Genomic DNA, 56506 nt, shown 5'->3' on the forward strand with positions numbered 1-56506 from the left:
ATTCGCGGTGGCCGGGCTGTTCGTGATCGCGGCCTTCTTTGTCGGCCTGATCGCGCTGTATCGCTGGGTCGCCATCACCTACGGGCAATTCTGGGGTTTTGGCGCCGTGGCAGCGGTGTTGCTGGTGTTGGCGGCAATCTGCGCCGGGGTGGCGATGGCGCAAATGAACCGCCGGACCAGGCCGATCGTGCCACTCGCCAGCCGGATACGCGTGGCGATTGCGACGCCACGGATTCCGCGCGGAACAGTCAAGCAAGCGGTGAAGGAAGTGGCGACGACGATTCCGCTCGTGCCGCTCGCGCCGGGCGAACACGGCCATGGCGGCGATACATCGTCAAATCGCAGCAGCCGGCCCGTGCAGCTTGGCCTGATGCTTGCGGCCCTCACCCTGGTGGGCGTCACCGCGGCGCGTCGGCGGCGCCCCGCCCGCAGACAGGATGCATGATGCCGGCGCGGCAGTCCGAGCAGCTCGACAGCTGGCTGCTGGTCGCCGCCACGGCCGTGTTTGTGCTAACGGCCGAGCGCTATTTTCAGGACACCGGGCTGATCCGACCCGGACCGCCGCAAGACCTTCGCAACAAGGAAGCAAATTCACCGGAAACGCACCCGGCAAGCGCGGCCATGCAGCCCGGCCATGGCCGCGGCTCGACCAGCCCATTCAAAATTCCCTGGGCCGGCTGGAAGGATATTTTCTGGCGCACCTATCAGCGCATCGACGACGATCGCCTGCTCGCGACGGCCGGCGGCGTGGTGTTCTTCGGACTCCTCGCGATCTTTCCCGCCGTCACCGCGCTGGTCTCGTCCTACGGACTGTTCGCCGATCCCTCGACCATCAGCGGCAATCTCCAGACGCTCGCTACGATGCTGCCGGAGGGTTCGTTCCAGATCGTCGCGGATCAGGTCGCGCGCGTGGTTTCCAAGGGAAACACCGCGCTGGGCGCCACCTTCCTGTTCGGCCTCGTGCTGGCGATCTGGAGCGCCAATGCCGGGGTCAAATCCATCTTCGACGCCCTCAACGTCGCCTATGAGGAGCGCGAGAAGCGCGGCTTCGTCAAGCTGAACCTGATCTCTCTGTCGTTCACGGTCGGCGGCATCCTCGCGCTCTTGCTGATGGTGGCCGCCGTCGTCGCCTTCCCGCTCGCCCTCGATCACCTCGGCCTTGCTCCGGAGAGCAAGCTGATCGTGGCGCTGGCGCGCTGGCCGCTGCTGCTCGTCATCCTCCTGGCAGCGCTCGCCGTCCTCTACCGCTTCGCGCCGAGCCGCGATGCGCCGCGCTGGCAATGGCTGAGCATCGGCGCGGTGACCGCGGCCCTGCTCTGGATCGCAGGCTCCGCGCTGCTGTCCTGGTATCTGTCGGCCTTCGCCAATTACAGCGCAACCTACGGCTCGCTCGGGGCTGCGATAGGATTGATGACGTGGATGTGGATGTCGGCGATAGCCATCATGTTCGGTGCCGAGCTGAACTCGGAGATCGAACGGCAAACCCTGCGGGATACGACGACCGGACGGCCCAATCCGCTCGGCAGCCGCGAGGCTGTCTCGGCCGACACGGTCGGCGCCGCCGCACCGTCCTGACTGACGCCAGACGCGCCTGCGCCCCGCTATCCCCTCGAATCAACAATGATGTTAGGGTCGTGCGTGCTTGGGGAGCACGAGGCGCGACGGGTACGAATGGCGACCCGTGTTTTCCCGGGTGAGGCAGTCAGCTCTTGAGGCGTAACGCGCGGCATGATTCGCATTTCGACGATCTTCATCGCCATCTGCATGGTTCTGGTCGCGGCATCGCTCGGGCTCGTGCTCTATTCGGTCGCCGGCATCAACGGAACCGAATCCGCGATCGTGGCGCTGACCGCGCTGACCTTCCTGATCCTCTACAACGCGGTCTCGATGCGGCTGCGCGACCGCAGCGATGTCGGCGGCCAGATCGCCGACCTGTCGCGCGGCACCGCCGACCTCGCCCGCCAGGTGGCAGAGTTCGGCCGCCGGTTAGCTGCGATCGAAGGCCGTATCGCCTCGTCCAACTCGACCAATTCCGATCGGGTCCAGTCGGTGGTCGGCGAGATCAACGAGCTCGGCGGGCTGGTCAGGCAGCTTGCCGCCACAGTGTCGACCCATGAGGACCTGCTGGCCGGTCACGCACCGGCACCGGCCCCCGCTCCGGTCGCAAGCCCGGCGGTGGACGTGCCGATCGACCTGATCGCGCCGTTCGATGAGCGGCCGGCCGCTCCTCCCCCGCTTCCCGCAGCGCCGCCGCGGCCGACGCCGCCGGTGGTCCCGCCCCCGACCGGCAGCGCCGTTCATGCCGTCAACGGCCGCAACCAGACCCAGATGCTGGCGACGTTACGTAGCGCCATCGACGAGAACCGCATCGACATCTTCCTTCAGCCGATGGTGACGCTGCCGCAGCGCAAGGTCCGGTTCTACGAGGCCGTGACTCGGGTGCGCGACGAGCGCGATCAGCTGATCGCCGCCGAGGAGTTCATCAGCCTCGCCGAGGCCTCCGGGTTGATCGGGCGGATCGACAATATGGTGTTGCTGCGCTGCGTCCAGGTGCTGCGCCGGCTGATGGTGCGCAACAAGGACGTCGGCGTGTTCTGCAACGTCGCGGCTTCGACGCTCGGCAATTCCACCACCTTCGCGCAATGCCTCGACTTCCTCGAGGCCAACCGCGCGCTGGCGGCGTCGCTGGTGCTTGAGTTCAAGCAGTCGACCTTCCGCGCGCTCGGTCCGGCCGAGACCGAAAATCTGGCGGCGCTGGCGCAGCGCGGCTTCCGCTTCTCGATCGATCATGTCACGGACCTCAGGATCGAGCCGCGCGAGCTCGCCGACCGCGGTGTACGCTTCATCAAGGTTCCGGCGTCGCTCCTGCTCGACCCGAAGCAGGCCTCGACCTCGGACATTCACCCCTCCGACCTGTCCGACCTGCTCGGCCGCTTCGGCATCGATTTGATCGCGGAGCGGATCGAAGGCGAGCGCGCAGTGGTCGACCTGCTCGACTATGACGTGCGGTTCGGCCAGGGCTTTCTGTTCGCGCCGCCGCGGCCATTGCGGCCCGAAGGGGCATCTGCTACCGGCGGGGCCTCGCCGAACCCGGCGCAAGAGATTCAGGGATCCAATGGCCCCGGTACATCGAGCCCAGGCACAACGTCAGGCACGACAGCGGGCGCAACATCAGCTGCGCCGCCTGCCTCCCCGTCACAGCGCATCACCGGCAACGCGGCGCTCGCGCGCCGCATCTGATCGGCCACTCACGTCATGACCACGCTGCATTTTGCCCAAAGCCTGCGCGAACTCGTGGGTGGAGTCGATGTCGTGCTCAGCGACATCTGGGGCGTGGTCCATAACGGCCTGGAATCCTTCCCCGAGGCCTGCGAGGCGCTGCACACCTATCGCAGCCACGGCGGTACGGTGATCCTGATCACCAACGCACCGCGCCCGGCCGACTCCGTGCAGCGGCAATTGCGCAAGCTCGGCGTCGCCGACGAGACCTACGACGCCATCGTTTCCTCCGGCGATCTGACGCGGCTCTATGTCGCCGAGCATCCCGGCCGCAAGATGTTCTGGCTCGGCCCCGAGCGCGACAATTCGATCTATCGCGGCCTCGATGCGACGACTGCGCCGCTGGAAGAGGCCGACTACATCGTCTGCACCGGACTCTACGACGACGAGACCGAAACCGCGGAAGACTATCGCGGCATGATGTTGAAGGCACGCGAGCGCAAGCTGACGCTGGTCTGCGCCAACCCCGATATCGTGGTCGAGCGCGGCGACCGGCTGATCTATTGCGCCGGCGCGATCGCCGAACTGTATCGTGAGCTCGGCGGCGAGGTGATCTTCTACGGCAAGCCGCACCGGCCGATCTATGAGCGCGCGATGGCGCTTGCCGGCGAACGCCAGGGCCACCCGATCGACCGGAAGAAAGTGCTGGCGATCGGCGATTCCGTCCGCACGGATCTCACCGGCGCGCGCGAATTCGGCATCGATTGCCTGTTCGTCACCCGCGGCATCCACGCCGAGGAGTTCGAGGGCCTCGACCAGCTCGATCCAAAGTCGGTGCTGGAATTGTTCGGGCACCCGCCGAAGGCGCTGATGCGCGAATTGAAGTGGTGAGCTCAGAAATGCAGAAAAGCCCGGGACGTTCGTCCCGGGCTTTCCCAATTCAGCTGATGGCTTTGACGCGCGCTTATGCGCTCGCCATATCCGGGAAGACTGCCTCGATCTTGGTCTTCAGCGTCGCCGCGTTGAACGGCTTGACGATGTAGTTGTTCACGCCGGCCTTCTTGGCCGCGATCACGTTCTCGGTCTTCGATTCCGCCGTGATCATGATGAAGGGCGTGGTGGCGAGGTTCGGATCCGCGCGCACTTCGCGAAGCAGATCGTAACCCGTCATCGGCTCCATGTTCCAGTCGGAGATCACGAGCCCGTACTTCTTGCCGCGCATCTTGTTCAGCGCCGCCGAACCGTCGCTGGCATCATCGATATTATCGAAGCCAAGCTGCTTCAGCAGATTCCGAATGATACGGATCATGGTGCTATAGTCATCCACCACCAGAACCGGCATCGACAAATCAACCGCCATCTCGACTCCCCCAACGCATACCCAGGAATATTCAAAATCGGAGCTGACAGGCGCTGCCCCTCAGTTCCCTCTTCCCAAAGCACTAGCATCAAGGCGTTAAACAGCGCGTTAACTGGGGCGGCCCGTGACGAACCGAAATGAGGGCTGTTGCGGCGGCCCCCTTCCGCTTGACTTCATCGGCCGGGTCACGCCACGGTCCCGGCCGGTCCCGCCGCCTCGAGAATTCCCCTGATGGCCCCGCAATTTACCGTTATCCGCGATACCACGCCGGATTCTGCCATCGTGAAGGGCGCGGTGGTCGCCATGGGCAATTTCGACGGGGTCCATCTCGGCCATCGGGCCGTCATTGCGGCAGCCCTGGAAATGGGCCGGGCGCATGGCCGCCCTGCGCTGGCGCTGACCTTCGAGCCGCATCCGCGCCGGTTTTTCAGCCCCAACACCCCGCAATTCCGCCTGACGGACGAGCGGGCCAAGCTACGGCTGCTGGCCGGGACCGGGCTCGCCGGCGCCGTGGTCATGACCTTCGACAAGGCGAGAGCCGGGACGACCGCGCAAGATTTCATTCACCATGAGCTGATCGGGCGCCTTGGCGTCAGCGGCATCGCGGTCGGTTACGACTTTCATTTCGGCAAGGGCCGGGTCGGCTCGCCAGGCCTGCTGGTGAACGAGGCTCCCCGGCTCGGCATCGAGGTCGACGTGCAGCCGCATGTCGATATCGACGAGCGGCCGGTCTCCTCCAGCGCCATCCGGATCGCACTCGCGGAGGGGCTCATCGACGAGGCCTCGACCATGCTGAGCGCGCCCTGGTTCATCACCGGCGAGGTCATCCATGGCGAGAAGCGCGGGCGCGACCTCGGCTATCCCACCGCCAACATCCGGCTCGATGCAAATTGCGGCCTCAAGCACGGCATCTACGCGGTGCGGGTCGGCCGCGGCCAGGGAAAGGATCAGGTGCGGCTGAACGGGGTGGCGAGCTTCGGCCGCCGGCCGACCTTTGATAATGGCGCGCCGCTGCTGGAAATCTTCCTGTTCGACTTCAAGGGCGACCTTTATGGCCAGGCGCTGGACTGCGCCTTTGTCGGCTTCATTCGTGAGGAGCTGAAATTTGGCGATATCGACGCCCTGATCCGCCAGATGAACGACGATTCCGCCCGTGCCCGCGCCATGCTGGCGGCCGCCCCGGACGCGTTTCCGCGGCTTGGGACCGTCGATTGAGGGCTCAGAGCCGGCCCAGCCGGACCTTTGCGCTTCCTCCGCCCTCCTGCTATGGAGAGCCCATGTTTGCGCGGCGCATCATAGGGATTAGCGGCCCGGCTTCCGCCTGAGCCTCAAGGCTCGGCGCAAGACCGGGATTTCGTCGTTTCACCCCGCGATTCCGCATCGCCATCCGTTCCCGCGCCATTCCGAGCCAGTCAACCTCATGTCCGAAAAGCCGCAGAAGTCCCAAAAGTCTGAAGCCAAAGACTATTCGAAAACTCTGTTCCTGCCGCAGACCGAATTTCCGATGCGCGCCGGCCTGCCGCAGCGCGAGCCGGAGATTCTCAAGCGCTGGTACGAGATCGGCCTCTACGAGAAGCTGCGCGAGGCGGCCCGAGGCCGCGACAAGTTCGTGCTGCATGACGGCCCGCCCTATGCCAACGGCAACATCCATATCGGCACGGCGCTGAACAAGATCCTCAAGGATCTCGTCACCAAGAGCCAGCAGATGCTCGGCTTCGATTCCAACTATGTGCCCGGCTGGGACTGCCACGGCCTGCCGATCGAGTGGAAGGTCGAGGAGGAGAACTATCGCAAGAAGGGCAAGCAGAAGCCCGACTTCCGCGACAGCGCAGCGATGATCGATTTCCGGAAAGAGTGCCGCGCCTACGCCACGCACTGGCTCAACGTGCAGCGCGAGGAATTCAAGCGTCTCGGCGTGATCGGCGACTGGGCGCATCCCTACGCCACGATGAATTATTCGGCCGAAGCCCAGATCGCGCGCGAACTGATGAAGTTCGCGGCCAACGGCACGCTCTATCGCGGCTCCAAGCCGGTGATGTGGAGCGTGGTCGAGAAGACCGCGCTCGCCGAGGCCGAGGTCGAGTACGAGGACTACACGTCGGACATGGTCTGGGTGAAATTCCCGGTGACCTCGCCCGCGCATGGCGCGCTGGCGTCCGCAAGTGTCGTGATCTGGACCACCACGCCCTGGACCTTGCCAGGCAACCGCGCCATCTCGTTCTCGCCGAAGATCGCCTATGGCCTCTACAAGGTGACGGATGCGCCTGCCGACAATTGGGCCAAGACCGGCGATCTCCTGATCCTCGCCGACGCGCTTGCCGAAGAGGTGTTCAAGCAGGCGCGCGTCACCGCTTTCGAGAAGGTCCGCGACATCCCCGGCGATACCATGGACGCGATCGAATGCGCCCATCCGCTCAAGGGGCTTTCCGGCGGCTATGAATTCACCGTGCCCCTGTTGTCCGGCGACCACGTCACCGACGACACCGGCACCGGCTTCGTGCACACTGCGCCCAGCCACGGCCGCGAAGACTTCGACGTCTGGATGGCGAATACGCGCGAGCTCGATGCCCGCGGCATCAACAGCGCGATCCCGTACACCGTCGACGAGAACGGTGCCTATACCGATCAGGCGCCGGGCTTCACGGGCAAGCGCGTCATCAACGACAAGGGCGAGAAGGGCGACGCCAACGAGGCCGTGATCAAGGCGCTGATCGAGGGCGGCAAGCTGCTCGCGCGCGGCCGGCTCAAGCATCAATATCCGCACTCCTGGCGCTCGAAGAAGCCGGTGATCTTCCGCAACACGCCGCAATGGTTCATCGCGATGGACAAGGACATTGCGAGCGACGGCAAGACCAAATCGGGCGACACCTTGCGCGCCCGCGCGCTGCACGCGATCTCGGTGACGCAATGGGTGCCGCCGTCGGGCGAGAACCGCATCAACGGCATGATCGAGGCACGCCCCGACTGGGTGATCTCGCGTCAGCGCGCCTGGGGCGTGCCGATCGCCGTGTTCGTGCGCGAGAAGGGCGACGGCTCCGCCGAGATCCTTCAGGACGAGGCCGTCAACACCCGCATCGGCGATGCCTTCGAAAAGGAAGGCGCGGACGCCTGGTACGCGACGGGCGCGCGCGAGCGCTTCCTCGGGTCGCGCGCAAGCGAAGGCTGGCAGAAGGTCGACGACATTCTCGACGTCTGGTTCGATTCCGGCTCGACGCACGCCTTCGTGCTGGAAGACCCCGTGCAATTCCCGGGGCTATCAGGCATCAAGCGCAAGGTCGACGGCGGCACCGATACCGTGATGTATCTCGAAGGCTCGGACCAGCATCGCGGCTGGTTCCACTCCTCGCTGCTGGAGAGCTGCGGCACGCGCGGCCGCGCGCCCTACGACATCGTGCTGACGCACGGCTTCACCCAGGCCGAGGACGGCCGCAAGATGTCGAAGTCGCTCGGCAACACCATCGAGCCGCAGGCCGTCATCAAGGAATCCGGCGCCGACATCCTGCGGCTCTGGGTCGCGTCCTGCGACTATACCGACGATCAGCGCATCGGGCCCGAGATCCTGAAGAACACGGTCGAGACCTACCGCAAGCTGCGCAACACCGTGCGCTGGATGCTCGGCACCTTGCATCACTACAGGCACGCCGACGCCGTCGCGCCCGCCGAGATGCCCGAGCTCGAGCGGCTGATGCTGCACGAGCTCGCGCTCCGCGCGGAACTGGTCCGCAAGGCCTATGAGACGTTCGACTACAAGAGCGTGGTCGCGACCTTGTCCGCCTTCATGAACAGCGAGCTCTCGGCGTTCTATTTCGATATCCGCAAGGACACGCTCTATTGCGATCCGCCGTCCTCGCTGACGCGCAAGGCTGCGCTGACCACGATCGACCTGTTGTGCAATTCGATCCTGAAATGGCTGGCGCCGATCCTGAGCTTCACCGCGGAGGAGGGCTGGCGCATGTACAGGCCGGATGCCGAACCGTCGGTGCATCTGACGCTGTTCCCGGAAGGCCTCGAAAAGCTGCGCGACGACAAGCTCGCCGCGAGATGGGAGACGATCCGCAACGTCCGCCGTGTCGTCACCGGCGCGCTCGAGCTCGAACGCGCCGCCAAGAACATCGGCTCCTCACTCGAGGCCTCGCCGGTAATCTATGTCGCCGACCGCGACATGTTGGCGACGCTGTTCGACACCGATCTCGCCGAGATCTGCATCACCTCCAATTACGAGGTGCACGAGGGCGAGGCGCCGGCCTCTGCATTCCGTCTCGATGCAGTGCCTGGCGTCGCGGTGGTGGTCGAGAAGGCCGTCGGCACCAAATGCGCCCGCTCCTGGAAGATCTCGCCTACTGTCGGCGAGGATGCCGAATATCCCGACGTCACCCCGCGCGACGCCAAGGCGCTGCGCGAGTGGAAGGCGTTGGGGGTTAGCATCTAAATCTCAATCGTCGTCCCGGCGAAGGCCGGGACCCATAACCACCGCTGCTGATCGTCGCAAAGGCCGATGACTCCGAGTCTTTCAACCAACGACCGCCTCGGAGTATGGGTCCCGGCCTTCGCCGGGACGACAACTGTGCTTTTGGCAGGCACATGACCCCGCTCAGAGCCGGCATCATCGCCGCCATCGTGACACTCGTGGCCGACCAGGCCTCGAAGCTCTGGCTGCTGAACGGCTTCGACCTTGCCCGCCGGGGCGTGGTCAAGGTGACGCCGTTCTTCGATCTGGTGCTGGCCTGGAATATCGGGATCAGCTTTGGCTGGCTGCAGAACGACAGCCAGTCGGCGCAAATCGCGCTGATGGCGGTGAAGGCCGTCGCGGTGATTGCGCTTGCGATCTGGATGGCGCGGTCGCAGACCCGGCTCGCCACGGTCGCACTGGGCCTGATCATCGGCGGCGCCATCGGCAATGGCATCGATCGCTTCGCCTATGGCGCGGTGGTCGATTTCGCCCTGTTCCACGTCGAAATCGGCGGAAATACCTACAATTGGTACGTCTTCAACCTCGCGGACGTGGCCATCGTTGCTGGGGTGGCGGCCCTATTGTATGATTCCTTCCTTGGGGTACCCGCCGTAAAAGCGCCCTGATCCCGGCCGATACGGGCCGGAGGCGGAACCTTGCTTGGCGAGGCGTGGTCGCGCGAGACGCGGCAAGATGCCACTGCCACAAAATGGAACAGGTACAGGTATGCGCAGCTTCGGAACCAGCAGTTCGATGGGTCGAGACTCTCGGCGGGGACTTTGGCTGGCGCTGAAATTGTCGGCCGTCGCACTCGGTATCGGCCTTGTGATGTCGGCAGGCCCGGTCCGCGCCGGCGACGATGATGACGACGACGACATGACCTTCGAAGAGAAGCTCATCGACAATCTGATGTCCGGCCTCGGCGCCAAGGGCATGGAGAAGAAGGGCATCGAGTACCGCGAGCGGTCACCGCTGGTGGTGCCGCCGAGCCTTGACTTGCCGCCGCCCAGCTCTGAGGCGAAGAACGCACCGAACTGGCCGAAGGATCCCGACGAGAAGCGTCGTCAGGAGGCCATCGCCCTGCGGAAGAAGGCGGGCAACCGGTCACCTCAGCAGCAGTACTTGAAGGACATCCAGCCGCTGTCGCCCGCTGAGTTGAACGCCCACAAGACGGGCCCGCAGCAGGCCACCAATCAACCGCCCCCGCCGGGCAGCAACATCAACAACCCGACGATGAGCCCGGCCGAGCTGGGCTATACCGGCGGTCTGTTGGGCATGTTCAAGGGCAGCAAGCCCGAGTCAAAGCCATTCACGAGCGAGCCGCCGCGCGAATCGCTGGTCGAACCGCCGCCGGGATATCAGACGCCTTCGCCGAACTACGTCTATGGCTCCGGAGAGGACACGACGCGGAAGACCTATTTCGACGTCCAGTCGGGCAAGGAAAAGGTGCAATAGGCTCCTTGTCGGGCGCGCACACGCCGCAATTGTCCGGTGTAGGCCGGATGCGGCAGATGACCTATTTTTAAGTACAATTCGACCGCGTTCTCTGCTTCGTGACCCGAAGCTCAAAATCGCGCGGTGTAGCATGCCGTGCTTTCACGCCCGGATATCAGTGTCCGGGCTTTCACAAGGATCGTGATGTCCTCACACCGATCGATTGCCTGCCTCTTCGCCGCGCTGCTCTCGACATCTGCCCTCGACGTCGGCAGCGCATTCGCCCAGACCACGGTCACCTCCGCACCGCCCGCCAGCTTCACGCTTCCCAACGGCCTCCAGGTCGTGGTGATCCCGGATCACCGCACGCCCGTGGTCACGGAAATGATCTGGTACAAGGTCGGCTCGGCCGACGAGACGCCGGGCAAATCCGGTCTCGCCCACTTCCTCGAACATCTGATGTTCAAGGGCACCGAGAAACATCCGGTCGGCGAATTCTCCCAGACCGTGCTCCGCGTCGGCGGCAACGAGAACGCTTCGACCTCGGTCGACTACACCAACTATTACCAGCGCGTGCCGAAAGAGCAGCTGCCGACCATGATGGCGTTCGAGGCCGATCGCATGACCGGCCTGGTCCTCAAGGACGAGAACGTGCTGCCCGAGCGTGACGTCGTGCTCGAGGAGTACAATATGCGCGTTGCCAACAGCCCCGACGCGCGCCTCAACGAACAGATCATGGCCGCGCTCTATCTCAATCATCCCTACGGCCGGCCGGTGATCGGCTGGCACCAGGAGATCGAGAAGCTCAACCGCGAGGATGCGCTTGCCTTCTATCGCCGGTTCTACGCGCCGAACAATGCGATCCTGGTGATCGCCGGCGATGTCGAGGCCGCCGATGTGCGTCCGCTGGTCGAGCGCAATTTCGGCCCGATCCCGGCCCAGCCGGCGATCCCGGCGCGGCGCATCCGCCCGCAGGAGCCGGAGCCGGCGGCGCCGCGCACCGTCACACTGTCCGACCCGCGCGTCGAGCAGCCGAGCCTGCGCCGCTATTATCTGGTGCCCTCGGCGACGACGGCCGCGGCCGGCGAGAGCGCCGCTCTCGACGTGCTCGCGCAGTTGATCGGCAGCGGCAGCAACTCCTATCTCTACCGCGCACTGGTCGTCGACAAGCCGCTCGCAGTCTCCGCCAGCGCCAGCTATTCCAGCATCTCGCTCGATCCGACCCAGTTCGCGATCTCGGCCTCGCCGAAATCAGGCGTCAGCTTCGCCGAGGTCGAGCAGGCCATCGACGGCGTGATCGCCGATGTCGCGCAGAACCCGATCCGTGCCGAGGATCTCGAGCGGGTCAAGACCCAGCTCATTGCGGAAGCGATCTACGCCCAGGACAATCAGGCGGTGCTGGCACGCTGGTATGGCGGCGCACTGACCACGGGCCTGTCGATCGAGGATATCAGGAGCTGGCCCGACCGCATCCGCGCCGTCACCGCCGAGCAGGTCCGTGCAGCCGCGCAAAAATGGTTCGAAAAGAACCGCTCGGTGACCGGCTATCTGATCAAGGATACCAGCACCGCTGCCAAGCGCGAGGAGAAGCGTTCGTGACCTATCCTTTCCTTCGCGCACGCCACGTCGCGTTCGCCTTCGTTACCGGCGCGGCGCTCGCGCTCGCCTCCGCCTCGCCGTCGCAGGCCGCAGCAAAGATCCAGCACCTGGTGTCGCCGGGCGGCATCGAGGCATGGTTCGTCCAGGATGCGACCGTGCCGCTGATCGCCATGGAATATTCCTTTGCCGGCGGCTCGGCGCAGGATCCCAAGGACAAGCCCGGCGTTGCCAATCTCGTCGGCGACCTGCTCGACGAGGGCTCCGGCGATCTCGATTCCAAGACGTTCCACGAGCGGCTCGACCGCCGCGCCATCGAGCTCTCCTTCAGCGCCACCCGCGACACCTTCCGCGGCAGCCTTCGCATGCTGAGGGACAACAAGGACGAGGCCTTCGATCTGCTGCGGTCCGCGCTGACCTCGCCGCATTTCGACACGGTCGATGTCGAGCGCATCCGTTCGCAGGTCATCTCGGGCCTGCGCCGCGACACCACAAACCCGACCTCGCTCGCGAGCCGCAAATTCCTGGAGATGACCTTCGGCGATCATCCCTATGGACGGCAGACCAGCGGCACGCTGGAGAGCGTGCCGACGATCACGGTCGCGGACATGAAGGATTATGTCGGCCGCATCCTCGCCAAGGACACGCTGAAGATCGCTGTGGTGGGCGACGTCGATCCGGCGACCTTGGGCAAGCTGCTCGACCACACGTTTGGCAGCTTGCCCGCCAAAGCCACTCTGACACCGGTCCCCGACGTCGAGGCTGCAAAGCCGCCGCAGCGCGCCTTCGTGCCGCTCGACGTGCCGCAGACCGTGATCACCTTCGGCGGTCCCGGCGTGATGCGTAACGATCCGAATTTCATGGCGGCCTATGTCGTCAACCATATCCTGGGTGGCGGCGGCCTGTCCTCGCGGCTTTATCGCGAAGTCCGCGAGAAGCGCGGGCTGGCCTATTCGGTATTCGAATCGCTGCTCTGGATGGAACATTCGGGAATCTTCATCGGCAACACCGGCACCCGCGCCGACCGTGCCGGCGACACCATAGATGCCATCGAGAAAGAGGTCCGCCGCATGGCCGACGAGGGTCCGACCCAGAAGGAGCTCGACGAGGCCAAGTCCTATCTGAAGGGTTCGCAGATGCTGGTGCTCGACACCTCCTCCAAGCTCGCGCAGGCTTTGCTGCAGTATCAGCAGGACAAGTTGCCGATCGATTATATCGAAAAGCGCAACGCCATCGTCGATGCTGTGACCCTGGACGATGCCAAGGCCGCGGCCAAGCGACTGTGGAGCCAGGGGCTCCTGACGGTGATCGTTGGCCGCGCACCGCAGGCTGCCGCGCAACCGGCGGCCGCACCGGTGACGAAGTCGAACTGACGTCTCCTGACGTTGCCTGAAATGGCCGGGCTCGCCCGGCCATTTGCGTTTCCGCCGTCCCGCCATTGCCGAACATGGACATTCCGAGATATGTCCTGATGTCACGAATGGTGCCATCATGCTGCGGATATCACGCGATCTCGTCATCGACGAGGACGACATCGAGATCGGCTTTGTCCGCGCCTCCGGCCCGGGCGGGCAGAACGTCAACAAATTGTCGACCGCGGCCCAGTTGCGTTTCAACACGCGCAAGCTGACCATCCCGGAGGATGCGGCGATCCGGCTCGCGCGCATCGCGGGGCAGCGCATGACCAAGGACGGCGTGATCGTAATCCATGCCCAGCGCTTCCGCACCCAGGAACGCAACCGGCAGGACGCTATCGATCGACTCGTCGAGATGCTGACCGAAACGATGATCCGGCCGACGCCACGCCGTGCAACCAAGCCGACGTTTGGCTCCAAGCAGCGCCGGCTCGACGGCAAGAAGCGCCGCAGCGACGTGAAGGCCGGCCGCGGCGGCCGCTTCGACGACTAGGGAAGCCTGTTCCTCCGCGGCAACGGGCATGTGGGCATCCGGGACTTGCCCCATGCAATTGCGGGCGAGCGGGACTAAATTGGCCCACAGAACACCCCATTGAGTCTCGCATGCCCGTCCGCCAGCTTCCAGAACAGGTCGTCAACCGCATCGCCGCCGGCGAGGTGGTCGAGCGCCCGGCGAGCGTGGTCAAGGAACTCGTCGAGAATGCCATCGATGCCGGTGCGAGCCGCATCGACGTCTTCACCGATGGCGGCGGGCGGCGGCGGATCGGCATTACCGACGACGGCAGCGGCATGACCGCGAAGGACCTTGCGCTCGCCGTCGAGCGCCACGCGACATCCAAGCTCGACGACGAGGATTTGCTCCAGATCCGCACCCTCGGCTTCCGCGGCGAGGCCCTGCCGTCGATCGGCTCGGTGGCGCGGCTGTCGATCACCACGCGGCATGCGAGTGAGCCACACGCCTGGGCACTCACGGTCGAGGGCGGCGAGAAGTCCGAGATCATGCCGGCCGCGCTCGCGCACGGCACCCGCGTCGAGGTCAGCGACCTCTTCTATGCAACGCCGGCACGGCTGAAATTCCTGAAGACCGACCGCACCGAGGCCGAAGCGATCCGCGAGGTGGTGCGACGGCTGGCGATGGCAAGGCCCGACGTCGCCTTCACGCTCGCGGGCGAAGAGCGCGCGCCGGTGACTTGGGCTGCTGCGCTACCCGGCGCGGCCGGACGGCTGACGCGGCTTGGCGATATCCTGGGCGCGGAGTTCCGTAGCCATGCTTTCGAAGTCCATGCCGAGCGCGAGGGCGTCGTCGTCGCCGGCTACGCCGCCGCCCCCGCGCTGACCAAGGCCAACGCACTCGGGCAATATCTCTTCGTCAATGGCCGGCCGGTGCGCGACAAGCTGATCCTGGGCGCGGTGCGCGGCGCCTATGCCGATTATCTGCCGCGCGACCGGCATCCGGTGCTGGCCCTGTTCGTGACGCTCGACCCGCGCGAGGTCGACGCCAATGTGCATCCGGCCAAGACCGAGGTGCGCTTCCGCAATGCCGGCCTCGTGCGTGCGCTGATCGTGCATGGGCTGAAGGAAGGTCTCGCGCGCGAAGGCCGCCGCACCGCCGCCAATAGCGGCGGGAGTGCGCTATCCTCGTTCCGGCCTGCGTTCACGCCGCCGCGTCCTGCAAGCTGGGACTGGCGGGCCTCGCCTTCCGCACCGGTTGCCCCGATGCCGGCATTCGACGGCGCAGCCGCACCCGCTTTCGCCGAGCGCGCGCAGGCCGCCTTCGATGTCGGCGCGCCCAGTGCGGATGTGCGGTTCGACCCGCAGCCCGTGGCCGATCTCGTCGATCGCCCGCTCGGCGCGGCGCGCACGCAACTGCACGAGACCTACATCGTGTCGCAAACCCGCGATGGTCTCATCATCGTCGACCAGCACGCCGCGCATGAGCGCATCGTCTATGAGCGGCTCAAGGCGTCACTCGCCGAAAACGGCGTGCAGAGGCAAATCCTGCTGATCCCCGAAATCGTCGAGATGGACGAGGCAACGGTGGAGCGGTTGCTCGAGCGCAGCGAAGAGCTCGCGTCCTTCGGTCTCGCGATCGAATCCTTCGGCCCCGGCGCGGTCGCCGTGCGCGAGACGCCCTCGCTGCTGGGCAAGACCAATGCGGGCGGCCTCTTGCGCGATCTTTCCGAGCACATGGCCGAGTGGGACGAGGCTCTGCCGCTGGAACGTCGCCTGATGCATGTCGCCGCCACCATGGCCTGCCACGGCTCGGTGCGCGCCGGACGCAGACTGCGGCCGGAGGAGATGAACGCATTGCTCCGCGAGATGGAGGAGACGCCGAACTCGGGCCAGTGCAATCACGGCCGGCCGACCTATGTGGAGCTGAAGTTGTCGGACGTCGAGAAGCTGTTCGGGCGGCGATGATCTCGTAGTGCCGCAGGGTGGATTAGCCGAAGGCGTAATCCACCTCTTCTGTCTCCGCGGAACGAGACAGTGGCGGATTACGCTTCGCTAATCCGCCCTACGCAGAAACACGAACTCCGTGTCGTCATACGTCCGCCGCTCCAGCTCCTCATAGCCTTCCGGCGCCGTGAACTGCGCGGCCTTCGCCTCTTCCACCACCAGCAGCGCACCCGGCGTGAGCCAGCCGCCATCGCGCAAGGACGCCAGCGCCTTCTCCGCAAAGCCCTTGCCGTAGGGCGGATCGAGGAACACCAGTGAGAACGGCTCGACGGGATGCGCGGGGCCGAGATCGGTCGCATCGCGGCGATAGACTTTTGTCACCCCGCCGAGCCCGAGCGACTCGACGTTTTTGCGCAGCAGCGCGCGTGCTTCCGCTCCGTTGTCCACGAACAGAGTGAACTTCGCGCCGCGCGAGGACGCCTCGATGCCGAGCGCCCCGGTGCCGGCAAAGAGATCGAGCACGCGCGCGTCCGGAATCGGATCGTCATAGGCATGCACGAGGATGTTGAACACGGACTCGCGCAAGCGATCCGCCGTGGGACGGATGTCGCGCGAAGACGGTGAGGCGAGATTGCGCCCCTTCAAACGACCGCCGACGACACGCAAGCTAGTCCTCCCGCGGCGCCAGGTCGCGCTTGCCGTGATAGCCGCGCTTGGGGCGGCGCGGCGGGCCGTAGCCGTTGGCCTCCTCCTCATTGCGCTCGCGGGCTTCGTCACTGCCGGTACGCTGCACCAGCACGCGGCGACCCTTGCGGTCGGCGATCACGGCGCGCTTGGACGTCTTCTCGCCCTCGCTCGAAGATTTCTTCGGCACGTCGAACTGCGCGCCCGATTTTTCGATCACCTTGTCGCCGAGCTGATCGCGCAGCACGCGCGCACGGACCTCCTCGACCTGACCCTCGGGGACTTCGCCGAGCTGGAACGGACCGTAGGAGACGCGGATCAGCCGGTTCACCTCAAGCCCGAGATGGGCGCAGACGTTGCGCACCTCGCGGTTCTTGCCTTCGCGGATCGCGAACACCAGCCAGACATTGGCGCCCTGGTCGCGCTCCAGCGTCGCCTCGATCGGCCCGTATTTGACGCCCTCGACCTCGATGCCTTCCTTGAGCTGGTCGAGCTGCGCCTGGGTGACGTCGCCATGGGCGCGCACGCGATAGCGGCGCAGCCAGCCGGTGTCGGGCAGTTCGAGCGTACGCGCGAGGCCGCCGTCATTGGTGAGCAGCAACAGGCCCTCGGTGTTGAAGTCGAGCCGGCCGATCGAGATCAGCCGCGGCAGGCCTTCGGGCAGATTGTCGAACACGGTGGGACGGCCCTCGGGATCGTCATGCGTGGTCATCAACCCGCGCGGCTTGTGGTAGAGAAACAGCCGCGTACGCTCGCGCTCCGGCAACGGCTTGCCGTCGACCAGAACGACGTCGTTCTTGGTGATGTCGAGCGCCGGCGAATTGATGACGCGGCCGTTGACGGTGACGCGGCCCTGCGTGACCATCTCCTCGGCATCCCTGCGCGAGGCGAGGCCCGCACGTGCAAGAGCCTTGGCGATGCGCTCGCCTTCCTTCTTCGGCTTCGGCGCCTCGTCGCGGCGCGGACGTCCTTCGAAGTCACGATCGCGCTCACGATAGGCACCACGGCCGCCGAAGGCCGGACGCTTCTCGAAAATCCGGCTCTCGTCCTCGTTCTCGCGGCGCGGACGGTCGCGGAAGCGGCCTTCGTTGCGCGGATGCTCCTGCCAATCCGTGCGCCCTTCCGGCCGCTCGCGCGGACGATCGAATTTCGGGCGGTCCCGGAACGGACGATCGCCCGATGCGCGGTCATCGCGCGAACGGGAGAAGCGCGGACGGTCGTCGCCATGGCCGCCTTCGCGACGATCGTCGCGCTTCTGCCAGGGCTTGTCCTCGCCCCGATCGCGGCCGCCGAAATCCTTGCGCGGGCCGCGATCTGGCCCGCCTCGCGAAAACTTTCGCTCGCCGTCGAACTTGCGCTCCGGACGCTCGCCGCGCGGCGCGCGATCACCACGATCGAAATTCGGGCGGTCACCACGTGGTTTGAAGCTGCGCTCGCCACGATCCTCGCGCGGACCGCGATCCGGTCCGCCTCGCGAAAACTTCCGCTCGCCGTCGAACTTGCGCTCCGGACGCTCGCCGCGCGGCGCATAGGGCCGCTTGTCGCCGAACTTCTTGTCGCCGAAGCGACCGGCGGGACGTGCATCGTCGCGATCCCGGCTGCGTGGCGGACGGTCGTCGCGGCCATAGGACGGACGATCCCCACGCGGCTTGAACGGCCGCTTATCGCCATCGCGGGAGGGACGATCGGAGAAGGGGCGGTCGCCGCGCGGCTTGAAGCTGCGCTCGCCGCGGCCCTCGCTGCTGCGGTCGTCGCGCTTGAAGCGGGGTCGGTCGGAAAAATCGCGGCGGGGGGCATCGCCCTCCTCGCGGCGGCGGAACGGTTTACCCTCGCGAGGCGGGCGGCTGTCACGGTCGCCCCGTCCCTCGCCCCTGCCCTCGCTCTTGCCCTCGAAGCCGCGCTTGGCGAACTTCTTCTCGGGGCCGCGGGGCTTGCCGCTGCGGCCGCCTTTGGGGGGGCCTCGCCGGCCGCGGGAATCGTTGTCTTTGTCGCTGTCGCGAGGCATGGATAATCTCACTCAGGGGATGGCCGGAAAGCATTGCGCGCGCTTATTGCGAGCCGCATGCTCAGGCAAAATCGATAAGCACTTCTGCTGAAGGCGCAGCTACTAGCAGGTTTCTTCGGATGATACGAGGCTTGAAAGCCCCCTCTTTCATGGATTTGGCGCTCAAAACGGCCGAAAATGCCGGAAAGGCGGGCGAAGTTCCGATCGGCTGCGTGGTGGTCCGCAATTACGAGGTCATCGCCACCGCCGCCAACCGGACGCTGACCGATTACGACCCCACCGGCCACGCCGAGATCATTGCGCTGCGCGAGGCGGCGAAGAAGATCGGCAGCGAGCGGCTGGTCGACTGCGACCTCTACGTGACGCTGGAGCCCTGCACCATGTGTGCGGGCGCGATCTCCTTTGCAAGGGTCCGCCGGCTCTATTACGGCGCCGCCGACCCCAAGGGCGGCGCGGTGGAGTCGGGCGTGCGGTTCTTTGCCTCCCCGACCTGCCACCACGCGCCGGATGTCTATTCCGGCGTCGGTGAGAGCGAGGCGGCGCGGCTGCTCAAGGAGTTCTTTCGCGAGCGGCGCTGACTAGCCACACGCTCCGCTGTCATGCCCCGCGAAGGCGGGGCATGACAGATGAGTGTGTGGTGGACGGCGAGGATCAGGCCGAGAAGAAGTCCCGCAGCGCTTGCGCGGTGACGTCGGGGTTCTCCTCGGTGAGGAAGTGGCCGGAATCGACCGGCATGCCCTCGACATGGGTCGCCCATTGCTTCCAGGTGTCGAGCGGGGTCGCGGCGGCCTGGGCGATGCCGGCGTTGCCCCACAGCGCCAGCATGGGCACGGTGATCTTCTTGCCCGCTTCGACATCGGCCTTGTCGAGGTCGTAGTCGATCGTGGCGCCGGCGCGGTAATCCTCGCACATCGCGTGAATGCGGGCGGGATCGCGGAACGGGGCGATGTAGTGCTCGAGCGCACGCTTGTCGATCGCATCGAGCGTCTTCGCCTTGGTCTGGCTCGCCATCTTGAAGCGCAGGAAGAACTCGCCTTGCCCTGCGATCAGCGTCTCCGGCAGCGGCGCGGGCTGGGCGAGGAAGGTCCAGTGATAGATCTTCAGCGCATAGGCGCGGTTCATCCGCTCCCAGTAATTATAGGTCGGCAGGATATCGAGCACGGCGAGCTTCGACAGCCGGCCGGGATGGTCGAGCGCGAGGCGATACGACACGCGGCCGCCGCGGTCGTGGCCGGCGAGCGCGAAGTGGACGTGGCCGAGCTTCTCCATCATCTCGACCATGGCCTTGGCCATCGCGCGCTTGCTGTAGGGCATGTGCAGCGCATCGCTCTCGGGCATATCGGACCAGCCATAGCCCGGCAGGTCGGCGATGATCAGCGTGAACTGGGAGGCCAAGCCGGGCGCGACGCGGTGCCACATCACATGCGTCTCGGAGAAGCCGTGCAGCAACAGCAGCGGCGGCCCCTTGCCGCCGACGCGCGCGAAGATGCGACCGAACGAGGTGTCGGTCCATTCGGAGGCAAAACCGGGATAGAGGTCGGCGAGATCGGACATCTTCTGCATCCTTATCGGTCAGTCGCGAGGGGCCCCGACAAAGAGTCGAAAACAACCCCATGCACAGTAGCGGTATTATCATCGGGGTTGCTAACCCCGCCTGCTGATTGCGCATTTCTGGGATGCCGGAATGTGGCCCACAGCTCGGGATTCCGGATCGGCGCGTGGCGCCGTCCGGAATGACGTGAGCCTAGTTCCGCGCCTTCTCGGCTTCCACGGCCTGCCAGCCGATGTCGCGGCGGCAAAAACCTTCCGGCCAGCGGATCAGGTCGACGGCCTGATAGGCGCGCGCCTGCGCTTCGCTCACGGTTGCGCCCAGCGCGCAGACATTGAGCACGCGGCCGCCATTGGCGAGGATGGCGCCGTCCTTCGCCACGGTGCCGGCATGGAAGATCTCGACGGTGTCGACCTTGGCCGCGTCATCGAGCCCCTCGATCCGCGTGCCCTTCTGATAGTCGCCGGGATAACCCTTCGCCGCCATCACCACGGTGAGCGCGGATTCCGGATACCAGCGCAGGTCAAAATTCTTCAGCTGGCCGTCGCAGGCGGCGAGGAAGGCCGGCACGATGTCGCTCATCATGCGCAGCATCAGCACCTGGCATTCGGGGTCGCCGAAGCGGACGTTGAACTCGAACAGCTTTGGGCCCTGCGTGGTCAGCATAATCCCAGCGTAAAGAATGCCGCGGAACGGCGTGCCGCGGCTCTTCATGCCCGCCACCGTCGGCAGGATGATCTTGGCCATGATCGCGTCGTGGATCGCGGGCGTCACCAAAGGCGTCGGCGAATAGGCGCCCATGCCGCCGGTGTTCGGGCCGACGTCGTGATCGAACACGCGCTTGTGGTCCTGCGCGGAGGCGAGCGGGATCGCGGTCTCGCCGTCGCAGAGCGCGAAGAAGCTGATCTCGCGCCCCGGCAGAAATTCCTCGATCACGACTTCGGCGCCGGCCTCGCCAAACGCGCCCTCGAACATCATGGCGATGGCGTCCTCCGCCTCGCGCACGGTCTTGGCGACGACGACGCCCTTGCCGGCGGCAAGGCCGTCGGCCTTCACCACGATCGGCGCGCCCTGGCTCTGCACGTAAGCACGCGCATCGTTGGCGTTGGTGAAGCGCTTGTAGGCGCCGGTCGGAATGCCGAACTCGGTGCAGAGCGCTTTTGTAAAACCCTTGGAGCTTTCGAGCTGCGCCGGGATCTTGTTGGGCCCGAACGCCTTGATGCCCGCGGCGGTGAGATCATCGACGATGCCGGCCGCCAGCGGCGTCTCCGGCCCGACCACGACGAGCTCGACCGCGTTCGTCTTGCAGAAGTCGATCACGGCGGCATGGTCGGCGACATCGAGCGCCACGCATTCCGCCTCGCGCGCGATGCCGGCATTGCCGGGCGCGCACCAGAGTTTGGTCACCAGGGGACTGCCTGCGATCTTCCACGCCAGGGCATGTTCGCGGCCGCCGGAACCAAGCAGGAGAATGTGCATCGAAGGCTCAGAAAATGAGGGGTTTTGCTGGGCTGGGGGTCGCACGAATCGGGGTGGGGCTCAAGGGGGTGGGGGCGACTCCCCCGGCATTCCGGGGGGCAGACGCAGCGCGCGCCGGGAATTCGCCGGGGCCACCAATTGCAAACCGGGATTCCTTTCTCCATAGGGCGCCGTGAGCAAACAGCTCGTGATAACGGAGGCGAACACTCGCAATAGGTGCATAGTTATCCCCATTGCACGTCGAATCAAGCATACTGAAGCAAGGTTTGTGGAGGGGTCATGAGACTAATCGCGTTTCACGCGGAGAACATTCAACCCATCAAATTGGTTGAAGCAGATAGTCTTTCAGATGTCGTGGTCCTCGCAGGCCCGAACGGCGTCGGAAAAAGTCGTTTCCTCCAATGGCTATTGAATCAATTTCAGAACCCCGCATCCAACGACCAGAATTGGATTTTAGTTGAGGCCACTTCCGAAACCGAGCGCGCTGAATGGGGCAAAACACAGCTCAATACAAGAAACGCGCAAGATGCCGATCGACTTCGAATATCCCTTCAGCGCGGTGGACGGAAACGAGCTGACACCAAGAGCAGCTTGCTCAATTTTGAAAGCGACAGAAAGATAACAAACGTTCTGCCCTATCAATTTAGTTGGGACTACACTGATCCTTTTCTTGAGGATGTTGGCTGGAACTACGGCTTCAACACCCTGAGCAACCGGTTCAACGATACGGTGCATTCAATTTTCAGAAAGGTGCGTAGCCGACGAGAGAACATTTCTCTTTACGTTGAAGAGCAAATGCGTGCTCGACTCCCGGGTTCTGCGCCCGCTGAGCAGCATGGGGCAATAAATGGCATCCTGGTCAACCCGGAGGAGTTCCCTGATCCTTTAGTGCCGTTTAAGGACGCGTTCGCACGCCTCTTGTCACCGAAGCAATTAGAAGAGCCCGACCCGAAAAAGTCGCAGTTGTTTTACGAACACGAAGGGCAGAGTTTTCCGATAACAGCGCTTAGCTCCGGAGAACGGGAGGTCGTCAATATCGTCTTCGATTTTCTGCTGCGGAATCCATCCGATTGCATCGTCGTTTTTGACGAACCCGAGTTGCATTTGCATCCAGAGCTTAGCTATCGCTTGATCCAGACGCTGCGCACTGCGGGTGCTCGCAATCAATTCATTTTCTGCACCCACTCGGCTGAAATCATCTCCGCCTCTCTCGATAATTCAGTCATCTTCATCGCCCCACCAAAGCAGCCCTCCATCAATCAAGCCATCCGCGTCACCGAGAACGATGATACTCACCAAGCATTGCGATTGGTCGGGCAATCAATCGGCATTGTGGCGCTCGGTAAGAAAATCGTCCTTATCGAGGGGCAGCATGGCAGTTTGGACAAGCAGACGTATGGAGCAATGCTGAGGGGGAGTTTTCCAGACCTCGTGCTGGTCCCAAGTGGAGGAAAAGGGTTCATTCAGTCGTTTGGATCGCTGAATGACTTGGTTCTTAAGAAGACGATCTGGGGCGTGAGTTTTTTCATGCTCTGCGACGCAGATGCGGTGCCCCCTAGCCGCGATTTAGCAAGGCTCACCGAGTTGTCTGGTGGTCGTATGCAGGTGTTGAAACGTTATCACTTGGAGAATTATTTCTTGGATGCGGAGGTGATCGCCCGCATGTTTGAGCCTTTTGAAACAGAAGCGTCGGAGCGCTCTTGGCTCCGTGATCCAGCCGCTATCGATGAGCGTCTGAAGACGATAGCGCGAGAGATTTTGTCCTACGCGGCGGCGCTTGTGGTGAGTGCTCATTTCCGCGAGCGAGCAGGGAACGTCGATCTGATGCCCAAGGGCAGCCAAGGGAAGACGACGGACGAACTTATAGCTCTTTTCGAGGTAGAAGCTGCGTCTGAGAGGTTGAGGATCAACGAAGCTCTCTTTGCCGATGACATAGCCGTCTTCACTCGCCAGACCATGGCGGATTTGGAAAACAGTCTTGCGGACGGCACCTGGAAGAATAAGGTGCCGGGACGACCGATCTTGCAGATATTCTGTTCAACCAAGCACTGCGGCCTGGACTTCGGGCGCTTCAAAAATGCTTTCGTCAAGGCTGCCCAAGGGACGGCAAATTCACCGTTCGCTGAGATTGAAGAGATTTTCGCTCGGTTTTCTGAGTTTGATACGGCTGCTGTGGTGCAACTAGTCCAAGTGGGATAGCCAGCAACGTTCTGCGAAATTACGGTGACGGGGCACAAAATTCCAAAGCCTAAGCATTAGTCTCGGCCGTTTAGTGCCCAGTCACCGCAATTTTGATTGGATCCTCCAAATCGCATCTTGCGATGCGGTCTCTCCCATCAGTGAGCGCACCGCCACTACGGAGACCGCAAGGAAATGAAAAAATCGTTCTCATCAACGTGTTTCGCTTCCGAGTAGTTTTGGCCGCGATACAAAATGGCGACTGTATCAAAAAAAACATGAAAGTCCGCGTCAGATTCGCATTTGAAATTTAGGGGAACAAAGTCCTTGTAGTTTGACCGGTGTACGTAGGTCATAAAGTCCAGATCTTTGGCTGGATCAGGCGAATGTCCGATCTTCACACCGATTTTTTGAAACACATCAGGTTGTAAAGTGAATGTCTGGATTGTCGCTTCCTCTTGGGGCACTTCATCATTCGAAATCCAGAAACGGCCAGAACATTGCCGATCAGATTTCACCCATACAAACAGGTATCCGTCCTTCGCTCGGCCCTTATTGGGTATGTATGCACTCCAAGTTGATTGAATGGTGTTTGCACAATTAGGTTTCGAGGTGGTCTTGAAGCCGGCGAGTTTGCCGTCTGGGGGATAGGAAAAATAAGAAGAGTCCTGATCGTAAGCTTCGAGGCCGCAGATGTTAAACGTCTCGCTCAACTGAGCCTGCGTCATATACCAATTAGGGGCAGTACCAAACCCAAAGTCGGACGATGTCGGCGTCCAGTTGGAAGTGGCCGTGCTTGTTTGACCTCCACAATTCGTCGCGTTAGCCTGAAAAACTTTGGAAGTTACACGCACCTGCCAACTGTAAACACGGTCCGGCTTTGTCGGAATTGCTGCCGAGCCGACATACGATCCAGCGCACTGATTGCTAGTCCCACCGAAGCATATCTTTTGAGGGGAAGAAAAGTAATTAGGGACATTCTGAAATTGGGCCTTATCTTCGACTATCTCATATTCGAATGTTGCCTCCGAACATGGTACCGGTGCGCCCAACATTGCTTGTAGCTTGACTTCCTCTTGTCCTGTTGGGACGGCTATCCTTGAATTAAACGGCAACGGCCGGTTGTCTGGCCCGATTTGCGATAGAGCAAATGGATAATTACTTTGTTGGGCAAAAAGCTCGCTTGGCACGCAAAGCAACGATACCACGATCAGAAATCGCATTCTGAGCTCCTTAAATTCAGACTCTCCGGTTCAAAGACCTGAGGTTGCGCCGAATTCATATTGCACACAAGCCTTAGTTCTAGCCGGTTACTCCAATCTCCGAAGATCAACCGTCATTGCGCTGCCGGCCGTTGGGGATTACGGTGACAGTGCACTCAGTTCATCGATAGCAGTCGATCATTGAGTGCACTGTCACCGTAATTCCAAAACTCCAAAGCCAAAGCATTAGCTGCTCCCGTTTAGTGCACTGGACTGCACTGTCACTGTAATTCGGACGATTCAGCATCCAGGGCGCAATGCGATTCCCGCCCCTCTCGCTGATCACTATCCCAAGCAGGCGCGGAGAAGCCCACTTCCATAGTGTGTCACGTAGAACTCAGTAACCGAAGTTGTGGCAGACGCCGCACACCGAAGTATCTTCAAGTTCTCGACGGAAATCTGAACCTCCGGACCCTGTTCGCCGATGACGTTGGCGATGAATGCAACAGGATTGGGCTTTAGTTCGCCCGACGCCTCGTGGCGCGTCTTCAGGACGAGAGCGTCTAAGGGATCGAAGTGTTTCAAGGTCTCGACAAACGACAGTCTCACACGGCCTGACCGGCTCGGGTCCATCGCGGCAGCGATCAGCCCCGCCCACATTTCTTGCAACTCAGGACGGCTCTCATCGTAAGCAGCGCGAAGCAATGGGATAGCTAAAGACGGGCTTACAGCCACTGTCTGCGTCACACCTCTTCGCTTCAGTATCTTAGTGAGCAGAACGTCATATTGGCTCGCGATGGCCGTCCGGACGAAATGAAGAGGGTCGCCAAGAACTAACCCGACCGCATCCTCAGGAACCGTCCCGAGCACTCGGCCTACATATCGAACCAACGCGCTACTTTCCGAAATTACGGTCGTCCCAAAAGTCGCGGTAGCTTGCGGTGCCTTGGCTTCGTCAGCCGATAAGCCGACGCCCGGGCTCCAGACACTTGGTGGTCCACTCCTTGCGCTGCCTTCCTCGTCGCTCATGACCTCATCTCCAGGGCCGTAGACGACCAGAGAGCTGCAACCCGATTTTCGCACCTGCTGCTCTAGGCCTACGCGTTTCAGTCGCTAATCAGATAAAAATAACGGCGACAGTGCACTAAACGCAAAGCCAAACCAACAGTTGGCCGCGCTTAGTGCACCGTCACCTTAGTCCGGTGTGCACTAAATTCCCAAAGCATCAGTTGAGATATTTTGGTGCACCGTAATCTCGCGACGATCCATTGAAGGGTCAGCGCTGCACGCACGCAAGGTTTGCAACCTGATGTTCAGGCGCTGAGACCTTCATCAAGCCATGACGCGTTCGTCGCCCGCAGTAGTAGGCGACGTCCAGCGTCTTGATCGTGCCAAAATCCGGGTCGCCTCCCTGGAGGCCGTTCTCCGCAACGAGATAACAGGCCGGCTTGTTCTCGCATTCGTCGCGAGCGATCTTGGTTGTGACTGGAATAGGATTGGCCTTATTCGCAGTGCCGTACCGTGAAGAGACAATATGAATGGCAGGGTCCTTTGCCGACGCCTCCTGCGAACTCCCCAAGGCGAACACGACGCAAGCCGAAACAAACAAAGCACGAAACATCACAATCTCCATTTTTAAAATAATGCGAAATTTTAGAACATATCTATTTGAGGTTGTCCATAGGAAGGGCGGTGCAACAAATTTGGGGCGCTTGCGAAGCTTGCCGGCCGGCGCGCGGGCGATCCGGACCGCCGCGACGATAGCAACCACGGAGACGTCGGCGAATATGGTGCGCAATTGCGCGCCTGAGAATCCATCGGGCGACAGCGTTGGTGGCGAAATGGATTCCGGGCTCGTCGCTTCGCGACGCCCCGGAATGACAGGGAGAGTTGAACGCCGGAGCGCGGCGGAGCTCCTCTTCCTTCTCCCCCTGCGGGAGAAGGTGGCGCCGGATGAGGGGTTGCATCCGCAAACTTAATTGCAAGTTGGACTCGCCGAGAGAACCCCTCACCCAAGTGGGCCTGCGTTGACCAGCGGCGATGCCCTCTCCCGCATCCGCCTTCGCCCGAAGGCGGGCTTCGGCGGACAAGAGGGGCGAGGGCACAGCAAGCAGCAGCGCGATGACGGCAGCGCTACACCTGCTTCCCCGCAATGATCTCCTGCAACGTCGCGACATGCCGCGCGAAGGCGCCGCGGCCGGTGGCGGTCGCGGTCACCGTCGTCTGCGGCTTCTTGCCGACAAAAGCCTTCTCCACCGACACATACCCCGCCTTCGCCAGCGTCTCGATATGGGCGCCGAGATTGCCGTCGGTGGCGCCGGTGAGTTTTTTCAGGCGGGCGAATTCCAGGCCCGAGGCAACAGGCAATGCGTTCAGGGCCGCCATGATCTTCAGCCGCAAGGGCTGATGGATGATGTCGTCGAGCTCGGCCATCAGATCCGCCGCATCCAGAGGCCGCCGAGGATCAGGCCGCCGCCGTTGACGAAGGCCATCCAGAGCGGGAAGGCCGCGCCGATGGTGAAGAAGCCGATCAGCGTCAGCGCGATGATACCGAGGCCGATGGCGACGAAGGCATGGCCGAACCAGAGGCCGGCGAGCGTGTAGAACAGCATGAAATAAATCGGCCAGAACGCACCGAGCTCGCGCGGGCCGTAATGGCCGAGCACGTCGGTGCAGATGTGGCCGAAGGCGAAGAACAGCGCGAAGACCAGCACGATCCTGATATCGAAGGCGGCTTCCTGGGAACGGCGTGGCCATCCTATATGAAGTGGCCAGATCGGCGGTGCGCTCCCTCGCCCGCTTGCGGGCCGCGACGAGCTTCGCTCGCGCTGAGAGCGTTGGGGAGAGGGTGTCTCCGCGTCGGGGTTGTCACGGAGTGCGGAGGATGTCCCTATGTGGCGAGAGCCCTCACCCGCCACGCTCTGCGAGCGTGTCGGCCTCTCCCGCAAGCGGGAGAGGCGAGGCAAGCCCAGCGAGTCTTTGTTAAACCAAATACGATTGCGCTGCAGGGAATGGGGAGGACTCAGCAAGCGGATCGCGACCAGGCCGCCGACACCGATTATGTCGACGGCGGGCCAGGCGTAGCGGGCGTAGAACGGCCAGGCCCAGGTCACCACATTGCCGGCGAAGACCAGAACGCCCCACCACAGCGCAGCCAGGCTGGCCAGCTCATAGAGCTGCGACTGCTTCACGCGCTGGACGATGTCGTCGATCTCGGCCAGCGCCGCGGAGGCTTCCTTGCTGTCGATCATGTCAGTCTCCATCAACGCGGCACCATCGCAGCATATGGTGCGCTCAACGCAGCGGCATCGGCACTGGGCTCCCTCTCCCGCTTGCGGGCCGCGACGAGCTTCGCTCGCGCTGAGAGCGTTGGGGAGAGGGTGCCTCCGCAACGGGACAATCCCCGGGAGGAAAGAACCCTCGCCGCGCAGGGACGTGCTCGGTAAATTCCCGACAACCCCAACGCGGAGAAACCCTCTCCCCAGCCCTCCCCCGCAAGCGGGGGAGGGAGCCGACTGCCGCTGCCGCACCGTGCTCGATATGCGACGGCCCCGCCGCCGGCGGCTCGCATCATGACTGCCCTGCCCCGCGCGTCGCGACGTCCTCGGCGATGGCATTGACGGCCTTCGGATTGGTGACCATGCCCATGTGGTTGACGCCGTCGATGATCTTGACGTCGATATCGGGCCTGATCGCCTGCACGACTTCGGCATATTTGGCCGAGATCATCATCTCGTCCTCGCCGCCGCCGAAGATCGTCATCGGATGCGTCACCGCGGGCAGGTCGAGGCGATAGCCGTGCGTGGCGAAGTTGCGCATCAGGCGGTCGGAATAGGTGGCCGTCAGAATCCGCTCCGAATTCGGCGGCACCGCGAAGGCGAGCACCGGAAGCTGCGAGCAGCAATCGATGCCGAGCTTGCGCAGCGCGGTGAGACCGAGGAAGCGCGGGATGTCGGGATTGGCCCAGCCGCCGGAATGCGCGACATTGGTCGGCGCGTCATAGCCGAGATAGGGCGCGACCAGGACAGTGCGGACGAACAGGTCCTGGATGATCGGCGTCGCAGCGATGCGCAGCGAGAAGCCGGCGCCGGCGGAATGGCCGATCAATGTCAGCGGCAGATCCGGCGCGCTCTTGCGGACATGGGCGACGAAATCGACGAGGTCGTCCTCGAGTTGGCCGACATAGCCGATGTCGCCGCGCGTGCCCGAGGCACCATGGCCGCGGGTATCCAGCGCCCAGGTCTCGACGCCGTGCGCGGCCATGGCCGCGGTCAGCGCGTGGTTGACGGTGCCGGAGGAGCCGGACGAGCCATGGATGAAGATGGCACCGCGACCGGTGTCCGCGCCTTTCGCTAGATAGTGGCGGTAGCCGAGCCAGGTGCCGTCGCGGGCCTGGAAACGCTCCAGCGGCGGCAGGGTGGACCAGTCGATGCCTTTGACCGAGTCCGAGACCGAGCGCATCTCCGCCGGCCGCTGCAGCGGCGTCGCGATCAGGGCAGTCAGGATCAGCGCCACGGCGCCGACCACGCACAGACCCCATTTGAGCAAGCCCAGCACCCCTCGCAGCAAAGGCATCACCATGGTCGAACTCCCTGACTGAACCATCGATAGAGAACTCTATAAAGCAGAGTACTCTCCTATACAACCCCTAAATCGGGAGTTCGGAGCGCACCCAGAGCCCGGATCACCTCTCCCGCAGGGAGAGGTCGGATCGCATCGCAAGATGCGATCCGGGTGAGGGGATCCGGTGTCACTGGGTGCCGGCGCCCCCTCACCCGGATTGTCCTGGACGATGCTTCGCATCGCCAGGACAATCCGACCTCTCCCCGCTGGGGAGAGGTGAACCACGGACAGCCGACCGAATCTCATTTCGTCGCGCTTATGGCGCTGGCTTGCGAAAATCCTTAACGTCGGGTCTGACCCCAACATGCCGAATCGTTTGCTGATGCCGCCTGCGGAACCTCTTCACAACGCGCCTGAATTCACCGTTTCCGAGCTGTCCCAGTCCCTGAAGCGGACGGTGGAGGACACCTATGGCCATGTCCGGGTCCGCGGCGAGATCTCGGGCTTTCGCGGCGCCCATTCCTCCGGCCATTGCTATTTCGCGCTCAAGGACGAGAGCGCCAAGATCGAGGCGGTGATCTGGAAAGGCGTGCACGGCCGCATGCGCTTCAAGCCCCAGGAGGGGCTCGAGGTGATCGCGACGGGCAAGCTCACCACCTATCCGGGCTCGTCCAAGTATCAGATCGTCATCGAGGCGCTGGAGCCCGCCGGCATCGGCGCGCTGATGGCGCTGATGGAGGAGCGCAAGAAGAAGCTCGCCGCCGAAGGCCTGTTCGACGAGGCGCGCAAGCAGCTCTTGCCCTGGCTCCCTGATGTGATCGGCGTGGTGACCTCGCCGACCGGCGCCGTGATCCGCGACATCCTGCATCGGCTGGAGGATCGCTTTCCCCGCCACGTGCTGGTGTGGCCGGTGAAGGTGCAGGGCGAAGGCTCGGCGGAGCAGGTCGCGGCCGCGATCCGCGGCTTCAACGCGCTGCCTGAAGGCGGCAGGATTCCGCGGCCCGACGTGCTGATCGTCGCGCGCGGCGGTGGCTCGCTGGAGGACCTCTGGTCGTTCAACGAGGAGATCGTGGTGCGCGCCGCGGCCGAGAGCATGATCCCGCTGATCTCGGCGGTGGGCCACGAGACGGACATCACGCTGATCGACTTCGTCGCGGACAAGCGCGCGCCGACGCCGACGGCGGCGGCCGAGATGGCGGTGCCGGTGCGCAGCGAATTGTTCGTCGAGGTCGCCGACCTCGGACGCCGGACCCACGCCTATTGGATGCGCGCCCAAGAAAGCCGCCGCAACGAATTGCGCGCCGCGGCACGCGCGCTGCCGTCGGCTGGCGATCTCCTCGCGATCCCGCGGCAGCGGCTGGATTCGGCAGGCTCCTCCCTGCCCCGCGGGCTCAAGGCCAACACGCATGCGCATTTCCGCAGGTTTACCGCGGCAGCTTCGAAGCTGACGCTGCGGGTGCTGCACGGCCAGATTTCGCAGGCGGGGCACCGGCTCACGGTATCAGGCGAACGGCTCGGCCTGTCCGCGCGCGCGCTGCTGCGGCGGCGGCGCGACCGCTTCGCCGGGCTCGAGGTGCGTCTGCGCGCCTCAAAACTCTCCAATGCGCAGGTGCAGCGCAACGCGATTCTCCGCCAGCGCGAGCGCACGCAGCGGCTCTCCGAACGCGCGGGCCGCGCGCTGGTGACGTTGCTGCAGCGGCTCGATGCCCGCGTCGAGAACAGCGGCAAGCTGCTTTCCGCGCTGTCCTATCGCGGCGTGCTCGCCCGCGGCTTCGCGCTGGTGCGCGATGAGGAAGGCCATCCGCTGCATTCGGCCGACAGCATCGGCCCGAACGCGCGGATCGCGATCGAGTTCGCGGATGGGCGCGTGGGCGCGACCGCGGATGCCGATCGGCCGGCGGCTGTGGCCAGGCGCGCGCCGGCGCAGCCGAAGCAGGCCGCGGAGACGAAGCCCGCGCCGAAGCGCGTGGCCAAGCCGGTGGATCAGGGCAGTTTGTTCTGAGGCGCGAGGGCGGCGCTCCGCTCTCGCTGTCATTCCCCGCCTTGTGCGCAATTGCGCACTGGAGCGGGGAATCCAGTACGCCGCGGCTTCTCGGTGACGCACAGCCGCCTCGGCGTACTGGATCGCCCGGTCAAGCCGGGCGATGACACCATCTTTGTGGAGGCAACTCGTCGTCCGCCCCCTCAGCGGCAGGACAATCCCGCGTCCATCGTGGTCCAGAAGCCGCAATGATCAGGCGCGAGCGGGGGCGAGCCGGCCTTGGCTTCGAACAGGAACACCGCGACGGTGAAGACCACCAGTGCGGAGGAGAAGATGAGGATGCGGTTGCGCATGACAGATGCGTTTAGCCGACATCGTGGTCGAACTAAGGCGCCCGCTACGGCGTGGCGAGCCCGCGCTAGCGCGCCAGCCACTCCGCGACTTCCTTCTGCGATTCCGTGCGCGCCTCGGAATCGGTTCCGAGATGGCCGTGCTCGGGAACGGCGGCGTCGGTGCTGGAGGCGACCGCGTGCAGCGGCGTGTTGGCGCGGTCGAAATCGTGATAGGCGCCGGGATAGACCACGATGCGCGCGAGCGCGCTGCGGCCATGCGCGCCGTCCACCATCTGGCGGCAGGCGGGCGGCGAGGAGACGTCGTCATTGGCGCCGATCAGCACCAGGGTCGGCACCCGCGTGCTCCAGCCGAGACCGGCGGAGATCCGGCAATCCGGATAGAACGCAACAGCGGCGCGGAAATCCGGGCCGGCATCGCGCGCCACGGCTTGCGGCCGCACCGCCCAGAGCAGCGCGCTGGCGCCGTTGGCCCAGCCGATCAGGCTGACGCGGTTGCGCGCCACCCAGGCCTGCTTCATCAGCCAGGCGCGCGAGGCCGCGATGTCGGTGACGCGCTCGCGCCGCGCCTTGACGTGGATCTCCTTGACGCGGCATTGCGGGCCGAGCTCGCGCGAGCCGTAACTATCCGGCAGCAGCACGGCATTGCCTGATTTGAGCAAGCGCTCGGCCCAGTCGCGATAGCGCGGCTGGACGGAATCGGCGCGGCTGCCGAGGCCGCCGCAGCCATGCAGCGCGATCACGGTGGGGAATGGGCCCGCCCCTTCCGGCTTGAACAGCTGCGCATGCAGGACGCCTGACGACAGCGGAATCTCGACCGCCTGCGGCGCGGGCGCCGGCGCGGCCTGCGCGGCCGACATCAGCAGTACTGGGAACAGGGCGGGAGTTACGAAGCGCATCGGATTCCGTCGCAGGAGGTGCCGCACTGAAACAAGCACTATCACGCGCAAACGGTTGCAAAACATCACAAACCGGTGGGTTTAACGGGCGGACAAGCCACCCTATCTATGTTACATTCAGTCCAACACATCGTGCCCTGCAGGGGCGTCCCACGGAGACTTTCGACCGTGCTGAACAAGTTCGGCCCCTCGGGCCATGGCGAAGCCCAGGTGCAATATCTCGACGGCGATTTCCGCGTGATCTCGCCGGGGACCTTCGTGCGCTGCGCCATATCGGACGTGCGGATCCCGCTCGACGAATTGAAGTACTGGAGCGTGGATTTGCAGGAAGCCTATGCCACGCCGGCCGCCGTGCTGACGCGGCATTTTCCGAACGCGCCGAAGCCGTGATCTCGTAGCAATAGATGGCCGGCGATGAATGTCGGCTGAACGGTGATGTGCCGTAGGGTGGGTTAGCCGCGCAGATGCGCGACGCGCGTCTGTGAGGCGTAACCCACCATGCTTCAGCGAATGCAGGACGAAGTTGGTGGGTTACGCCCCGCCACTGCGCTTCGCGCAGTCGCAGGGCTAATCCACCCTACGCGATCATCGCTTGCTGAACCGGCGCTCGCGGGCCTTGTAGAGGTGGTCGGTGATCAGTTGCTTCAATTTGGCCGGATCGTCGAATTCGAGCGTGACCTTGAACGGCACGATGCCATCGGGCACGCCCTCGGTGCCGCGCAGGCGCGCGAGATCCTTTTCCGTCGTCACCAGGGTGAGCTGCTCGGCTTTCGCCTCCGCCGCGAGCGCGGCGAGCTCCGCTTGCGAAAACATGTGATGATCGGCGAAGGGGCGCGTGCGCGCGACCTCGATGCCGCCAGCCCGAAGCGTGCGGAAGAAGCGCTCGGGATCGCCGATGCCGGCGAAGGCGAGAACCTTTTTGCCAGAGAGTTGCGCGAGTGAGGCCGCATCCGGCTTCAGGCGCGCGCGCAGCTCGGGCTTGTTGCGCTTGGCAAGCTCCGCCGCGACATCGTTGGCGGCGCGGCCGTCGCCGATCAGCACCAGCGCGTCGGTGCGCGCGAGCTGTGGCTTGAGCGGCGCACGGAGAGGGCCGGCCGGAAACACACGGCCATTGCCGAGGCCGCGCTCGCTGTCGATCACGATCAGCGAAGCGTCCTTCAGCAGTTTCGGATTCTGGAAACCGTCGTCCATCAGGATCACGCTGGCACCTTGCGACTTCGCCAGCGCGACGCCGTCGATGCGATCGCGTGCGACGGCGACGGGCACGTCGCGCACCATCATCAACGGCTCGTCGCCGACATCGGCCGCGGTGTGACTGTTACGATCGACCATGACCGGGCCCTTGCGGCGCCCGCCATAACCGCGGCTGAGCACCACAGGCGTCTCGCCGAGCTCGCGCAGCAGTTTCGTCAGCGCCAGCACGGTCGGCGTTTTGCCGGCGCCGCCGACATGGTAATTGCCGACGCAGAGCACGGGGATGCCGGCGTCAAAACCCTCGCGTGCCATGCGGTGCGCGGCGATGGCGCCATAGAGCGCGCCCAACGGGCTGAGCAGATGCGACTTCGGGGAACGCGGCCGGTACCAGAAGGCCGGCTCACGCATTGGCGGCTCCCATCTCGATCCGCAGCTGCATCAGATACGGCTCGAGCGCCGTCATGGTGCGATCGAGCGCGCCGCCGAGCTCCTCGACGACGCCCGATCCCGCGCGCTGCATCTTGTCGCGTAACGTTGGCTCGGCCAGCAACAGGCCGAGCTGCTTCGTCAGCGCCTCCTGCGTATCGGCCTGGCGCGCGCCGCCGCTCCCGTCGAGCGCCGCATAGACATCGGCGAAATTGAACACGTGCGGACCGTGAACGATGGCCGCCCCCAGCTTGATCGCCTCGATCGGATTCTGTCCGCCATGGCGGATCAGCGATCCGCCCATGAAGACGACAGGCGAGAGACGATAGAACAGGCCGAGCTCGCCCATGGTGTCGGCGACATAGACATCGGTCGTGGCCGCCAGCGGCTCGTCGCGCGAGCGGAGCGCCGGCTTCAGGCCCGACGCCGTGACCAGACCTGCGATCGACGAGCCGCGATTCGGATGCCGCGGCACGATCACGGTAAGGAGCTGCGGGAAGTGACCCACGAGGCTGCGATGCGCCGCGACCAGCATCTCGTCCTCGCCGGGATGGGTCGAGGCGGCGACGATGATCGGCCGGCCGCGCGTCATCGTCATCAGCCGTTCGAGCTTGGCGGGATCGGCCGGCGGCGCCGGCACGTCGAGCTTGAGATTACCCGTGGTGACGACGTCACGGCCGCCGAGCGCAGAGAAGCGTTCGGCATCGATCTTCGACTGCGCGAGGCAGATGTCGAAGCGCGACAGCAGCGCCGAGATGGTGCCATGCATCCGCCGCCAGCGCGGGAAGGAGCGCGGCGACATCCGCCCGTTGATCAGCACCATCGGCACCCGGCGCGACGCGCCCGCCAGGATCAAATTCGGCCACAGGTCCGACTCGATGAACAGCGCCAGCGACGGCTTCCAATGATCGAGGAAGCGCGCGACGTAGCGCGGGGAATCATACGGCACGTATTGATGGATGACGTCGGGCGGGAAGCGCTTTGCCACGACGGCCGCCGAGGTGACCGTGCCCGACGTGAGCAGGATGCGCAAATTGAGATCGCGCAGGCGCTCGATCAGCGCCGCCGCAGCCAGCACCTCGCCGACGCTGGCGCCGTGGATCCAGACCAGCGGGCCATGGGGACGCACGTCCCGGCTGAGCCCACGCCGCTCGCCGACGCGCGCGGGATCCTCCTTGCCCTGCTTCAGCCGCCGCTTGATCAGCGCAGGCGCGAGCGGCACGAGGCTGGTTGCCAGCCGCCGATACATCCGCAGCGTCATCGGCAGGGACTTCGGGGCCGCATGGGGCAGCGAGCTAGCCATCTGCAGGCCCATCCTGAGGCCCTCGGCGGCCGAGCTGTGCATAGGCGCGGCGTGTGGCTTCGTTCAGCGTGTCTTCCAGATCCTGCCGCAGCTCTTCCATCTTCGCGGCGTCGGCGTCCGCGGGCACGTGGATTTCCTTGATGCCGACCAGCGCGCCCCGGCCGAACGGCAGGTTGATGGTGGTGCGATCCCAGTTCTTGAGCCTGATAAAGCGGCTGGTCGCCATCGCAAAAGGCATGATCGGCCGCCCCGATTCCCGCGCGAGCATGATGATGCCGAGGCCGGCCACGCGCGAACGCTTGGGCACATCGGCGGTCAACGCGACATTACAACCGTCTTGAAGCGTGTACACCATTTCCCTGAAGGCGCCGACACCGCCCTTGCGGTGGAACGCGCCGCCATGATCCCCTGATCCCCTGATGGTGCCGATGCCGAGCCGCTCGGCGGCAACCGCATTGAACTCGCCGTCGCGGTGGCGGGAGATCAGCACCTTGGCCCGGTAAGAATCCTTGTTCTTGATGAACGGGGTGAGGAAATGCTGGCCGTGCCAGAACGCGAAAATCGCCGGCATATGCGGCTCGACGCGCTCATAGACGTCGGGCGGATCGAACGTGAAGGCGTTGGTCCGCCAGACCAGGCGCAGATATTCGGCCGCCAGGACCCCGACGGCACGCTGAAACCAGCTGCTTCGCAGCGTATTGCGAAGCAGTTTTTTCAACGTGCCTTCGTTTCTTGATTTGGGTCGAGCAGACGGTGGAGATGGACGATGAAATAGCGCATCTGCGCGTTGTCGACCGTGCTCTGCGCCTTCGCGCGCCAGGCGGCATGAGCGGACGCGTAGTTCGGGTAGAGGCCGACGATCTCGACGTCGTCGAGGTTCTTGAAGGTGTTGTGCTCGAGGTCGAGCAGCTCACCGCCGATCACGAGGTGAAGCAGTTGTTGCGGGGCACTATCTGACATGGGTTCGGTTCCTAACAGGCTGCCCGGCAAAGCAGTGGTCGACAAGCACGCCGACGGGCGCTTCAGGCCAGGGGACGATTGCGAAAATGCGCGACAATGCTCGCATGACGATCGCGTCCCGCTGCCACCAGCACCCCGTGCGTCACTTCCCGGCGATTATAAAGGATGGGATCTCCAGAGAGGTCGCTCATCCTACCATCCGCTTCCTGCACGATCAAATCGGCCGCCGCAAGATCCCAATCATGGCTGTTGCCGCCCGCAAAAGCCGCATCCAGGGAGCCATTGGCGACCCGGCACAGCCGCAGCGCCAGCGAGCCGATTCGCGGGTGCAGCCTGATGTCGCCGCCTTCCGTATTGAGTCTTTCGACCATCGGCTTGGGGCCGGCCATGCGGGCGAAGTCGAGCACGGCCCCTGAGGTCGCCCGGACCTGATCGCCGTTCAGCGTGGTGCCCCGGCCGCGGACGGCGAAAAAGAATTCGTCCGTGGTCGGCGCGTAGACCGCGGCCAGCACCGGCGCTGAATCCTCGACCAGCGCGACGCTGACGCACCATTCGTCATGGCCATTGAGGTAGTTGCGGGTGCCGTCGATGGGATCGACCACCCAGGTCAGCCGCCGCGACAATCGCGCCTGATCATCGGCGCTCTCCTCCGACAGCCAGCCATAGTCGGGCGTGGCACCGCGCAGGCGCGCTTCGAGCAGATCGTTGACGGCAATGTCGGCTTCCGAAACCGGCGAGGATGCGCCCTTGATCCACGTCTTCAGCTCGGTGCGGAACATCGACTGCGCGAGGCTTCCCGCCTCCCGCACCGTGTCTTGCAGCAACGCTGCGTCGCGCGTCAGTGTCGTCGTGTCGGAAAAGTCAGCGTCCGCCAAGCGTCAGTCCTTCGATGCGCACCGTCGGCGCATTGATGCCGTAGCGGAATTCGAGATTGTTGGCCGGCTGCATCGACTTGAAGATCTCGAACAGATGGCCCGCGATCGTCACCTCGCTGACGGGATAGGTGAGCTCGCCGTTCTCGATCCAGAAGCCGGATGCGCCGCGGCTGTAGTCGCCGGTGACGCCGTTGACGCCCGAGCCGATCAGATCGGTGACGTAGAAGCCTTGCTTGATGTCGGCGATCAGCTCGGCCGGCGTCGGCGTGCCGGCTTCGAGGTGCAGATTGTACGGCCCGGGCGACGGCGAGGACGAGACGCCGCGATGGGCGTGGCCCGTCGTGATGAGGCCGAGCTCGCGCGCGGTGGCGCAGTCGAGCAGCCAGGTTGTCAGCACACCCTCGTCGACCAGCGCGGTCCGTTTCACCGCGACGCCCTCGGCGTCGAAGGTCTGCGAGCGCAGGCCGCGCTTGCGCAGGGGATCGTCGATGATGCGGATGTTCTTGGAAAACAGCTGCTGACCGAGCTTGTCCTTCAGGAAGCTGGTCTTGCGTGCGATCGAGGCGCCGTTGATGGCGCCGACGACATGGCCGACCAGCGAGCCGGCAACGCGCGGGTCGAACACGACGGGCACCTTGCAGGTCTCGACCTTGCGCGGATTGTAGCGCGCCACGGTCCGCTCGCCGGCGGAGCGGCCGACGGCTTCGGGCGACAACAGATCGGCCGCGTGCGGCGCCGAGGTGAAATCGTAGTCGCGCTCCATGCCGGTGCCTTCGCCGACGATGGCGGTCGCGGAGATGCCTTGGCTGGAACGCAAATAAGAGCCGTGGAAACCGGTCGAGGTCACCAACACCATGCCGCCCATGCCTGACGAGGCCGAAGCGCCGCCGGATTTCGACACGCCCTTCACGGCAAGCGCGGCAGCCTCCGCCTCGAGCGCGCGGCGCTCGAGCTCCGACGTCGCGGGCACGTTGGGATCGAGCAGATCGAGCTCGGGGAAGTCGCGCGCCAGCAGCGCAGGATCGGCGAGGCCGACATATTTATCTGACGGCGCGACACGCGCCATCGCCACCGCGCGCTCCGCAAGCTTGGTGACGGCATCGCCGCTCGCGTCATTGGTCGAGACCACGGCCTGGCGCTGGCCGACCAGCACGCGCAGGCCGACATCGTCGCCCTCCGACCGCTCGGATTCCTCGACGCGGCCGTCGCGCACCTCGACGCCCTGCGAGATGCCGCGCACCGCGACTGCATCGGCCGCATCGGCGCCGGCGCGCTTCGCCGCCTCGACCAGGCGTTGCGCCAGATCCGACAGCGCGGATTGGTCGAACAGGTCGCTGGTGGCTTTGGACTGAAGCGTCGAGCTTGCGGATGGTGAAGAGTTCACGAACGAAATCCTGTTGGGGCGCGGGAGGTTTCGGGGCGATCTTAGGCCCTGAACACCAGATGTGCCCAAATGGTGCGGACTTCAAGCACTTTCAGCCGGCAGAAGGCTCAGATTCGCAAGACCTGCGCAACGTCTCGTCAATCATGCGCGCCAAGGTCTTGTCAATCATGGCGGGCGGTGAGGTTGGATTAACCAGCCTTTTTAAGCGGTTTCGGAGCGGCCTGCGCTAACGTCCTCGCATCGACCGGGAACATAATCCTGGCGGGGAGAACGAAAGCCGTGAGGCGTCAAACAGCAACATGCGGGGTCAACCCCGCCGGGTCGAGCCGCTCTCTGCGGCTCGACCCTCTTTCCCTTCCGGTCCGCTTCGATGCGCATGATCCGCGCGCCGATGGCTACACCAGGCAGATCGAGCTTCATCGCGAGCGTGTCGTGTTGCGCCGTGCCGTGCGCGGCATGCAGATGGCGATCAACGTCCGCGTCAGCGACTTCACCGGGGTTGCACTGCGCGGCAATGACGAGGCGCAGACCCTCGTCCTCGTGCACCGCGATCCCTCGCTCTCCGTTCCGCTGCTGGTCAGCGCCGACGGCAACGAGCTCAACGAAGCCTGGGCGGTCTGGAGCGAAATCTTCGCGCTGCCTCAGCTCGACGAAGGCGCCCGCAAGCCGGCGCCGCGCCGCCGCCGCGCCAACGCGATCCGCACCCGCCGTCCGAAATTCCTGATGCGCCGCCGTACCGCCATGCCGCGCGAGCTGCCGGTTCATCGCGAGGAACGCGAGATCATCGCGCGGCACTAAAGGTGCCGGTGGGTTAGCCCGCGGCTGCGCAAAGCGCAGTCCGCTAGCGTAACCCACCTCTTCTGTTTCCGTGGGTAGAAACAATGGCGGATTACGCTTCGCTAATCCGCCCTACGCATTTGCGTCAGGCCGCCCGCATCACCGCATCGGTCAGCAGGCCCGCAAACAGCAGCGCCCCCGCATGCTTGTTCGAGTAGAACAGGCGCTTGCACAGTTCCGGGTCGTCAATCCTCAGCCGCATGATCTGCCAGCCCAGATGCACGGCGAAGGCCGCGAGCCCGATCCACGCCGGCCAACTTGCATCGCCCGACGCCATCGCGATGCCAATCAACATGACCGCGAGGCCGTAGAACAGGATCAGCGCCTGGTGCGTATGCGCGCCGAACAGGCGTGCGGTGGACTTGATGCCGATCAGCGCATCGTCCTCGGCGTCCTGATGCGCATAGATGGTGTCGTAGCCGATCACCCAGCAAATCGCGCCGGCATAGAGCACGAGCGCGGTGATATCGATGCGTCCGAAGGTGACGGCGAATCCCATCAGGGCACCCCAGGAGAAGGCGAGCCCGAGCACGATCTGCGGCCACCAGGTGATGCGCTTCATGAAAGGATAGATCGCAACGATCAGCAGCGAGGCGATGCCGGTCGCAATCGCGAAGCGGTTGAACTGGAGCAGCACCACGAGACCGATCAGCGCCTGCGCCACCATGAAGGCCAGCGCCTGCTTCGTGGTCACCTGGCCGGACGGCAGCGGCCGCGAACGGGTGCGCTCGACCTTGTCGTCGAGGTCGCGGTCGGTGATGTCGTTCCAGGTGCACCCTGCCCCGCGCATCACGAAGGCGCCGATGAAGAACAGCACGATGACGAGCGGCAGGCGGTGGACGTCATGCGCCATTCCGCTCGCGAGCGCCGCCGACCACAAGCACGGCATCAGCAGAAGCCAGGAGCCGATCGGACGATCGAAGCGGGACAAGCGCAGATAGGGCCGCGCCCATTGCGGCGCGAGCGTATCGACCCAGTTGCCGGTGGAATCGGCAACGCGGGCGGATGTGTCGCTCATCGGGTCAGAACGTTGCCGTTGAGCGTGTCGAAGGTACTGCCGCCCTTCTTGCTGGCATTGGCTTCCGGCGCCGAGCCCGAACCCACCACCTCGCTCAGCGACGGACCGGCCGGACCGCGCGGCGCGTTCGCCATCTGCTGCGCGACGTTGCAGACCTTGGTCTGCATGGCCTCGGTGTTCTTGTGACCGTCCTTCATCTGTCCCGCGACGTTCGGCGGGATACCGCATTTGGCGGCATGGGTCTCGATGTACTTGATCATCTTGATCTCGGCCTGGGCGAAGCTCTTGATCAACTTGCACGCCTCGTCAGGCGGGGCGTGGCGATCGCTCGCGGCCTTGATCAGCTTGCCGCGCTTCTCGGCGTCCTCGCGCAGCGGCATGAACGCCTTCATGCAATCCTCGCCGGGACCAGCCTGGGTCGGCGGAGCCGCACTGAAGGCGCCTGCGCCACCAATAGGGGCCGCGCCGTTGACCGGGAACGAGGCCTGTGGCGGGGCGCCGACGGAGGCCACCGGCGCCCGGCCATTCACGGGCGGAAATGCGGGATCGGCCGCAGATTGATTGGGCAGAGGCGCCGGGAACCCCTGGGCGTGTGCGCCCGCGGCGCCCATGACGACCATGGCGGCAGTGATCGGAACCATCAAACGACGGATCATCAAGAATGTCTCTCCGGCAGGAGCTACGGGTTTGAGGCGTCTTCCCAATTGAAGCGCAACCAGCGTGCTGGCGTTTTTACGATTCCCGCCAGCGCTTAACAACCCGTTGAATAGGGCAAGAGCGCGGCGTGCCGACGCACCATTCCGGCGATATTTACCCCCCAATCTACCGCTTTCGGTTAAGAACGGCGGCAAATCGGACCTGAACCATGCCCTGCCACGATTTTCGCGCCCCCCGCCTGTTCGTCGATGCCCCCCTGGCCCAGGATGCCAGGGTTCCGCTCGACCGCGATCAGAGCAATTATCTCGGCAATGTGCTGCGGCTTGCGGCCGGAGCGGAGGTTTTGGCCTTCAACGGCCGCGATGGCGAATGGCAGGCCGCGATCGAGGGCCGCAAGCGGCCCGATAGTCTCGTCATCCTCCAGCCGGTCCGCCCCCAGGACCGGCTGCCCGACCTCACCTATGTCTTCGCCCCGCTCAAGCACGCCCGGCTCGACTACATGGTCCAGAAGGCCATCGAAATGGGAGCGGCCACGCTTCAACCGGTCCTGACCCGGTTCACCCAGGCCTCCCGGGTCAACACCGAGCGGATGCGCGCCAACGTGGTCGAGGCCGCGGAACAGTGCGGCATCTTGAGCATCGCTACGGTCGCCGAACCGGTGCCACTAGAGCGGTATCTCGGTCAGCGCCCTGCGGACCGCCTTCTTATCTTTTGCGACGAGGCGGCGGAGGTGCAAAGCCCGATCCAAAGCCTGCAAGGCGCAAGCGAGGCCCGCCAGGGTATCGACGTGCTGATCGGCCCGGAGGGCGGCTTTGCCGAGGAAGAGCGTGCCCTGCTGTTAAGGCAGCCGAAAATCCTGCGGCTGGCCCTGGGCCCGCGGATCATGCGGGCCGACACGGCCGCAGTGGCGGCGCTGGCACTGGTCCAGGCGGTGCTCGGCGATTGGGGCGGCCGGAGCGGCTGAAGCATGAGTCTTGGTTGAAGAGATGCTGGCCCCCCGGGGATCACCTCTCCCGAAGGGAGAGGTGATCGAGCCTCGCCCGGACCGAACTCATCATCACGAGGCAGGATGACCGGCTAGCCATTCTCACGCAGCGATCGATGCAGAGTCTCGGACGGCAACTCTCCGAACGCCGCCCTGTAGCTCGCTGCAAACTCGCTCAAATGCCAGAAGCCATGCGCAATGGCGCAAGCCTTCACGCTGCGCCGTGCCGGGCCGGTGCGTAGTTGCCGGCGCACCGACCAGAGGCGCAAGACCCTGGAATAGCGATGCGGGCTCATGCCGCAGATGGCCTGCGTCGCACTCTGGAGAGTCCGGACCGACACGCCCACCCGCTCCGCCATTTCGGTGGTCTTGTGCCAGATCGTCAGGTCGTGCCGGATCAAGCTTTCCATCTCGGCGACGATCCGCAAGTAAGTCGACGTCGTCGCGTGCGCAGATCGGAGGTCCACGCTGGTTGCGATGGCGGCGTCCATCACCCTGAGCAGCGATTGTTCGACAACCGCTCGCGACGTCGGCTCGTTCAGGACGTCCGGATCATTGGCCGCAATTTCAAGCGTGGTGGAAATCTGACCGCGCAGGGTGGCCAGCATCTCCGCTGCCGGATTCAGCAAATGATAGCCGTCCAGACGAGACCAGGGCTCGCACGCGGGCGGCGTGAAATAGATGACACCGATCAGGCGACCGACCGGCTCATGGACCAGGCAGTCGGAAGCACCCTTCAGAACGACGATGGAGCTGCCGATCGATTGCCCATTGATCCGCGTCGAGGTCACGTGGTCCATCGGCACCACCACAGCCGCAGCATGCGCCAGATGGTACCCCCTGATAATCCGCGGGAAGGTCTTCACCAGCGACAGGCTCAGATTCGGCAGGGTGAGCCGCGCACGCATGATCGCGGTCGAGCCTGAGGACAACGGCATGCTCGACGCACCGGCATATTTCTCACTGTCGCCGAAATGATCGATGTCGTATGATCGAAGCTCGAGCGCCGAGGACGGCTTGAGACCCTGGAACGACAAAAAACGTTCCGCCGCACTCTCATTCCCTCCATCGCGGGCAATGTTGAGAAGGCTTTGATCCATATCCCGTCGCTTACTTCGCTTCCCTCGCCGCGACCGCGAGTTTGGCGGCGCTCAGATCTTCCGGTCCGTTGATGCCAGCGCGCTTGAGATCGCGAAGCAGTTTTGTGAGCAGCAGCATGTTGGTCTTCTGCAGTTCATGGTTGTTGCCGAACTTGAATGCGTTCTGTTCGGTCACGATCAGCCCGGCCTTGGTCTCGGCCAGAATCTTCCGCCGCTTCAGTCCCGCCACGCGGCGACGAACCGTCTCCAGCGGCAGGCTGAGGAAACGCGACAGCGCCGCGCGCGACACGCCCTGCTTGATCGCGTCGGGTTCGACCGTGTGGATGCTCGAAAACTTTTCATCCAGCGACGGATCGCTCATCACATTGATGACGTTCGCATTGAGAATCGCATGAACGATCAGGAGGTCCATCGGGTCGAATTCTTCGTAGTTCCGGAACATCTCGCTGATCGAAAACAGCATGTAGGCCAGGGTGTGCCGCGAGACCGTCCGGATGACATCAGAAGCATTGCGCATGAATCGAAACCAGCATTGATGTTGTAAACGAAGGCAACGGAGAGCGTACCATCAGACATACCCAAATTGAGTATGTGACGACTTGCCAAGTATTCTCAATCTCTCATTGTGACTCACTGTGACGTTGTGGATGGACGCGCGAGTCGGACGATGACCCGATCGACATCGCGGCGGTGAGACGACGATCGGCTCGATGGCTGCCGTGACTTCGATGCGCGACAGCATCCAACGTTCTCGATGATGCCTGCTCCTTTCAGCCGGCAGCCCGACAGGAATGAATGGCCATGGACGATGTTTTGGAGCGCCAGGCACTAGGTCTGATCAAAGCGTTTCTCGGCATCGCAGACGCGCGCAAGAGGCGGAGAATTCTCAATCTGGCCGAGCAACTCGCCGATAGCGCGACATCCGACATCACAGGACCCGGCGTGCGCGAAGCATCGACTGTGGGAGAGCGTGGCGACTCCCCGGGCCGGACTGAGTGAGGCAAGACGCCTGCGGCAAATTTGACGACGCCGCGAAAGCCAATATAGGTATATAGTTACCCTGCACGCGGACCGCCTCCGGTTTTGTGAGCCGTGCCGGGAATCCAGCCAAAGCCGCCGGGACAGCTCCAAAGTCGTTAAGCGATTGATCCTTTGGAGGTCGAAACCGTTTTCCGACCATGCTAAGGGCTGCGCCAATTCCTCTGTCTTCCCCTCGGCCTTGCTCTTGGCCTCCCCTTGCCTGCCCGGTTCTCCCGGGATGATGGACCCCGAGATGACCGCGACTGCCACCTCAAATGCTGCCGGCTCCGCCGCCTGGGCGGACACGCTGCTGTTGTCGTTCGCGCAGGCCGGCTACCTCAGGGCCGAGCCCGCCATTCTGCAGCCGGCCGAGCCCTTCCTGGATCTGTCGGGCGAGGACATTCGCAAAAGCCTCTATCTGACGACGGACCTGTCCGGCGACGAGCTCTGCCTGCGCCCCGACCTGACGATTCCCGTGGCGCGCGACTACCTTGCTTCCAGCCGCGCCGGCCAGCCGGCCGGGTTCAGCTATCTCGGTCCCGTGTTCCGTTACCGCAGCGGACAGGCCAGCGAATTCCTTCAGGCCGGAATCGAATCGTTCGGCCGCCAGGATCGCGCCGCCGCCGATGCCGAGACGCTGGCGCTGGCGCTCGAGGCCACCGCCGCTTTCGGCGTGCGCGACGTCGAAATCCGCACCGGCGACGTCGCGCTGTTCAACGCGCTGCTCGATGCGCTCAATCTTTATCCGGTCTGGCGCCGCCGCCTGGTCAAGGACTTCAACCGCAAGATCAGCCTCGAGCAGGATCTGGAGCGGCTGGCGGCCGAGACCACCGCGACCCGCAGCGAATATGAGGGCGTGCTGGCGGCACTCGCCGGCTCCGACCGCAAGGCGGCCCTGGCCTTCGTCACCGACCTGATGTCGATTGCCGGCACCACCAATGTCGGCGGCCGCACCACGGCCGAGATCGCCGATCGCTTCCTCGAGCAATCGACGTTGAAGAGCGGCGCACTGCCGCGCGAGGCGATCGCGGTGCTGAAGCGCTTTCTGTCGATATCAGGCAATCCGGACGAGGCCGTCGCCGCGTTGCGCGCGCTCACCGCCGACGCAAGGCTCGATCTCAATGGCGCGATCGACCAGCTCGAGAGCCGGGTGGGCTTCATGGCCGCGCGCGGCATCGACGTGAAGAGCACGCGCTTCTCGACTGCGTTCGGGCGCGGGCTCGACTACTACACGGGGTTTGAATTCGAACTGCATCACAGGGGTAACGGCACCGAGCCGCTGGTGGCCGGTGGTCGCTATGATGGACTGATGACCCAGCTCGGATCGGCCGCCCCTATACCGGCCGTCGGCTTCTCGGTCTGGGTTGATGCGCTGACCAGCATCGGCCGCAAGGTGGGAGCTTAAGCCATGAGCGCGCCGTTCGTGCTGGCCGTTCCCTCCAAGGGCCGCCTTCAGGAAAATACCGAAGCCTTCTTCGCCCGCGCCGGGCTCAAGCTCTCGAAGGCCGGCGGCGCCCGCGACTATCGCGGCACGATCGCGGGCCTCGACAATGTCGAGGTCGCCTATCTCTCGGCGAGCGAGATCGCGGCGCAATTGTCGCGCGGCTTCGCGCATTTCGGCGTCACCGGAGAAGACCTGGTGCGCGAGAACATCGCGGACGCGGAGAAGCGCGTGTCGCTGATCGACGGGCTGGGCTTCGGCTATGCCGACGTCGTGGTCGCAGTGCCGCAGGCCTGGATCGACGTACGCACCATGGCCGATCTCGACGACGTCACCACGGGCTTCCGCGAGCAGCACCACATGCGGATGCGGGTCGCGACCAAGTTCGTCAACCTCACCCGCACCTTCTTCTCGCAGCGCGGCATCAGCGATTATCGCATCGTCGAAAGCGCGGGCGCGACCGAGGGCGCGCCCGCGGCCGGCACCGCCGAGCTGATCGTCGACATCACCACGACGGGCGCGACGCTCGCCGCCAACGGCCTGCGGGTGCTCGACGATGGTGTGATCCTGCGCAGCCAGGCCAACCTGGTCGCGTCGAAAGATGCCGACTGGTCGCCACAAGCCCGCGAGACCGCGCGCATCATCCTCGACCACATCGCGGCACGGGCGCGCGCCAACAAATACCGCGAGGTCCGGACCCGCTTCCGGCAATGCGACGCCGCCCTGCTCGGCGAGGCCCACAGCCGCTTCGGCGTCGAGGCTCCGTTCGGCGGGCCGACCTCGTCGGGCATGCTCACGCTGCACTGCCCACCTGGGCAGCTCTATGCGCTCGCGAGCTTCCTGCGCGAACATGGGGCCGAGACCGTCTCGGTGGTCTCGCTCGACTACGTGTTCGACCGGGAGAACCCGCTGTTCGCGAAGCTCGAAACGTTCCTGCGGCCGTGAGTCCAAAGTTCGTTGAGCAGCTTTGTTCAGCGTAGCGACAGCAAGCGGCAGCTACCATATGCTGTTCTGATGACCTCGACGCTCTGGAACCTCGATCGATGACGCTGGGCTCTGATGTTTCCGGCCTGACCACCACCGCGGCGAGTGCCGCCGCGAAAGGGCTGTCGATCGTCGTCCCCGTCTACAACGAGGCGGCGGGCCTCGCCGCCCTGCACCAGCGCATCTGCGATCTCGCCAAGACGGTGCGGCGGCGCTATCGGCTCGCCTGCGAGGTCGTCTATGTCGACGACGGCAGCAAGGATGCGACGCTGTCGATCGCCCGCGCGCTGCCGGCCGACGCGATCGACGTCCAGGTGGTGTCGCTGTCGCGCAATTTCGGCAAGGAGGCGGCGCTGATGGCCGGCCTCGACCATGCCCGGCTCGGCGCCGTCATGTTCATGGACGGCGACGGCCAGCATCCACCCGATCTGATCGAGCAGTTGGTGCGGCACTGGATCGATGACGGCTACGATGTCGTCTATACCGCCAAGGCGCATCGCGACAACGAAAGCTTCCTGCGCCGGCTGTCCGTGCACGGCTTCTACGCGCTGATCAATTGGGGCGCCCGCCAGAAGATTCCGGAGGATGCCGGCGACTTCCGCCTGCTGTCGCCGCGCGCGGTCGCTGCGCTTCGGCAGTTGCCGGAGCGCAACCGCTTCTTCAAGGGGCTGGCGAGCTGGATCGGCTTTCGCCAGATCCGCGTCGATTACGAGCCTGCAGCGCGCGTCCATGGCGTCACGACCTTCAACGCGGCGAGCCTGCTCGGCCTGTCGATCGAAGGCCTGACCTCGTTCTCGGTGGCGCCGCTGCGCTTCGCCAGCCTGCTCGGCGTGCTGCTTGCCGGCGTCGCCTTCCTGTTCGGCCTGTCGATCCTCTGGGAGGTCTTCACGACCGGCAAGCAGGTGCCGGGCTATCCTTCGCTCGTGGTCGGCCTGATGACGATCGGCGGCGTGCAGCTCATCATGATCGGCATCGTCGGCGAATATATCGGCAAGATCCTCTCCGAGCTGAAGGCGCGTCCGATCTACTTCGTCGCCGAGCACAGCGAAAGGCACTTTGAGGTCGACAAGGCCCAGGATGCTTCGAGTCAGGATGCTTCAAGCCAGGATGCTTCAAGCCAGGACGCATCCAACAGGACCGCGGCCGAATGAGCGCGGCCGCGAGCCTGCGGCAGATCCGGCTCTGCGCCGACGATTACGGCATCAGCCCGGGCGTCAACCGTGCCATTCGCGACCTGATCGAGCGCGGCCGCCTCAATGCCACCTCGGTGATGATGGTGGGCCCGGCGATCGAACAAAGCGAGGTCGCGGCGCTTTCCGCCGCCGCGAAAGCGAGCCCGAGCTGCGCGATCGGACTGCATGTGACGCTGTCGGCGCCGTTCCGCCCCCTCACCATGCATTTCCGTCCGCTCGACGGCGACATGTTCATGGCCTTTCCAAGACTGCTGCGCGCAGGACTCCTGCGGCGGCTCGACAGCGAGTTCTTCCGCAACGAAGTGAGAGCGCAGCTCTTGGCGTTCGCGGAGGCCTTCGGCCGGGCGCCCGACTTCGTCGACGGCCATCAGCACGTGCAGCTGTTTCCGCAAGTGCGCGACGGCTTTGTCGATGCCGTCGGCGAGATCGCGCCGAAGGCCTGGGTGCGGCAGGGCGGACGCGACCTGCCGCTGGCGCAACGGCTGGCCTCGCCGAAAGCCCTGGTGCTCGATGTCCTCAGCGCGCAATTCCGCGGCCGTGCGGAGCGCGCCGGCCTTGCGTTCAATCCCGCCTTTGCCGGCGCCTATGATTTCACCCGCGCGGCCGATTTCGGCGAGCTGATGCGGCAGTTCCTCGAAGGCCTGCCCGAAGGCGGCCTCGTGATGTGCCATCCCGGTTTTGTCGACGAGGTGCTGATCGGGCTCGACCCGATGACGGAGGTCAGGGAACGCGAGCATGCCTATCTCGCCAGCGACGCCTTCGCGCAGCTCCTCGCGACGAGCAACGTGACATTGGGATGAAACCGGCGAACGCCAAGCCCAAAGGTAAGCTTCGGGGCAGACTGTCGCATACCGAAATTTAATCCTGCCGCCACTGTTGGGGCCACAATGGAACCCTACATCCCGCTTGCGCTTGTTTCGCGCGAGGGAGACTGACCATGACGCCGCAGGAACGCCAGCTCGTCGACGAGCTTTTCGACCGGCTTTCGAAACTGGAGAATGCACCGCGCGATCCCGACGCGATCGCCGCGATTTCGGACGGCTTGCGCAAGGCCCCCGGCGCCGTCTACGCGCTGGTGCAGACCACGTTGTTGCAGGACGAAGCGCTCAAGCGCGCCCATAACCGCATCCAGGAGCTGGAAGCGGCCCAGGCGCCCGCGCAGCCGCAGTCCGGCGGTTTTCTCGACACCATGCGCGACACGCTGTTTGGCGCGAGCCCATCGCGCGGCTCGGTTCCGAACGTGCCGCCGCGTGACTCGCGGCCGGTCTGGAACAGCGGTCAGGCGATGCAGCAGGCCCAGCCGGGTTATGGCCAACCGCCTTACGGTCAGGCTTACGGACAAGGCCAAGGGTACGGACAGGGATATGGACAGGGCTACGGCGCGCCGCCGGTCGGCAGTGGCGGCAGCTCGTTCCTCGGGACGGCGGCGGCGGCCGCGGCCGGCGTGGTCGGCGGCTCGCTGCTGCTCTCCAGCATTCGCGGCATGATGGGCGGCGGATCGCATCAGGCATTTGGCGACACCACCATCATCGAGGAGCGCGGTGGCGGCTCACCGTGGGGTGGCGACCAGTCCGGCGGCTCGCTCGCGCGCGATGCCGGCCTCAACGACATCGGATCGAACCGCGACTCCCGACAGGGCTTCTTCGATCAGGCCTCGAACGATCGCGACAACGACGATCAGAACGACGATAACAACGACAATATGGACACGGCCGACGACAGCGATTTCGGCGGCGGAGACGACGGCGGCAGCGATTACGCGTAAGGCTGTTCGACGCAGCAAACAAAAACGGCCGCCATTGGGCGGCCGTTTTCATGTCGAGCATCAGAACATCACATCACCACGACCTTGGTGCCGACATTGACGCGGCCATAGAGGTCGATGACGTCCTCGTTGCGCATGCGGATGCAGCCGGAGGAGACGTTGGTGCCGATGGTCCAGGGCTCGTTGGAGCCGTGGATGCGATAGAGCGTGGAGCCGAGATACATCGCGCGTGCGCCGAGCGGGTTTTCCGGACCACCTTCCATGTGCCTGGGCAGATCGGGACGGCGGGCGATCATTTCCGCCGGCGGCGTCCAATCCGGCCATTCGCGCTTGGCGGTGATCGACTTCACGCCGCTCCAGGTGAAGCCTTCGCGCCCGACGCCGATGCCGTAGCGCAGCGCGCGGCCGTTTCCCTCGACGAGGTAGAGGAACTTGTTGTTGGAATCGACCACGATGGTGCCGGCGCTTTCCTTGCCGCTATAGTCAACAAGCTGTTTCTCGAATTTCGGATCGAACGGACGCTGCCGCGGATCGACCGCTTCCTGCTGGTAGCTCGCGCCTTGCTGATAGCCGCCCTGCATCTGCGGCTCGCCCATCGGCGGCATGCGACGCGGATCGGCGTAAGCCGGCTGCTGCTGATAGACCGGCTGCTCCGGCGCATAGGCCGGACCACGGCCGGGCCCGTCGCCGAACAGGAACTCGATGAAGCCGCCGCCCATATTGGCATTGGAGGCGACGCGCACCGGCGCGGGGGCAATTTGCGGCTGGTAGAGCACCGCGGGCGGATCGTTCGGCACGGTATTGTCGAAGGCGCTCGCGCTGGTAGCGCCGACAATGAAGGCGCATGCGCTGCCGAGCAGCGCGACAGACATTTTCTTGAACATCGACGTACTCTGTACTGTTTCGTCTAGTTGCATTCGCCGCCGAACGCGCTGGCTGATCTTTCGCGTCCTCGACGTGGTCAATAAAGAGCAAACTCCGTTGCGTTTGGTAAACAGATCAGGCGTTTCGATTCACCACGTCGCGCATGATGCGCCAATTTGTCGATCAGCGTTTATTTTCGATGAAGGACACAGGCGCATGGTTAATCGTGTGTTTGCGTGGCGTCGCGCGCGGCCGCACAACAGTTCCGGACGTGAACCTCGTGTTAAATCGCTTCTGTCTACAAAGACGCGTGAGTGAGGTGGGGGGAGTATCCTGATGGCTGTTCACCGCAAGCGTTTTCGTGTCGAAGATATCACCGGTGGCGAGATGCCGATTCTGGACGTGACTGAAGAGGCAGGCCCGATGCATAGCGAAATCATGGCGGAGCTGCGCGCGATCCGCGCCCAGATGGCACGAAGCAGCCAGGCCGCGCTGCCGCCGAGCGACGCCGTCGTGGCACAGGAAGTTGCCGATACGCGCGCGCTGCTGGAAACCTATCGGGCCCAGATCGAGCAGTGCGAGAAGCTGAAGGTCGAGCTCGACCTCATCCACGACGCCATCGACCGCACCAAGCGCGAGATCGCAACCCTGCACGGCAAGAGCTTCGACGGCGGCGAGATGGCCAAGGTCAATGGTGAGCTCGGCGCGGTGGTCGGCGGAACCGAACAGGCGACCCAGCAAATTCTCGAAGCCGCAGAATCGATCGACCAGGCGGCCAGCGCGATGTCCAAGGTGCAATCGGCCGACCAGCAGAAGCGCCTCGCCGACGACATCCAGGAACGCGTCATCTCGATCTTCGAGGCCTGCAACTTCCAGGACCTGACCGGCCAGCGCATCAGCAAGGTCATGTCCACGATGAAGTTCATCGAGCAGCATATCAATGCGATGATGGAGATCTGGGGCGGCGTCGACGCGATCAAGGCTCACGTGCCCGCGCATGTCGACACCCGCAGCGAGGACGACAAGCTCCTCAACGGCCCGAAGCTCGCCGGCGACGTCGGCCACGCCTCGCAGGACGACATCGACGCGCTGTTCGACTAAGCGGACGCGACAAGCAGAAAAACAAAACGCCGGCCCTCGGGCCGGCGTTTTTTGTTTTTGGCGCCCCCACTGTCATCGTCCGAAGGCGGACGATCCTGTATTCCAGAGACGGTTGTAATAGAGCCGAGAAGCCGCGGCGTACCGGATGTCCCGGTCAAGCCGGGGCATGACGGAGGTTAGAGACTAGGCCTTCGGTCCGCAGCGGACGTAGACCATGTTGCCGTAGCGGGTGGCGGCGTCCTTGTCGACGAAGCGGGTGATCATCACGCGGCCGTCGAAGGAGACGATCTCGCGGTCCTGCTCGCCGGGCGTCGGGCCGGACGGGCCGATATAGTTCTTGCCGGTCGGCGAGCCCTTCAGCCGCAGCTCCTGCGGCGTCGCCTGGTCGGCCAGATGCATGATCACTCCGCCGGAGGAACCGGCGCCGATCACGTAGGGGTTCTTGCACTGGGCCCTTGCGGCTGCCTCGGTGCGGGCACGGTCGGCCGGGTTCTGGAACGAGGCGAGGCCCCAGCGGCCGACGATCTCGTCGGCGCGGATCGAGGCCGGCATTTCCGGCGCGACGCCGGGCTCGGCCTCGGGCGCCGGCTGGGACGAGGAGAAGGACGGCAGGCTGAGGCCGCCGCCGCCGCAGGCACCCAGCAGCAGCGCCAGGCAACAGGCCCCCGCCAGGTTGGCAAGCGTGCGTGCGTGAGCTGAACTGATCATGGCATTCCCCCGAACAAAACCATGGCCGCATCCGTCCCGCAGCCAAGCGCAAAACCGTAGCCAGGGCAATGACGTCCTAAGATACGCCTGTCACCCGAACGAGTTTCCAATGCCACCATCCTATATCCGCCTCACCAATCGCTTAACCACCTTTGCTTGACAGGATCGCAGCCAAGCCATATCCCCTGCGCACTATTAGCACTCGGAAAGACCGATTGCTAAGCGCGCCGCTCGCCCCTCGGCAAGAGGGGCAACGGCAGCGCCGCCCCCACCCACTTCCGCTGCTTATCGAGAAGCGAGCCTCCAAAGGGAAACGTCATGGCTAAGTCCAAATTTCGTCCGCTGCATGACCGTGTCGTGGTCAAACGTATCGACGCCGAGGAAAAGACCAAGGGCGGCATCATCATTCCCGACACCGCCAAGGAAAAGCCGTCCCAGGGCGAGGTCGTCGCCGTCGGCCCCGGCGGCCGCGACGAGGCTGGCAAGCTGATCCCGATCGACCTCAAGGTCGGCGACCGCGTGCTGTTCGGCAAGTGGTCTGGCACCGAGGTCAAGATCGACAATGAAGAGCTCCTGATCATGAAGGAGTCGGACATCATGGGCGTGATGGCCTAAGGCCGTCAGCCTGAACGGCCGCTGAATGTCATGCCCGGATCGTCAGGTCCGGGCATCCATCATTCCGCCAGAGATCACCAGACACAACACGACATAACAGGGATTGCAGACAATGGCTGCCAAGGACGTCAAGTTTTCCGGAGACGCGCGCGATCGCATGCTGCGCGGCGTCGACATTCTCGCCAACGCGGTCAAGGTGACGCTCGGCCCGAAGGGCCGCAACGTCGTCATCGAGAAGTCGTTCGGCGCGCCCCGCATCACCAAGGACGGCGTCACCGTCGCCAAGGAGATCGAGCTCGAGGACAAGTTCGAGAACATGGGCGCCCAGATGGTGCGTGAGGTCGCCTCCAAGACCAACGACCTCGCCGGCGACGGCACCACCACCGCGACCGTGCTGGCCCAGGCCATCGTGCGCGAAGGCGCCAAGGCGGTCGCCGCCGGCATGAACCCGATGGACCTCAAGCGCGGCATCGACACTGCGGTCCATGCCGTCGTCAAGGACATCGAGAAGCGCGCCAAGCCCGTTGCCGCCTCCTCCGAGGTCGCCCAGGTCGGCACCATATCGGCCAACGGCGATTCGGCCATCGGCAAGATGATCGCGCAGGCGATGCAGAAGGTCGGCAACGAGGGCGTCATCACCGTCGAGGAGAACAAGTCGCTCGACACCGAAGTCGACATCGTCGAGGGCATGAAGTTCGACCGCGGCTATCTCAGCCCGTACTTCGTCACCAACCCCGAGAAGATGACCGCCGAGCTCGAGGACGCCTACATCCTCCTGCACGAGAAGAAGCTCTCCGGCCTGCAGGCCATGCTGCCGGTGCTGGAAGCAGTGGTGCAGTCGGGCAAGCCGCTCGTCATCATCGCCGAGGACGTCGAGGGCGAGGCGCTGGCGACCCTGGTCGTCAACCGCCTGCGTGGCGGCCTCAAGGTCGCCGCCGTCAAGGCGCCGGGCTTCGGTGATCGCCGCAAGGCGATGCTGGAAGACCTCGCGATCCTCACCGGCGGCCAGCTGATCTCCGAAGATCTCGGCATGAAGCTCGAGAACGTCACGGTGAAGATGCTGGGCCGCGCCGGCAAGGTGGTGATCGACAAGGAGAACACCACGATCGTCAAGGGCGCCGGCAAGAAGCCCGACATCGAGGCCCGCGTCGGCCAGATCAAGGCCCAGATCGAGGAGACCACCTCGGACTACGACCGTGAGAAGCTCCAGGAGCGCCTGGCCAAGCTCGCCGGCGGCGTCGCGGTGATCCGCGTCGGCGGCGCGACCGAGATCGAGGTCAAGGAGAAGAAGGACCGCGTCGAGGACGCGCTCAACGCCACCCGCGCCGCGGTGCAGGAAGGCATCGTCCCCGGCGGCGGCGTGACGCTGCTGCGCGCCAAGAAGGCGGTCGGCCGTCTCACCAACGCCAATGCCGACGTGCAGGCCGGCATCAACATCGTGCTGAAGGCGCTGGAAGCTCCGATCCGCCAGATCTCGGAGAATGCCGGCGTCGAGGGCTCGATCGTGGTCGGCAAGATCCTGGAGAACAAGTCCGAGACCTTCGGCTTCGACGCCCAGACCGAGGACTATGTCGACATGATCGAGAAGGGCATCATCGATCCTGCCAAGGTGGTGCGCACCGCGCTGCAGGACGCCTCCTCCGTGGCCGGCCTCTTGGTGACCACCGAAGCCATGGTCGCCGAGACGCCGAAGAAGGAAGCCCCGCCCGCCATGCCGGCCGGCGGCGGCATGGGCGGTTTCTGAGCCCATCCCCCCCCTGACACGATTGCGAAGGCCGCCTCCGGGCGGCCTTCTTTTTTGTCGAGACTGGCCTGCGCTTCAACCGGCGGACAAAACCCACTACGGTGGCGCCGATTCGATCGTTTGAGGATTTCGTCGATGCGCGCGCTTCTGGTTTGCCCGACAATTGTTTTGGCGGCTCTGCTCGCCGGCTCGCCGTATTCCGCTTCAGCCCAGATGAAGCTGTCGCCGAAGGCCGCGGCGCCCGGCGGCACCGAGACGCGCTATTTCACCTCGATCGACGGGCTGATGGACGGCAACGCCGACGTGATCCTGAAGGAGACGCGGCAGGGCAAGACGGTCACCGCGGCCACACTCGACGTCTGCTATCCCGTGGCGAAGAATTCCGATCGCAAGGACCGCTTCGTCGTCAATCTCCAGGTTTCCGGCCAGACCTTGACCGGCACGACCACGAGCCTCGGCGCGAAGGCGCCTGTCACGGTCAAGCTCACGCGCAAGCCCACCGGCGACACCTTCGAGTTCCGCGGCCAGATCGGCATCGGCCAGGCCGTGACCGAGGTCACCTCGCCCGATAATGCCGATCTCAGCGAGAAGGAATTTCTCGACAACCAGACCACCGACGACGGCATCACGCCGCAGCCGAAGGATTTCACCGAAGTCTCGCCGGAGGCGATCGCGGTCAAGGTCAAGCTCGATGCCGCGACCGACTTCCTCAAGAGCCTCAAGGGCCAGGATGTCGAGGTGACGCTGGCAAGCCTGACCGTCGGCTGCGACGCGCTGCGCGCCGGCGAGCAGACCATCAACATGTCGGTCGATCCGGAGCGAGCGGCCGCGCTGCTGGCAAAGTTCAAGGCGATGCCTGGTGTCACCGCCGCCGGCTGGACCGCCGGACTGGTGGAAATGGACCGCACCATCCGCATTGCCGCCGCCGACTGGCGCGACGGCGACAAGATCAACCGCGACAAGCTCGCAGGCGCAATCGCCGGCGTGCTCAGCAAGACGCTCGCGGCAAAGCCTGTTACGCAGAGCTTCAGCCCCTCAACCGGCAAGCTCAAGCTGGTGTTCAAGCGGCCGAACCAGGATTTTCCCGCGCTCGAGCTCACCGACACGATCGAAGTTGCGGGCCTCGTCTCCACCGATAAGCCGGGGACATCGGACAAGCTGATCCTCTGGATCGGCAGCCCCTCGACCACGACCGCCGACGAGAGCACCGGCGCCAAGCTCAATGTGTCGGACGAGGCCCCGGCCGACGAGGAAGGCGACCAGCCCGACGACGACGGTTCGGTCGATGCGCTCACCAAGGAGCTGAAGGGCCAGCGTTGGGACGCCGACAAGTCGGTGTGGAAGTAGAAGCACACACAACTCGCTGTCATCGCCCGCGAAGCGGGCGATCCAGTACTCCGAGACGGCTGTGGTTGAACCGATGGGCTGCGGCGTACTGGATGCCCCGCCTGCCGCCTTCGCTAAAGCTTCGGCGCCCCTGGACCGCCACCTCGGCGAAGCCTTGGCGTAGCCGGGTCGCGGGGCATGACGGAGGGGGTTAATTCCCGTTTTCGCGGAAGCGCAGCGTCTTC

Annotated in this window: 53 protein-coding genes and 1 pseudogene (2 of these 54 only partly in view); 28 read left to right on the top strand and 26 right to left on the bottom strand. The window is 64.4% G+C overall.

Annotated features, from left to right (window positions below; genetic code table 11):
- From XH91_RS30020 to XH91_RS30035, 4 genes are all read left to right on the top strand, one after another.
- On the top strand, positions 1–445 hold the 3' portion of the coding sequence (locus tag XH91_RS30020) for a phage holin family protein (RefSeq protein ID WP_128953948.1). The gene continues 143 nt to the left of window position 1, outside the view; 445 of the gene's 588 nt are visible here — the last part of the coding sequence; its start codon lies off the left edge, out of view; its stop codon occupies positions 443–445.
- Entirely contained in the window at positions 445–1575 is a 1131-nt protein-coding gene (locus XH91_RS30025) for a YihY/virulence factor BrkB family protein (protein WP_128953949.1), read from the top strand. The genes XH91_RS30020 and XH91_RS30025 overlap by 1 nt, the downstream gene beginning before the upstream one ends.
- A 153-nt stretch (positions 1576–1728) precedes the next feature.
- Positions 1729–3240, top strand: a complete 1512-nt coding sequence (locus XH91_RS30030) for an EAL domain-containing protein (protein WP_128953950.1) — start codon at positions 1729–1731, stop codon at positions 3238–3240.
- A gap of 15 nt (positions 3241–3255) precedes the next feature.
- A complete protein-coding gene (locus tag XH91_RS30035; RefSeq protein WP_128953951.1) occupies positions 3256–4110 on the top strand; it encodes a TIGR01459 family HAD-type hydrolase in 855 nt (284 codons plus the stop codon).
- A 73-nt stretch (positions 4111–4183) separates the two neighbouring features.
- Here XH91_RS30035 and XH91_RS30040 read toward each other — a convergent pair whose 3' ends face one another.
- Entirely contained in the window at positions 4184–4579 is a 396-nt protein-coding gene (locus XH91_RS30040; protein WP_027551917.1) for a response regulator, read from the bottom strand.
- A gap of 231 nt (positions 4580–4810) precedes the next feature.
- Here XH91_RS30040 and XH91_RS30045 point away from each other — a divergent pair, with 231 nt between their 5' ends.
- The 8 genes from XH91_RS30045 (at position 4811) to mutL (ending at position 15892) form a co-directional block, all read left to right on the top strand.
- On the top strand, positions 4811–5794 hold the full coding sequence (locus tag XH91_RS30045; protein ID WP_128953952.1) for a bifunctional riboflavin kinase/FAD synthetase: 984 nt from the start codon (positions 4811–4813) through the stop codon (positions 5792–5794).
- Between the two features lie 205 nt (positions 5795–5999).
- Positions 6000–9008, top strand: coding sequence for an isoleucine--tRNA ligase (gene ileS / locus XH91_RS30050; RefSeq protein ID WP_128953953.1), 3009 nt, complete (start codon positions 6000–6002; stop codon positions 9006–9008).
- Between the two features lie 152 nt (positions 9009–9160).
- Complete coding sequence (lspA, locus tag XH91_RS30055; RefSeq protein WP_164933657.1) at positions 9161–9655, top strand: signal peptidase II; 495 nt, start codon at positions 9161–9163, stop codon at positions 9653–9655.
- Between the two features lie 100 nt (positions 9656–9755).
- Positions 9756–10484 carry a hypothetical protein gene (locus tag XH91_RS30060; RefSeq protein ID WP_128953955.1) on the top strand — a complete coding sequence of 243 codons (729 nt, stop codon included), beginning with the start codon at positions 9756–9758 and terminating at the stop codon, positions 10482–10484.
- 183 nt (positions 10485–10667) lie between these two features.
- Entirely contained in the window at positions 10668–12062 is a 1395-nt protein-coding gene (locus tag XH91_RS30065; protein ID WP_128953956.1) for a M16 family metallopeptidase, read from the top strand.
- Positions 12059–13432, top strand: a complete 1374-nt coding sequence (locus XH91_RS30070) for a M16 family metallopeptidase (protein WP_164933658.1) — start codon at positions 12059–12061, stop codon at positions 13430–13432. Before XH91_RS30065 ends, XH91_RS30070 begins: the two co-directional genes overlap by 4 nt.
- A 118-nt stretch (positions 13433–13550) precedes the next feature.
- Positions 13551–13967 (top strand): alternative ribosome rescue aminoacyl-tRNA hydrolase ArfB, encoded by a 417-nt coding sequence (arfB, locus tag XH91_RS30075; protein ID WP_128953958.1) that lies wholly within the window; start codon positions 13551–13553, stop codon positions 13965–13967.
- A 110-nt stretch (positions 13968–14077) separates the two neighbouring features.
- Positions 14078–15892: a DNA mismatch repair endonuclease MutL gene (gene mutL, locus XH91_RS30080; RefSeq protein ID WP_128953959.1), complete on the top strand. Its 1815-nt coding sequence runs from the start codon at positions 14078–14080 to the stop codon at positions 15890–15892.
- Between the two features lie 87 nt (positions 15893–15979).
- On the opposite strand, the gene rsmD is transcribed toward mutL, so the two are convergent.
- Together rsmD and XH91_RS30090 are read right to left on the bottom strand one after the other, a co-directional pair.
- On the bottom strand, positions 15980–16537 hold the full coding sequence (gene rsmD, locus XH91_RS30085; protein WP_128953960.1) for a 16S rRNA (guanine(966)-N(2))-methyltransferase RsmD: 558 nt from the start codon (positions 16535–16537) through the stop codon (positions 15980–15982).
- A gap of 1 nt (position 16538) precedes the next feature.
- Positions 16539–18560: a pseudouridine synthase gene (locus tag XH91_RS30090; RefSeq protein ID WP_164933659.1), complete on the bottom strand. Its 2022-nt coding sequence runs from the start codon at positions 18558–18560 to the stop codon at positions 16539–16541.
- A gap of 119 nt (positions 18561–18679) precedes the next feature.
- Between XH91_RS30090 and XH91_RS30095 the strand changes: the two genes are divergently transcribed.
- The gene (locus XH91_RS30095; protein WP_092230031.1) at positions 18680–19138 is read left to right on the top strand and encodes a nucleoside deaminase; all 459 of its coding nucleotides are present in this window, start codon (positions 18680–18682) and stop codon (positions 19136–19138) included.
- A gap of 73 nt (positions 19139–19211) precedes the next feature.
- Here the strand turns inward: XH91_RS30095 and XH91_RS30100 are convergent, their stop codons facing one another.
- Together XH91_RS30100 and purD are read right to left on the bottom strand one after the other, a co-directional pair.
- Positions 19212–20114, bottom strand: a complete 903-nt coding sequence (locus tag XH91_RS30100; protein ID WP_128953962.1) for an alpha/beta fold hydrolase — start codon at positions 20112–20114, stop codon at positions 19212–19214.
- A 190-nt stretch (positions 20115–20304) separates the two neighbouring features.
- Positions 20305–21588 (bottom strand): phosphoribosylamine--glycine ligase, encoded by a 1284-nt coding sequence (purD, locus tag XH91_RS30105; RefSeq protein ID WP_128953963.1) that lies wholly within the window; start codon positions 21586–21588, stop codon positions 20305–20307.
- A 279-nt stretch (positions 21589–21867) separates the two neighbouring features.
- On the opposite strand from purD, the gene XH91_RS30110 reads away from it, so the two are divergent.
- Complete coding sequence (locus XH91_RS30110) at positions 21868–23787, top strand: ATP-binding protein (protein ID WP_128953964.1); 1920 nt, start codon at positions 21868–21870, stop codon at positions 23785–23787.
- Between the two features lie 155 nt (positions 23788–23942).
- Here the strand turns inward: XH91_RS30110 and XH91_RS30115 are convergent, their stop codons facing one another.
- From XH91_RS30115 to XH91_RS30145, 6 genes and pseudogenes are all read right to left on the bottom strand, one after another.
- Positions 23943–24989: a hypothetical protein gene (locus XH91_RS30115; protein ID WP_128953965.1), complete on the bottom strand. Its 1047-nt coding sequence runs from the start codon at positions 24987–24989 to the stop codon at positions 23943–23945.
- A gap of 324 nt (positions 24990–25313) precedes the next feature.
- The gene (locus tag XH91_RS30120) at positions 25314–25997 is read right to left on the bottom strand and encodes an Abi-alpha family protein (protein WP_128953966.1); all 684 of its coding nucleotides are present in this window, start codon (positions 25995–25997) and stop codon (positions 25314–25316) included.
- 247 nt (positions 25998–26244) lie between these two features.
- Positions 26245–26766 (bottom strand): hypothetical protein, encoded by a 522-nt coding sequence (locus XH91_RS30125; RefSeq protein ID WP_128953967.1) that lies wholly within the window; start codon positions 26764–26766, stop codon positions 26245–26247.
- 335 nt (positions 26767–27101) lie between these two features.
- Entirely contained in the window at positions 27102–27401 is a 300-nt protein-coding gene (locus XH91_RS30130) for a winged helix-turn-helix domain-containing protein (RefSeq protein ID WP_128953968.1), read from the bottom strand.
- Positions 27401–27703 (bottom strand): annotated as a pseudogene (locus XH91_RS30135) (hypothetical protein); the annotation flags it as partial. The gene XH91_RS30130 and the pseudogene XH91_RS30135, both read right to left, overlap by 1 nt.
- Positions 27704–28538: 835 nt before the next feature.
- Positions 28539–29549 (bottom strand): alpha/beta hydrolase, encoded by a 1011-nt coding sequence (locus XH91_RS30145; protein ID WP_164933660.1) that lies wholly within the window; start codon positions 29547–29549, stop codon positions 28539–28541.
- 346 nt (positions 29550–29895) lie between these two features.
- Between XH91_RS30145 and xseA the strand changes: the two genes are divergently transcribed.
- On the top strand, positions 29896–31533 hold the full coding sequence (gene xseA, locus XH91_RS30155) for an exodeoxyribonuclease VII large subunit (RefSeq protein WP_128953969.1): 1638 nt from the start codon (positions 29896–29898) through the stop codon (positions 31531–31533).
- 182 nt (positions 31534–31715) lie between these two features.
- Here xseA and XH91_RS39095 read toward each other — a convergent pair whose 3' ends face one another.
- Positions 31716–31865, bottom strand: coding sequence for a hypothetical protein (locus XH91_RS39095; protein ID WP_164933661.1), 150 nt, complete (start codon positions 31863–31865; stop codon positions 31716–31718).
- Between the two features lie 65 nt (positions 31866–31930).
- Positions 31931–32761: a dienelactone hydrolase family protein gene (locus XH91_RS30165; RefSeq protein ID WP_164933662.1), complete on the bottom strand. Its 831-nt coding sequence runs from the start codon at positions 32759–32761 to the stop codon at positions 31931–31933.
- Positions 32762–32929: 168 nt separating this feature from the next.
- Here XH91_RS30165 and XH91_RS30170 point away from each other — a divergent pair, with 168 nt between their 5' ends.
- Positions 32930–33151 carry a DUF2093 domain-containing protein gene (locus XH91_RS30170; RefSeq protein ID WP_128953972.1) on the top strand — a complete coding sequence of 74 codons (222 nt, stop codon included), beginning with the start codon at positions 32930–32932 and terminating at the stop codon, positions 33149–33151.
- Between the two features lie 195 nt (positions 33152–33346).
- On the opposite strand, the gene lpxK is transcribed toward XH91_RS30170, so the two are convergent.
- The 6 genes from lpxK to XH91_RS30200 all read right to left on the bottom strand — a co-directional run bounded on the left by lpxK (position 33347) and on the right by XH91_RS30200 (position 38903).
- Positions 33347–34363: a tetraacyldisaccharide 4'-kinase gene (gene lpxK, locus XH91_RS30175; RefSeq protein WP_128953973.1), complete on the bottom strand. Its 1017-nt coding sequence runs from the start codon at positions 34361–34363 to the stop codon at positions 33347–33349.
- Positions 34356–35684, bottom strand: a complete 1329-nt coding sequence (locus tag XH91_RS30180) for a 3-deoxy-D-manno-octulosonic acid transferase (RefSeq protein ID WP_164933663.1) — start codon at positions 35682–35684, stop codon at positions 34356–34358. Before XH91_RS30180 ends, lpxK begins: the two co-directional genes overlap by 8 nt.
- Positions 35677–36402, bottom strand: coding sequence for a lysophospholipid acyltransferase family protein (locus XH91_RS30185; protein ID WP_128953975.1), 726 nt, complete (start codon positions 36400–36402; stop codon positions 35677–35679). The genes XH91_RS30180 and XH91_RS30185 overlap by 8 nt, the downstream gene beginning before the upstream one ends.
- Entirely contained in the window at positions 36399–36644 is a 246-nt protein-coding gene (locus tag XH91_RS30190) for a DUF4170 domain-containing protein (protein WP_128953976.1), read from the bottom strand. Before XH91_RS30190 ends, XH91_RS30185 begins: the two co-directional genes overlap by 4 nt.
- Positions 36645–36706: 62 nt before the next feature.
- Complete coding sequence (locus XH91_RS30195) at positions 36707–37519, bottom strand: 3'(2'),5'-bisphosphate nucleotidase CysQ (protein WP_128953977.1); 813 nt, start codon at positions 37517–37519, stop codon at positions 36707–36709.
- Entirely contained in the window at positions 37506–38903 is a 1398-nt protein-coding gene (locus tag XH91_RS30200; RefSeq protein ID WP_128953978.1) for a TldD/PmbA family protein, read from the bottom strand. The genes XH91_RS30195 and XH91_RS30200 overlap by 14 nt, the downstream gene beginning before the upstream one ends.
- A 279-nt stretch (positions 38904–39182) precedes the next feature.
- Between XH91_RS30200 and XH91_RS30205 the strand changes: the two genes are divergently transcribed.
- A complete protein-coding gene (locus tag XH91_RS30205) occupies positions 39183–39701 on the top strand; it encodes a DUF6101 family protein (protein ID WP_128953979.1) in 519 nt (172 codons plus the stop codon).
- 124 nt (positions 39702–39825) lie between these two features.
- On the opposite strand, the gene ubiA is transcribed toward XH91_RS30205, so the two are convergent.
- Complete coding sequence (gene ubiA, locus XH91_RS30210; protein ID WP_128953980.1) at positions 39826–40758, bottom strand: 4-hydroxybenzoate octaprenyltransferase; 933 nt, start codon at positions 40756–40758, stop codon at positions 39826–39828.
- Positions 40755–41414: a hypothetical protein gene (locus tag XH91_RS30215; RefSeq protein WP_128953981.1), complete on the bottom strand. Its 660-nt coding sequence runs from the start codon at positions 41412–41414 to the stop codon at positions 40755–40757. Before XH91_RS30215 ends, ubiA begins: the two co-directional genes overlap by 4 nt.
- A 209-nt stretch (positions 41415–41623) precedes the next feature.
- On the opposite strand from XH91_RS30215, the gene XH91_RS30220 reads away from it, so the two are divergent.
- The gene (locus tag XH91_RS30220; protein ID WP_128953982.1) at positions 41624–42379 is read left to right on the top strand and encodes a 16S rRNA (uracil(1498)-N(3))-methyltransferase; all 756 of its coding nucleotides are present in this window, start codon (positions 41624–41626) and stop codon (positions 42377–42379) included.
- A gap of 113 nt (positions 42380–42492) precedes the next feature.
- Here XH91_RS30220 and XH91_RS30225 read toward each other — a convergent pair whose 3' ends face one another.
- Both XH91_RS30225 and XH91_RS30230 read right to left on the bottom strand, forming a co-directional pair.
- A complete protein-coding gene (locus tag XH91_RS30225; protein ID WP_245470769.1) occupies positions 42493–43308 on the bottom strand; it encodes a helix-turn-helix domain-containing protein in 816 nt (271 codons plus the stop codon).
- 202 nt (positions 43309–43510) lie between these two features.
- On the bottom strand, positions 43511–44017 hold the full coding sequence (locus tag XH91_RS30230) for a hypothetical protein (RefSeq protein WP_128953984.1): 507 nt from the start codon (positions 44015–44017) through the stop codon (positions 43511–43513).
- Between the two features lie 284 nt (positions 44018–44301).
- On the opposite strand from XH91_RS30230, the gene XH91_RS30235 reads away from it, so the two are divergent.
- The 6 genes from XH91_RS30235 (at position 44302) to XH91_RS30260 (ending at position 49903) form a co-directional block, all read left to right on the top strand.
- The gene (locus XH91_RS30235) at positions 44302–44499 is read left to right on the top strand and encodes a hypothetical protein (RefSeq protein WP_245470770.1); all 198 of its coding nucleotides are present in this window, start codon (positions 44302–44304) and stop codon (positions 44497–44499) included.
- A gap of 274 nt (positions 44500–44773) precedes the next feature.
- Positions 44774–45925: an ATP phosphoribosyltransferase regulatory subunit gene (locus XH91_RS30240; protein WP_128953986.1), complete on the top strand. Its 1152-nt coding sequence runs from the start codon at positions 44774–44776 to the stop codon at positions 45923–45925.
- Between the two features lie 3 nt (positions 45926–45928).
- Entirely contained in the window at positions 45929–46906 is a 978-nt protein-coding gene (gene hisG, locus XH91_RS30245; RefSeq protein WP_128953987.1) for an ATP phosphoribosyltransferase, read from the top strand.
- Positions 46907–47004: 98 nt separating this feature from the next.
- Positions 47005–48096 (top strand): glycosyltransferase family 2 protein, encoded by a 1092-nt coding sequence (locus XH91_RS30250; RefSeq protein WP_128953988.1) that lies wholly within the window; start codon positions 47005–47007, stop codon positions 48094–48096.
- Positions 48093–48938, top strand: coding sequence for a ChbG/HpnK family deacetylase (locus XH91_RS30255; protein WP_128953989.1), 846 nt, complete (start codon positions 48093–48095; stop codon positions 48936–48938). The genes XH91_RS30250 and XH91_RS30255 overlap by 4 nt, the downstream gene beginning before the upstream one ends.
- A 137-nt stretch (positions 48939–49075) precedes the next feature.
- Entirely contained in the window at positions 49076–49903 is an 828-nt protein-coding gene (locus tag XH91_RS30260) for a DUF2076 domain-containing protein (protein WP_128953990.1), read from the top strand.
- Between the two features lie 68 nt (positions 49904–49971).
- Here the strand turns inward: XH91_RS30260 and XH91_RS30265 are convergent, their stop codons facing one another.
- The gene (locus tag XH91_RS30265) at positions 49972–50787 is read right to left on the bottom strand and encodes a L,D-transpeptidase (RefSeq protein WP_128953991.1); all 816 of its coding nucleotides are present in this window, start codon (positions 50785–50787) and stop codon (positions 49972–49974) included.
- A gap of 316 nt (positions 50788–51103) precedes the next feature.
- Here XH91_RS30265 and XH91_RS30270 point away from each other — a divergent pair, with 316 nt between their 5' ends.
- The gene (locus tag XH91_RS30270) at positions 51104–51868 is read left to right on the top strand and encodes a protein phosphatase CheZ (protein WP_128953992.1); all 765 of its coding nucleotides are present in this window, start codon (positions 51104–51106) and stop codon (positions 51866–51868) included.
- A gap of 183 nt (positions 51869–52051) precedes the next feature.
- Here XH91_RS30270 and XH91_RS30275 read toward each other — a convergent pair whose 3' ends face one another.
- Complete coding sequence (locus XH91_RS30275; RefSeq protein ID WP_164933664.1) at positions 52052–52576, bottom strand: hypothetical protein; 525 nt, start codon at positions 52574–52576, stop codon at positions 52052–52054.
- A 318-nt stretch (positions 52577–52894) separates the two neighbouring features.
- Here XH91_RS30275 and XH91_RS30280 point away from each other — a divergent pair, with 318 nt between their 5' ends.
- The 3 genes from XH91_RS30280 to XH91_RS30290 all read left to right on the top strand — a co-directional run bounded on the left by XH91_RS30280 (position 52895) and on the right by XH91_RS30290 (position 56282).
- Positions 52895–53191 carry a co-chaperone GroES gene (locus XH91_RS30280; protein ID WP_014491914.1) on the top strand — a complete coding sequence of 99 codons (297 nt, stop codon included), beginning with the start codon at positions 52895–52897 and terminating at the stop codon, positions 53189–53191.
- A gap of 112 nt (positions 53192–53303) precedes the next feature.
- Positions 53304–54935, top strand: a complete 1632-nt coding sequence (gene groL / locus XH91_RS30285; RefSeq protein ID WP_128953994.1) for a chaperonin GroEL — start codon at positions 53304–53306, stop codon at positions 54933–54935.
- Positions 54936–55070: 135 nt separating this feature from the next.
- Positions 55071–56282 (top strand): hypothetical protein, encoded by a 1212-nt coding sequence (locus tag XH91_RS30290; protein ID WP_128953995.1) that lies wholly within the window; start codon positions 55071–55073, stop codon positions 56280–56282.
- A 190-nt stretch (positions 56283–56472) separates the two neighbouring features.
- Here XH91_RS30290 and XH91_RS30295 read toward each other — a convergent pair whose 3' ends face one another.
- Positions 56473–56506 carry the end of an META domain-containing protein gene (locus XH91_RS30295; RefSeq protein ID WP_128953996.1) on the bottom strand. It continues 365 nt past the right edge of the window, so only the last 34 of its 399 coding nucleotides appear in the window; the start codon falls outside the window, past its right edge; it ends in the stop codon at positions 56473–56475.

Origin of the sequence: Bradyrhizobium guangzhouense (assembly GCF_004114955.1) — a bacterium.
Classification (GTDB): domain Bacteria; phylum Pseudomonadota; class Alphaproteobacteria; order Rhizobiales; family Xanthobacteraceae; genus Bradyrhizobium; species Bradyrhizobium guangzhouense.

Excerpts from the sequence above, each read along its gene's own strand:
- XH91_RS30025 (WP_128953949.1), top strand. The coding sequence starts at position 445 with ATGCCGGCGCGGCAGTCCGAGCAGCTCGACAGCTGGCTGCTGGTCGCC.
- XH91_RS30265 (WP_128953991.1), bottom strand. The coding sequence starts at position 50,787 with ATGTTCAAGAAAATGTCTGTCGCGCTGCTCGGCAGCGCATGCGCCTTC.
- mutL (WP_128953959.1), top strand. The coding sequence starts at position 14,078 with ATGCCCGTCCGCCAGCTTCCAGAACAGGTCGTCAACCGCATCGCCGCC.
- XH91_RS30250 (WP_128953988.1), top strand. The coding sequence starts at position 47,005 with ATGACGCTGGGCTCTGATGTTTCCGGCCTGACCACCACCGCGGCGAGT.
- XH91_RS30100 (WP_128953962.1), bottom strand. The coding sequence starts at position 20,114 with ATGTCCGATCTCGCCGACCTCTATCCCGGTTTTGCCTCCGAATGGACC.
- XH91_RS30240 (WP_128953986.1), top strand. The coding sequence starts at position 44,774 with ATGACCGCGACTGCCACCTCAAATGCTGCCGGCTCCGCCGCCTGGGCG.
- XH91_RS30145 (WP_164933660.1), bottom strand. The coding sequence starts at position 29,549 with ATGGTGATGCCTTTGCTGCGAGGGGTGCTGGGCTTGCTCAAATGGGGT.
- XH91_RS30235 (WP_245470770.1), top strand. The coding sequence starts at position 44,302 with ATGGACGATGTTTTGGAGCGCCAGGCACTAGGTCTGATCAAAGCGTTT.
- XH91_RS30115 (WP_128953965.1), bottom strand. The coding sequence starts at position 24,989 with ATGCGATTTCTGATCGTGGTATCGTTGCTTTGCGTGCCAAGCGAGCTT.
- lpxK (WP_128953973.1), bottom strand. The coding sequence starts at position 34,363 with ATGCGTGAGCCGGCCTTCTGGTACCGGCCGCGTTCCCCGAAGTCGCAT.
- XH91_RS30120 (WP_128953966.1), bottom strand. The coding sequence starts at position 25,997 with ATGAGCGACGAGGAAGGCAGCGCAAGGAGTGGACCACCAAGTGTCTGG.
- XH91_RS39095 (WP_164933661.1), bottom strand. The coding sequence starts at position 31,865 with ATGCGCAACCGCATCCTCATCTTCTCCTCCGCACTGGTGGTCTTCACC.
- XH91_RS30110 (WP_128953964.1), top strand. The coding sequence starts at position 21,868 with ATGAGACTAATCGCGTTTCACGCGGAGAACATTCAACCCATCAAATTG.
- XH91_RS30095 (WP_092230031.1), top strand. The coding sequence starts at position 18,680 with ATGATACGAGGCTTGAAAGCCCCCTCTTTCATGGATTTGGCGCTCAAA.
- XH91_RS30255 (WP_128953989.1), top strand. The coding sequence starts at position 48,093 with ATGAGCGCGGCCGCGAGCCTGCGGCAGATCCGGCTCTGCGCCGACGAT.
- arfB (WP_128953958.1), top strand. The coding sequence starts at position 13,551 with ATGCTGCGGATATCACGCGATCTCGTCATCGACGAGGACGACATCGAG.
- XH91_RS30260 (WP_128953990.1), top strand. The coding sequence starts at position 49,076 with ATGACGCCGCAGGAACGCCAGCTCGTCGACGAGCTTTTCGACCGGCTT.
- XH91_RS30130 (WP_128953968.1), bottom strand. The coding sequence starts at position 27,401 with ATGGCCGAGCTCGACGACATCATCCATCAGCCCTTGCGGCTGAAGATC.
- XH91_RS30030 (WP_128953950.1), top strand. The coding sequence starts at position 1,729 with ATGATTCGCATTTCGACGATCTTCATCGCCATCTGCATGGTTCTGGTC.
- purD (WP_128953963.1), bottom strand. The coding sequence starts at position 21,588 with ATGCACATTCTCCTGCTTGGTTCCGGCGGCCGCGAACATGCCCTGGCG.
- XH91_RS30275 (WP_164933664.1), bottom strand. The coding sequence starts at position 52,576 with ATGATCAGTTCAGCTCACGCACGCACGCTTGCCAACCTGGCGGGGGCC.
- XH91_RS30180 (WP_164933663.1), bottom strand. The coding sequence starts at position 35,684 with ATGGCTAGCTCGCTGCCCCATGCGGCCCCGAAGTCCCTGCCGATGACG.
- lspA (WP_164933657.1), top strand. The coding sequence starts at position 9,161 with ATGACCCCGCTCAGAGCCGGCATCATCGCCGCCATCGTGACACTCGTG.
- XH91_RS30215 (WP_128953981.1), bottom strand. The coding sequence starts at position 41,414 with ATGATCCGTCGTTTGATGGTTCCGATCACTGCCGCCATGGTCGTCATG.
- XH91_RS30165 (WP_164933662.1), bottom strand. The coding sequence starts at position 32,761 with ATGCGCTTCGTAACTCCCGCCCTGTTCCCAGTACTGCTGATGTCGGCC.
- XH91_RS30280 (WP_014491914.1), top strand. The coding sequence starts at position 52,895 with ATGGCTAAGTCCAAATTTCGTCCGCTGCATGACCGTGTCGTGGTCAAA.
- XH91_RS30065 (WP_128953956.1), top strand. The coding sequence starts at position 10,668 with ATGTCCTCACACCGATCGATTGCCTGCCTCTTCGCCGCGCTGCTCTCG.
- xseA (WP_128953969.1), top strand. The coding sequence starts at position 29,896 with ATGCCGAATCGTTTGCTGATGCCGCCTGCGGAACCTCTTCACAACGCG.
- ubiA (WP_128953980.1), bottom strand. The coding sequence starts at position 40,758 with ATGAGCGACACATCCGCCCGCGTTGCCGATTCCACCGGCAACTGGGTC.
- XH91_RS30225 (WP_245470769.1), bottom strand. The coding sequence starts at position 43,308 with ATGCGTGCGCGGCTCACCCTGCCGAATCTGAGCCTGTCGCTGGTGAAG.
- XH91_RS30230 (WP_128953984.1), bottom strand. The coding sequence starts at position 44,017 with ATGCGCAATGCTTCTGATGTCATCCGGACGGTCTCGCGGCACACCCTG.
- groL (WP_128953994.1), top strand. The coding sequence starts at position 53,304 with ATGGCTGCCAAGGACGTCAAGTTTTCCGGAGACGCGCGCGATCGCATG.
- hisG (WP_128953987.1), top strand. The coding sequence starts at position 45,929 with ATGAGCGCGCCGTTCGTGCTGGCCGTTCCCTCCAAGGGCCGCCTTCAG.
- XH91_RS30060 (WP_128953955.1), top strand. The coding sequence starts at position 9,756 with ATGCGCAGCTTCGGAACCAGCAGTTCGATGGGTCGAGACTCTCGGCGG.
- XH91_RS30045 (WP_128953952.1), top strand. The coding sequence starts at position 4,811 with ATGGCCCCGCAATTTACCGTTATCCGCGATACCACGCCGGATTCTGCC.
- XH91_RS30035 (WP_128953951.1), top strand. The coding sequence starts at position 3,256 with ATGACCACGCTGCATTTTGCCCAAAGCCTGCGCGAACTCGTGGGTGGA.
- XH91_RS30190 (WP_128953976.1), bottom strand. The coding sequence starts at position 36,644 with ATGTCAGATAGTGCCCCGCAACAACTGCTTCACCTCGTGATCGGCGGT.
- XH91_RS30220 (WP_128953982.1), top strand. The coding sequence starts at position 41,624 with ATGCCCTGCCACGATTTTCGCGCCCCCCGCCTGTTCGTCGATGCCCCC.
- XH91_RS30090 (WP_164933659.1), bottom strand. The coding sequence starts at position 18,560 with ATGCCTCGCGACAGCGACAAAGACAACGATTCCCGCGGCCGGCGAGGC.
- XH91_RS30290 (WP_128953995.1), top strand. The coding sequence starts at position 55,071 with ATGCGCGCGCTTCTGGTTTGCCCGACAATTGTTTTGGCGGCTCTGCTC.
- XH91_RS30270 (WP_128953992.1), top strand. The coding sequence starts at position 51,104 with ATGGCTGTTCACCGCAAGCGTTTTCGTGTCGAAGATATCACCGGTGGC.
- ileS (WP_128953953.1), top strand. The coding sequence starts at position 6,000 with ATGTCCGAAAAGCCGCAGAAGTCCCAAAAGTCTGAAGCCAAAGACTAT.
- XH91_RS30040 (WP_027551917.1), bottom strand. The coding sequence starts at position 4,579 with ATGGCGGTTGATTTGTCGATGCCGGTTCTGGTGGTGGATGACTATAGC.